Annotated in this window: 56 protein-coding genes (2 of these 56 cut by a window edge); 12 read left to right on the forward strand and 44 right to left on the reverse strand. The window is 43.9% G+C overall.

Annotation, left to right across the window (positions count from 1 at the left end):
- The 11 genes from A37S_RS0102795 to A37S_RS23360 form a co-directional block, all read right to left on the reverse strand.
- Positions 1-173: the start of a polysaccharide pyruvyl transferase family protein gene (locus A37S_RS0102795; protein WP_028295683.1), read on the reverse strand. Its footprint begins 925 nt before the window's first position; the window shows 173 of its 1,098 coding nt (coding positions 1-173); its start codon is at positions 171-173; its stop codon lies off the left edge, out of view.
- Positions 174-219: 46 nt separating this feature from the next.
- Positions 220-1,371: a glycosyltransferase gene (locus tag A37S_RS0102800; RefSeq protein ID WP_157278344.1), complete on the reverse strand. Its 1,152-nt coding sequence runs from the start codon at positions 1,369-1,371 to the stop codon at positions 220-222.
- Positions 1,372-1,394: 23 nt separating this feature from the next.
- Positions 1,395-2,387 carry a glycosyltransferase family 2 protein gene (locus A37S_RS0102805; RefSeq protein ID WP_028295685.1) on the reverse strand — a complete coding sequence of 331 codons (993 nt, stop codon included), beginning with the start codon at positions 2,385-2,387 and terminating at the stop codon, positions 1,395-1,397.
- Entirely contained in the window at positions 2,384-3,529 is a 1,146-nt protein-coding gene (locus A37S_RS0102810; RefSeq protein ID WP_169719417.1) for a hypothetical protein, read from the reverse strand. Before A37S_RS0102810 ends, A37S_RS0102805 begins: the two co-directional genes overlap by 4 nt.
- A complete protein-coding gene (locus A37S_RS23340) occupies positions 3,508-4,320 on the reverse strand; it encodes a glycosyltransferase family protein (RefSeq protein WP_051292667.1) in 813 nt (270 codons plus the stop codon). The genes A37S_RS0102810 and A37S_RS23340 overlap by 22 nt, the downstream gene beginning before the upstream one ends.
- Positions 4,317-5,264, reverse strand: coding sequence for a glycosyltransferase family 2 protein (locus tag A37S_RS26040; RefSeq protein WP_084163725.1), 948 nt, complete (start codon positions 5,262-5,264; stop codon positions 4,317-4,319). Before A37S_RS26040 ends, A37S_RS23340 begins: the two co-directional genes overlap by 4 nt.
- Positions 5,265-5,312: 48 nt before the next feature.
- Entirely contained in the window at positions 5,313-6,524 is a 1,212-nt protein-coding gene (locus tag A37S_RS26045) for a glycosyltransferase family 4 protein (RefSeq protein ID WP_169719418.1), read from the reverse strand.
- 887 nt (positions 6,525-7,411) lie between these two features.
- Positions 7,412-8,626 (reverse strand): glycosyltransferase, encoded by a 1,215-nt coding sequence (locus A37S_RS23355; protein ID WP_051292670.1) that lies wholly within the window; start codon positions 8,624-8,626, stop codon positions 7,412-7,414.
- Positions 8,627-8,652: 26 nt separating this feature from the next.
- Positions 8,653-9,807 (reverse strand): glycosyltransferase, encoded by a 1,155-nt coding sequence (locus A37S_RS0102835; protein ID WP_028295687.1) that lies wholly within the window; start codon positions 9,805-9,807, stop codon positions 8,653-8,655.
- 74 nt (positions 9,808-9,881) lie between these two features.
- Positions 9,882-10,901 carry a UbiA family prenyltransferase gene (locus tag A37S_RS0102840; RefSeq protein ID WP_157278347.1) on the reverse strand — a complete coding sequence of 340 codons (1,020 nt, stop codon included), beginning with the start codon at positions 10,899-10,901 and terminating at the stop codon, positions 9,882-9,884.
- Positions 10,902-10,921: 20 nt separating this feature from the next.
- Complete coding sequence (locus tag A37S_RS23360; RefSeq protein ID WP_169719419.1) at positions 10,922-12,745, reverse strand: ABC transporter ATP-binding protein; 1,824 nt, start codon at positions 12,743-12,745, stop codon at positions 10,922-10,924.
- A gap of 311 nt (positions 12,746-13,056) precedes the next feature.
- Between A37S_RS23360 and A37S_RS0102850 the strand changes: the two genes are divergently transcribed.
- Together A37S_RS0102850 and A37S_RS0102855 are read left to right on the forward strand one after the other, a co-directional pair.
- Positions 13,057-14,298, forward strand: coding sequence for an NAD(P)/FAD-dependent oxidoreductase (locus A37S_RS0102850; protein ID WP_028295689.1), 1,242 nt, complete (start codon positions 13,057-13,059; stop codon positions 14,296-14,298).
- A gap of 6 nt (positions 14,299-14,304) precedes the next feature.
- Positions 14,305-15,495, forward strand: a complete 1,191-nt coding sequence (locus A37S_RS0102855; RefSeq protein ID WP_169719420.1) for an NAD(P)/FAD-dependent oxidoreductase — start codon at positions 14,305-14,307, stop codon at positions 15,493-15,495.
- Here A37S_RS0102855 and A37S_RS23365 read toward each other — a convergent pair.
- From A37S_RS23365 to A37S_RS0102890, 7 genes are all read right to left on the reverse strand, one after another.
- A complete protein-coding gene (locus A37S_RS23365; protein WP_051292672.1) occupies positions 15,460-16,119 on the reverse strand; it encodes a CHAP domain-containing protein in 660 nt (219 codons plus the stop codon). The two genes, A37S_RS0102855 and A37S_RS23365, sit on opposite strands and share 36 nt — an antisense overlap.
- A gap of 12 nt (positions 16,120-16,131) precedes the next feature.
- The gene (locus A37S_RS0102865) at positions 16,132-16,479 is read right to left on the reverse strand and encodes a hypothetical protein (protein ID WP_169719421.1); all 348 of its coding nucleotides are present in this window, start codon (positions 16,477-16,479) and stop codon (positions 16,132-16,134) included.
- 104 nt (positions 16,480-16,583) lie between these two features.
- A complete protein-coding gene (locus tag A37S_RS23370) occupies positions 16,584-16,937 on the reverse strand; it encodes a hypothetical protein (RefSeq protein WP_036601025.1) in 354 nt (117 codons plus the stop codon).
- Positions 16,938-17,058: 121 nt separating this feature from the next.
- Complete coding sequence (locus A37S_RS0102875) at positions 17,059-17,523, reverse strand: hypothetical protein (protein WP_028295692.1); 465 nt, start codon at positions 17,521-17,523, stop codon at positions 17,059-17,061.
- Entirely contained in the window at positions 17,520-18,083 is a 564-nt protein-coding gene (locus tag A37S_RS0102880; RefSeq protein WP_028295693.1) for a DUF6266 family protein, read from the reverse strand. The genes A37S_RS0102875 and A37S_RS0102880 overlap by 4 nt, the downstream gene beginning before the upstream one ends.
- A gap of 92 nt (positions 18,084-18,175) precedes the next feature.
- Positions 18,176-18,817 (reverse strand): DUF6266 family protein, encoded by a 642-nt coding sequence (locus A37S_RS26050; protein WP_051292673.1) that lies wholly within the window; start codon positions 18,815-18,817, stop codon positions 18,176-18,178.
- Between the two features lie 361 nt (positions 18,818-19,178).
- Positions 19,179-19,505 carry a MerR family transcriptional regulator gene (locus tag A37S_RS0102890; protein ID WP_028295694.1) on the reverse strand — a complete coding sequence of 109 codons (327 nt, stop codon included), beginning with the start codon at positions 19,503-19,505 and terminating at the stop codon, positions 19,179-19,181.
- A gap of 230 nt (positions 19,506-19,735) precedes the next feature.
- Here A37S_RS0102890 and A37S_RS0102895 point away from each other — a divergent pair, with 230 nt between their 5' ends.
- From A37S_RS0102895 to A37S_RS0102920, 7 genes are all read left to right on the forward strand, one after another.
- Positions 19,736-20,254 carry a hypothetical protein gene (locus tag A37S_RS0102895; RefSeq protein WP_028295695.1) on the forward strand — a complete coding sequence of 173 codons (519 nt, stop codon included), beginning with the start codon at positions 19,736-19,738 and terminating at the stop codon, positions 20,252-20,254.
- Positions 20,255-20,256: 2 nt separating this feature from the next.
- A complete protein-coding gene (locus A37S_RS0102900) occupies positions 20,257-20,910 on the forward strand; it encodes a hypothetical protein (RefSeq protein WP_028295696.1) in 654 nt (217 codons plus the stop codon).
- A complete protein-coding gene (locus A37S_RS0102905) occupies positions 20,856-21,662 on the forward strand; it encodes a sensor histidine kinase (RefSeq protein WP_084163726.1) in 807 nt (268 codons plus the stop codon). Before A37S_RS0102900 ends, A37S_RS0102905 begins: the two co-directional genes overlap by 55 nt.
- 37 nt (positions 21,663-21,699) lie before the next feature.
- Complete coding sequence (locus A37S_RS0102910) at positions 21,700-22,335, forward strand: response regulator transcription factor (RefSeq protein ID WP_028295698.1); 636 nt, start codon at positions 21,700-21,702, stop codon at positions 22,333-22,335.
- 138 nt (positions 22,336-22,473) lie between these two features.
- Entirely contained in the window at positions 22,474-22,929 is a 456-nt protein-coding gene (locus tag A37S_RS0102915) for a Crp/Fnr family transcriptional regulator (protein WP_157278353.1), read from the forward strand.
- Positions 22,930-23,089: 160 nt separating this feature from the next.
- Entirely contained in the window at positions 23,090-23,227 is a 138-nt protein-coding gene (locus tag A37S_RS27390; protein WP_169719422.1) for a hypothetical protein, read from the forward strand.
- A 54-nt stretch (positions 23,228-23,281) separates the two neighbouring features.
- On the forward strand, positions 23,282-23,656 hold the full coding sequence (locus A37S_RS0102920) for a hypothetical protein (RefSeq protein ID WP_028295700.1): 375 nt from the start codon (positions 23,282-23,284) through the stop codon (positions 23,654-23,656).
- Positions 23,657-23,749: 93 nt separating this feature from the next.
- On the opposite strand, the gene A37S_RS0102925 is transcribed toward A37S_RS0102920, so the two are convergent.
- The 4 genes from A37S_RS0102925 to A37S_RS28115 form a co-directional block, all read right to left on the reverse strand.
- A complete protein-coding gene (locus A37S_RS0102925) occupies positions 23,750-25,102 on the reverse strand; it encodes a RagB/SusD family nutrient uptake outer membrane protein (RefSeq protein WP_028295701.1) in 1,353 nt (450 codons plus the stop codon).
- A gap of 61 nt (positions 25,103-25,163) precedes the next feature.
- A complete protein-coding gene (locus A37S_RS0102930; RefSeq protein ID WP_157278356.1) occupies positions 25,164-28,409 on the reverse strand; it encodes a SusC/RagA family TonB-linked outer membrane protein in 3,246 nt (1,081 codons plus the stop codon).
- Between the two features lie 19 nt (positions 28,410-28,428).
- Complete coding sequence (locus A37S_RS26055; RefSeq protein ID WP_245586297.1) at positions 28,429-29,718, reverse strand: TlpA family protein disulfide reductase; 1,290 nt, start codon at positions 29,716-29,718, stop codon at positions 28,429-28,431.
- A gap of 266 nt (positions 29,719-29,984) precedes the next feature.
- Entirely contained in the window at positions 29,985-30,119 is a 135-nt protein-coding gene (locus A37S_RS28115; RefSeq protein WP_281169850.1) for a hypothetical protein, read from the reverse strand.
- A 380-nt stretch (positions 30,120-30,499) separates the two neighbouring features.
- Between A37S_RS28115 and A37S_RS0102940 the strand changes: the two genes are divergently transcribed.
- The gene (locus A37S_RS0102940; RefSeq protein WP_028295703.1) at positions 30,500-31,054 is read left to right on the forward strand and encodes a helix-turn-helix domain-containing protein; all 555 of its coding nucleotides are present in this window, start codon (positions 30,500-30,502) and stop codon (positions 31,052-31,054) included.
- A gap of 253 nt (positions 31,055-31,307) precedes the next feature.
- Here the strand turns inward: A37S_RS0102940 and A37S_RS0102945 are convergent, their stop codons facing one another.
- From A37S_RS0102945 to A37S_RS27920, 3 genes are all read right to left on the reverse strand, one after another.
- Positions 31,308-31,874, reverse strand: coding sequence for a hypothetical protein (locus tag A37S_RS0102945; protein WP_157278362.1), 567 nt, complete (start codon positions 31,872-31,874; stop codon positions 31,308-31,310).
- 29 nt (positions 31,875-31,903) lie between these two features.
- Positions 31,904-32,248 carry a hypothetical protein gene (locus tag A37S_RS0102950; RefSeq protein ID WP_028295705.1) on the reverse strand — a complete coding sequence of 115 codons (345 nt, stop codon included), beginning with the start codon at positions 32,246-32,248 and terminating at the stop codon, positions 31,904-31,906.
- Between the two features lie 167 nt (positions 32,249-32,415).
- Positions 32,416-32,658, reverse strand: a complete 243-nt coding sequence (locus A37S_RS27920; protein WP_245586294.1) for a TonB-dependent receptor plug domain-containing protein — start codon at positions 32,656-32,658, stop codon at positions 32,416-32,418.
- Between the two features lie 205 nt (positions 32,659-32,863).
- Between A37S_RS27920 and A37S_RS0102960 the strand changes: the two genes are divergently transcribed.
- Positions 32,864-33,589, forward strand: a complete 726-nt coding sequence (locus A37S_RS0102960) for a DUF6088 family protein (protein ID WP_028295706.1) — start codon at positions 32,864-32,866, stop codon at positions 33,587-33,589.
- On the forward strand, positions 33,586-34,566 hold the full coding sequence (locus tag A37S_RS0102965; protein WP_028295707.1) for a nucleotidyl transferase AbiEii/AbiGii toxin family protein: 981 nt from the start codon (positions 33,586-33,588) through the stop codon (positions 34,564-34,566). The genes A37S_RS0102960 and A37S_RS0102965 overlap by 4 nt, the downstream gene beginning before the upstream one ends.
- 124 nt (positions 34,567-34,690) lie before the next feature.
- Here the strand turns inward: A37S_RS0102965 and istB (A37S_RS0102970) are convergent, their stop codons facing one another.
- The 19 genes from istB (A37S_RS0102970) to A37S_RS0103075 all read right to left on the reverse strand — a co-directional run.
- Positions 34,691-35,407, reverse strand: a complete 717-nt coding sequence (gene istB / locus A37S_RS0102970; protein WP_028295708.1) for an IS21-like element helper ATPase IstB — start codon at positions 35,405-35,407, stop codon at positions 34,691-34,693.
- Between the two features lie 33 nt (positions 35,408-35,440).
- Positions 35,441-36,091 (reverse strand): Mu transposase domain-containing protein, encoded by a 651-nt coding sequence (locus A37S_RS23385; RefSeq protein WP_051292675.1) that lies wholly within the window; start codon positions 36,089-36,091, stop codon positions 35,441-35,443.
- A gap of 148 nt (positions 36,092-36,239) precedes the next feature.
- Entirely contained in the window at positions 36,240-36,977 is a 738-nt protein-coding gene (gene istB, locus A37S_RS0102980; RefSeq protein WP_028295709.1) for an IS21-like element helper ATPase IstB, read from the reverse strand.
- A 20-nt stretch (positions 36,978-36,997) separates the two neighbouring features.
- Entirely contained in the window at positions 36,998-38,551 is a 1,554-nt protein-coding gene (gene istA, locus A37S_RS0102985) for an IS21 family transposase (protein WP_028295710.1), read from the reverse strand.
- Between the two features lie 181 nt (positions 38,552-38,732).
- On the reverse strand, positions 38,733-39,599 hold the full coding sequence (istA, locus tag A37S_RS23390; RefSeq protein WP_169719424.1) for an IS21 family transposase: 867 nt from the start codon (positions 39,597-39,599) through the stop codon (positions 38,733-38,735).
- A gap of 541 nt (positions 39,600-40,140) precedes the next feature.
- Positions 40,141-41,112 (reverse strand): glycosyltransferase family 2 protein, encoded by a 972-nt coding sequence (locus A37S_RS26060; RefSeq protein WP_084163728.1) that lies wholly within the window; start codon positions 41,110-41,112, stop codon positions 40,141-40,143.
- Between the two features lie 39 nt (positions 41,113-41,151).
- Positions 41,152-42,273 carry a glycosyltransferase family 4 protein gene (locus tag A37S_RS0103000; protein ID WP_028295712.1) on the reverse strand — a complete coding sequence of 374 codons (1,122 nt, stop codon included), beginning with the start codon at positions 42,271-42,273 and terminating at the stop codon, positions 41,152-41,154.
- A gap of 18 nt (positions 42,274-42,291) precedes the next feature.
- Entirely contained in the window at positions 42,292-43,200 is a 909-nt protein-coding gene (locus A37S_RS23405; protein WP_051292677.1) for a glycosyltransferase family 2 protein, read from the reverse strand.
- Positions 43,201-43,217: 17 nt separating this feature from the next.
- Entirely contained in the window at positions 43,218-44,084 is an 867-nt protein-coding gene (locus tag A37S_RS23410; RefSeq protein ID WP_084163729.1) for a glycosyltransferase family 2 protein, read from the reverse strand.
- Complete coding sequence (locus A37S_RS23415) at positions 44,081-44,962, reverse strand: glycosyltransferase family 2 protein (RefSeq protein WP_051292679.1); 882 nt, start codon at positions 44,960-44,962, stop codon at positions 44,081-44,083. Before A37S_RS23415 ends, A37S_RS23410 begins: the two co-directional genes overlap by 4 nt.
- A 3-nt stretch (positions 44,963-44,965) precedes the next feature.
- Positions 44,966-45,817 carry a UDP-N-acetylmuramate dehydrogenase gene (gene murB, locus A37S_RS0103020; protein WP_028295713.1) on the reverse strand — a complete coding sequence of 284 codons (852 nt, stop codon included), beginning with the start codon at positions 45,815-45,817 and terminating at the stop codon, positions 44,966-44,968.
- Between the two features lie 13 nt (positions 45,818-45,830).
- Positions 45,831-47,126: a UDP-N-acetylglucosamine 1-carboxyvinyltransferase gene (locus A37S_RS0103025; RefSeq protein ID WP_211229707.1), complete on the reverse strand. Its 1,296-nt coding sequence runs from the start codon at positions 47,124-47,126 to the stop codon at positions 45,831-45,833.
- 20 nt (positions 47,127-47,146) lie between these two features.
- On the reverse strand, positions 47,147-48,943 hold the full coding sequence (locus A37S_RS0103030) for an ABC transporter ATP-binding protein (protein WP_028295715.1): 1,797 nt from the start codon (positions 48,941-48,943) through the stop codon (positions 47,147-47,149).
- Positions 48,940-49,893 (reverse strand): hypothetical protein, encoded by a 954-nt coding sequence (locus tag A37S_RS27680; protein WP_028295716.1) that lies wholly within the window; start codon positions 49,891-49,893, stop codon positions 48,940-48,942. Before A37S_RS27680 ends, A37S_RS0103030 begins: the two co-directional genes overlap by 4 nt.
- Before the next feature lie 8 nt (positions 49,894-49,901).
- Complete coding sequence (locus A37S_RS0103040; protein ID WP_028295717.1) at positions 49,902-51,356, reverse strand: MBOAT family O-acyltransferase; 1,455 nt, start codon at positions 51,354-51,356, stop codon at positions 49,902-49,904.
- Between the two features lie 734 nt (positions 51,357-52,090).
- On the reverse strand, positions 52,091-53,050 hold the full coding sequence (locus A37S_RS0103050; RefSeq protein ID WP_028295718.1) for a hypothetical protein: 960 nt from the start codon (positions 53,048-53,050) through the stop codon (positions 52,091-52,093).
- Positions 53,051-53,057: 7 nt separating this feature from the next.
- On the reverse strand, positions 53,058-54,500 hold the full coding sequence (locus A37S_RS0103055; protein WP_028295719.1) for an MBOAT family O-acyltransferase: 1,443 nt from the start codon (positions 54,498-54,500) through the stop codon (positions 53,058-53,060).
- Between the two features lie 591 nt (positions 54,501-55,091).
- Positions 55,092-56,261 carry a glycoside hydrolase family 88 protein gene (locus tag A37S_RS0103070; protein ID WP_036601108.1) on the reverse strand — a complete coding sequence of 390 codons (1,170 nt, stop codon included), beginning with the start codon at positions 56,259-56,261 and terminating at the stop codon, positions 55,092-55,094.
- 124 nt (positions 56,262-56,385) lie between these two features.
- Positions 56,386-57,671: the 3' portion of a RagB/SusD family nutrient uptake outer membrane protein gene (locus tag A37S_RS0103075; RefSeq protein WP_028295721.1), read on the reverse strand. It continues 226 nt past the right edge of the window; the window shows 1,286 of its 1,512 coding nt (coding positions 227-1,512); the start codon falls outside the window, past its right edge; the stop codon is at positions 56,386-56,388.

Consider the following 57,671-nt stretch of genomic DNA (forward strand, 5'->3'; position numbering starts at 1 on the left):
CCTACCTTCCATTCAGCATCGCAATACTCTAATTGGATAGCACTTGGCAATCTTAATGTTACACTTTCAATTAACCATTTTTCCTTCAAATACTTTGCTATTATTTCCAAAAGTAATAAATCTCCAAAATTGGTGGTATTATAACAACCATGAATAACCGCTTTTTTATACATTTTAAGTAAATAACATTTGCTAAGGAATAAATAGTTTAATCGTACATCATATTATAGCCTCATTTTGCTTCTCTGCATGCGCTGTCAATTCCTTTACAAAGCGTGATGAAATGGACAATAATCTGTTTTCTGGCACGAAATTCTTCTTTTGCAATTCTTGCAAATCATCAAGATCAAAAAAACACAATTCTCTTCTATAATCAATAGGATACTGATTCTCCGTATTTTCAACAACAGGAAACCATACTGGAAGCCCATGCTCTAACATACTGATAGTCGATCCGCTTTTCCCCAACAATCTTGTTGGCACCCTTGAAATACCAAAATCTACTTTCCTAAAAACATCGGCTATCTTATATGAGGGAATCCTGCCTAAAACCTCTATTTCCTGTATGCCTCTATTCAGCAAGCTGCTTTTCAAGGCCAATTCAAAATCTTTACCGTTTACTCCCAAATCTCCACACAAAATCATTCTTATGGCAACTCCATACTTATTATGATATGCGTTAATTTTGGACATAAAAAAGTCAAAATGCCTAGGAGGCGGTGCAGACCCAAAATAAACACCTGTTTTCACTAAACTTGTTTTTTTTTTTAGCCTCGAAGAATGATTTTCAACATTTGATAAAGGGATATTGCCAAATAGCCCCATAATTTTAGTGTCTATATTCAATTCTCCATCTATCATAGCTTTATAGTGAAATATGGATGTATGGAATATTGGATTCAAATTCCAGCCCAAAGATTTTAAGGAATAAATCTGCAATACACGTATTATTTGAGATTTAACAGATTTTCCCAAACCTAGGAAAGGTTCATGTACCATGACGTGCCACCTAATATTATCAGAAATTGCCGACAGTTTATTTCCTAAAAAAATTGGAATTCCTTTCTTACTGAAGGAATAAGGCACATACTGCAAACTCAGCCAATCTGGATCATATTCATTCAACCAATTTTCAACAAAAATCTTTTTTTTATTCCAAGATAGCCTAAATGGAAGTCTTAGAACGGGCACAGTAACTCCTTCCTGTTCTTGCTCAATAGATGTTTCAATGCGAACCTCTTTATCATATAGCGCAATCACACTAGCTTGATGTCCTAGCTTGATTAAGGCTGCTGCCAAACGCCTGGTATAGTCGCCCACACCATCCTTGCCAGGTTGCATTGAACCACAGATAAAAGTGATTTTCATCATTGCAATTGAAAAGTTATAAAGGGTCAGAACCTATATCCATTGAACACTGATTTTGATAATGCGTAAAAGCTTTTCATTAAGCTCACCTTTTTATCCCATTTCCATATAAAGATTAAAGATAGAACTAATTCTGCAATATGCCTAAAAAAAAGTAAGAATGGCCATATAAACACCAAATAAACAGGCTGATACTTTTTAAAATAACAAAACCTACCCCTGTGAAAATATTGGGCACGCATTTTCGTCCAGGGAGACTCCAAGCCATGGTTGTCGTGCAAGATACCGTCCATGGCAAGTACTCCCAACTGCCAGCCTTCTATATGCAATCTTTTGGCAAAATCGACATCCACATCCGAAAAAGGAAAGCGTTCGGCATCAAAGCCACCTATTGCTTGCCAGGCAGTCGCCTTAACAAGTAAGGGACTGGTAAATACCACATCCAGGTAGGAAAAAAAATGTCCCGAAGCAGTTTGTTTGTAATGATAGCTGGGCTTTTCCAACTGAAACCTGTTGACCAAGTTCTTGCCGAGCAAAAAATGGTGGATTTTTGGGAAATCCATGCCTATGCCCACATAATTTCCTTCCCGGTTCTTTACCGTAAAACCGCAGGCAGCCAACTGCGGCCTGCTTTCCAGCTCCTGCATGGAGGCATAGAGCGGCTCCGGCCCCAATAGCTGATTGTCCGTTTCGTACAAAAATAGGTAAGGGATTGCGGGGTATTGCTCCAAGACTTGGCTGACCGTATAGTTGACGCCGGCCGCGAAAGAACTTTCCATCCCCGGCTGGGCCAGCAGTACCTGCAGGTGGAGCGCCTTGCTGTTCTCCAGGTCATGCAAATAGGCCCTAGACCCATCATCCGAACCTGCATCAAACACGGCAAAGAGCACTTTATCACTTAAATCGGATGCCGGCAACCAAGATAGCCAGGCATCTATGCAGTTCTTCAACAAAGGCAAGCGGTTATAGGAACTGATGACAACCGCTATTTGAGGCTGGGTGTTCGAAGTGAAATTCACGCAAGGTCCTCCATTTGTTCCAACAATTGCTGCACAATGGGCGCCACCCCCAGCTTACCCTGAATGTTTTGCGCCCGCTGTCTGGCAGGGCAATAATTTTCCCATGAAGCATCCTTAAGTACACAAGCCGTTAAGTTGCTATCAAAGAAGCCCAGATCGTCCACGCTATAATGCTTCAATACATGAGGTGCGGCTATAGGCAGGCCATGGTGCAAGGCAGCTGCCACTTTTCCGCTTTTGCCCAGTGCATGTCTCGGTATATCGGTTAACAGCAGGTCGCTACGCGACAACAAGTCAGACAATGCCCTTTCATCCAAATAAGGTTCTTGCTGCTCCGTGAGGTTGGCCAGAGCTGTAGGCCGTGGTACGCTATTTTTTCCCAAATAGTAAATGCTTAATTTTTGTTGTCTCTTTTTCAATTCCGCCGCAAAGCTAGTCAGAAAATGGCTTATTTCTTTATTCCATTTTATCCCTCCCCATATTAAGATGGAAAATGGTACACCGTCTAGGCTTGAACTTGGTTCACCATGACATTGGCTGAACCCTTTCTTAGGGATGTCAAATGTTGCAATATTTGAAAATAAAGGCAAGGGAAGAGCCTTCCAGCCAAGTTCTTTCAGTTCTTGGATATATTCGGGCAATTGCGTGTGCAACAGATTGGGCTTCAATTGATGCAAAAAGCGGGCGATCAGCCGCTTTTGCAGCATGGCATAGACCTGATTCCTAAGAGATGTCTTACCCACCCAAAGCTCGTGCACCATCAGCTGCACCTTGCGCCCGAGGCACAGTTCAACAATCAATCGGAATAATTGATAAGGCAGTCCCTTCGCTTGGTAGGCATAGGGAGAAAGCTGCACGCTTACCCAATGTGGATCGAAATGGCGAACAAAATCCAATGCCTCCTTTCGCTTTCGCTCACTGGCATGGAACTTGGGTAAGCGCAGGCAGACGATATCATCTATGACAGGTGCTTGCGCTGTACAATCTTCGTCCTTATCGTACAGGCTCAGGCAGGCCAGCTGGTGCCCCGCCCGCTGCATTTGCCCTGCCAGCAATTCGCTATAGGAGGCTACACCATCGGCGTAGTTTTTCAAGGAAGGAGCTATAATCAAGATACGCATTAGCGGAACCCTCTGAACCAAGTCTTAAGTTTCGTTTTCAGCTTGGCCCAGTAAGTGGACCAAACATTTCCCCGAAGATAGGCATGTCCGCCATATTTCCGTTTATCGAGGATCAAAATTTTCGCGTCCGACTCCTGCGGGTATGCCTCTGGATAGCCATAGCGAGCATCCAATATGTTCACATTTCTGCCCACAAGATATTGATTGAAATGAGATTCGTCGTGGCAGCGGGCCATGATGCCATTAGCCAGATCCATATCAATTTGCTTAGCCAAGGTCCTGCTCATCTTCATAAAAGCATCGCGCGTGCCCCCATTGATGCCGCCCAACACATAGTGTTCACCCTGGTGAGGATAGACATAGGCCGTAGACAAAGGGTTTTCCTCGTACATAAAGTATTGTCTTGCTTTCCTATCGAGCTCGAAATGGGATACAGCCATCAGATCGGCCGGTAAGTGCAAGCATTCGGAGGCATGGATGCGCTCCCTGAACCGGCAGTTGGCATTGAAGAAAAACAAATAGTCCATATCTTGCACCAAGGCCTCTTGCGCCACAAAAAAATGGTAGCGCATAAGCGTGTCATAGGGCCATCCCAACTTCTTTTGATAAATATAGGTTGCACTGGGAGGCAGTTCCTTGATGGGCCTGTCTGAAAAAATGAAATAGTACTTTTCGCATTCGGGCAAAAAGAAGCGCTCGCAAGAGGAAAAAAAAGCCTGCCAAAAGCGGCGATAGCGTCCCGTACAGACATACCAAATACCCACCTTGGCAATGCCCTCCTTCCTATCGTCCATATCCAGCCTATTGTTCATGTTTCATCCCCTTTCACACCCCATTTCCAAAATAAGATCACTATTGCCTTCCACAATACTGGGCCAAAACGCAAGACCCTGCCGTTCAGCAAAAGCAGCTGCCGCCAGCTGTGGGCCTTCAAATAACGCTTGGAGGCCATCAAATAGCCCATAGCCACCTTTTGTAGCCATAGCTGCTTTTCTTCCTTTCGCAAAAGCTGGCCATACAATTGGTAAATCAGCCATTGGTCTTCAAAAAAAAGATAGCGTGCTATGTCCATTGTCACCCGCCCGTCGTATACATTATTTCCATCGGAATGCTTGTTCCACAGGGCTTCGAACAAGAAAGCCGCCCTAGTATCGTGGCGCAAAATCCAATCCAAGAGCATGCACCAGTCGTCGCCGATGTGGATCATCGGGTTCCATGAGCCAATGCAGTCCCTATGCAATAGCAAGGAAGAAGAAGGCGATGGGCAACCCTGAAGATAAGCAGCCCTTAGCTCCTCCCCTTGTAGCAACTGATAGGTGCGTTCGCCACGCTGCTCAAAATAAGTGCTGAATACAGGATAATGGGCCAAATAATCATACTGCCTTCCACTTGGTTCTACCTGCATCCAGTTGGCAAAGGCAAAATCCAGCTTCTCTTTTTGCAAAAGGCGGTACAGGTCTGCCAAGAACTCGGGCCGCCAAGTATCGTCCGAATCCAGGCAAGCGATATAGCTTCCACTGGCCACGCTCAAGCCGGCATTCCTGGCGGCAGCCTGCCCGCTATTCTGTTGACGCACATAGGTAATCCCCTCCATTGCCTCCAGCATTTCCCGCGTACCATCCGTAGAGCCGTCATCCACCACAATGATTTCCACAGGGCGGTAAACCTGATCCATCACACTTTGAATAGCCCTCCTAACCAGAGCGGCCCTATTGTAGGTAGGAATAATGACACTAATGAGTGGTAGACATTCCATGGCACAATCTGCTGGGCATACCGCTTTCTCTCATTGTAATAATCATAATTAAAATACATGCTCCAAATCAATCGGCACGCATTTCGTGGGTATTGAGCTTAAACTATTATCCAACAAATCTATGATTTTATTTGCAAAATAACGTTCTGAAGAGATTTTGGGAAGATAAGATTCTAAATCCTGTCGAGCCGAATCCACAATTTTGGACCATTGTGACATCTTTTTCCATGCCCTTTCCAGAGCGTCGTCTAAGCCCTTTACAGTAGGTGGACCTATAAATCCATTCCTGCCGTCCCGTAGCAGCTCCGCTATCCCACCCGCTTCGGTTGCGACAACCAATCGGCCAGCACACATTGCTTCCAACATGCTTAGGGGCATTCCCTCCTTACGCGATGGCAGTACCAAAGCATGATAATGACGCCAAAGCTCTTCGACATCGTAGCGGTAGCCCAGAAAACCAACATTCTTGAGATGGAGAAAAGCCGCCAGCTCTTTAAGTGCCAGCTCATCTTGGCCCTCGCCCAGAAAGTCTACGCGAATATCCCTCTCCCGCCATTTGGGTAGCGCCAGTACCTGCAAGAGGAGATCTTGCCCCTTATCCGCGGTAAATAGCCGAGCTACGCATAAGAAACGAACAGTACCCTTCAGGGAAGGCATGGGATAATTTGCAGAAGTCCTTTTGACGGGATTAAATACCCTTTCGCTATTTTCTAGTGATAAGGCAAGCTGCCGTTGTGTCCACTGCCTATTGTGCTCGGAAACGAAGAACACCTTCTTTGCACGAGTAAAGACCTGCTGAATACATGGACGTGCATCACTGGTAGGAAAGGTGTCATCGTCGGCCTTTTGGCAGATCAGCACATAAGGGATCCCTTGCCTGAGGCAAACGTCGGCATAAGGCCAGCCATCGTAGTTGATTCCCTGCGCTACGATAACCAAATGTGGCTTTTCCTTTTTCAACAGCCTGCCAAAAGAAGAGAAACGCTGGTCATAGGCATAAAGCGGCGACCAAGGCTTGCCTGGCTGAAGCCACCGCCGCATTAAGCTCAACAAACGCTTGTACCAGGGGCGCTCTGCCCCTCCCAAGGCGTACAACCTTACCCCTTTTTCCTGAAGGGCCATTATCTTGGGGTGCCTATAAACAATGTGCGATTTGACAAACAGAAAGTGATAGGCTTCTGGAGGAAAGCAGCCAATGGCTTTGGCCCAAAGTTCTTCGCTTCCACCCCAAGTATCTGGGATAGGGCTTACTATAAGCACACGCTTTTTTTGAGGAAGAGGATTCGCTATTTTTGAATTAAAAGCCATTATATCGTCAAGCAAGCAAATGATGTTTTTCGATAGAAATATAAAGTCGTCCTAAAATCCACTCTCTACAAAGCCATATTTCCCTTGTATGCATTCCCCCTTAACCAACCTATATCCCTTCTTTGCATCATCTTGTCGCTCTAAGAATTTCAAACTCACTTTGTACTATTGAGCAATATTGTAAAATAATAACTTAAAAAACAAACATCATTCAACTTTATTTATTTAAAACAAGAAACTATTTTCTTTATGCGATAATTATGTGATATAAAAACATAAGCATACTATTTTCTAACTCTGAAAATTTTAGCGAAAACATCCATTCTAGCGTGAGTCAAACTATCGGCGTATCAGAAGAAGAATTTGACAAACTATTACAGTAATAACAGGAAGCTTATCAGGATGTGTAGACATGGCTAACGCAAAGCAGACTACCGGCACAGATATGCAACAGCGTTACTAAGAATAAAGCATGATCATTAAATGATTTTAAGGTGCCTTCAACCCATCGGGAATGGGACTAACGATGATAATTTTATTTTTTTTCATCAAAATAGTTTTCCTTAGAGACTTACTAAAGTTTTCCTAGGCGCTTCTTTCTAAAGACTTACTAAAGTATTCCTGCGCACTGCCCTGCGAACTTTAGTAAGTCGGGTTGTTTCTAGTTTTCCTGCGCGCTGCTCTCGTTTAGAGACTTACTAAAGTCTTTCCGGCGCACGGCCCTTTGAACTTTAGTAAGTCGGGTTGTTTCTAGTTTTCCTGCGCACTGCTCTCGTTTAGAGACTTACTAAAGTCTTTCCGGCGCACGGCCCTTTGAACTTTAGCAAGTCGGGTTGTTTCTAGTTTTCCTGCGCGCTGCTCTCGTTTAGAGACTTACTAAAGTCTTTCCTGCGCACGGCCCCGCGAACTTTAGTAAGTCGGGTGTCTGCCATCAATTGCAGCACATGCTGGGCAAATATTTTTTCGGGATGCGGCGGCACAAAATCCTTAATACGTTGATGCGCCGCCCTGCCCATTTCCTCCCAATCCGCTTTTCTCGCCCAAGCGCGTTCCAACATTTGGTCTATTCCCGTTATATCTGCCGAGCCAACGAAGCCCTGTATTCCATCCTGTACCAGCTCGGCATTGCCCCCCACATTGGTGCATAGTACCGGGCGCCCCAGTGCCATGGCTTCCTGGGCCGAAAGTGGCATGCCCTCACTTCTGGACGGCAGGATGAGCGCATGGTAATTGGCCCACAGGGCCTCAATATCGTTATAAGACCCCAAAAAAGCCACCTGATCCGGGCAATATTCCGCGGCCATCTGCTTCAAAGGCAGTTCATCCGCCCCCTGCCCGACAAAATCTACCCTAAGCCCGCGTCTTCGCCATTTTTCCTTAGACAATACCTGCAAGAGCATATCCTGCCCTTTGTCTAGCATAAAAAGCCGCGCCAAGCACAGGAGGCGCACCTCGCCATCTATGGCTGGATATGGCAGCACACGGCGTCCTACCTTGACGGGATTGTGTACCATCACCGCATGGGGAAGCACTGTAGCAAATTGCATTTCGGTCATCCTCCTATTGTGCTCGCTCACGAAAAAAATCTTACGGGCCCCCAGCAGGCTCTTTTGCATGGTCTTCCTTTCCACATCCTTCGGCCAATGGAAATCGACCACTTTCTGGCATACTAAGATATAGGGGATACGCCTTTTAAGGCAAGCTTCGGCATAGGCCAGCCCATCGAAATTGATCCCTTGCGAAATGACAACCATATTGGGTTTCTTTCTTTTAAGCAACTTCTTAAAGTTCCAAAGATGGACCTGAAAGTCTTGCGCAAAACCGCATGCCTGCCGCGCCTGCCAAAACAGGTGGTAAAACGTTCCATATTTATCCTCCAGCTCAACCAAGTCTATGCCGCTGTGGGCAAAGGCTTGCCATAATGGATGCGCGAGCGGTATGTGTTCCTTCACAATGGAAATAGGCCCTTGCTGCCCAAGATACGGCAGGGCCCTGGCCCATAGTTCCTCGCTACCACCCCAATCTTCCTCAATGCAGCTGACAATGCATACCATATTTGATCTATTTCCTTATTTTCGTTTCACAGGGCTTCCATAGCCTGCTGAAAAGCACTGTCCTTATATTTATGTCGAAAGTGTTCATAGCCTTTTTGGGCCATGGTAGGCCACAATTCGCTTTGGCTCCACGCCCGTTCCCAAGTGGCATCCAAGGATTCCAGGCTAGATTCGCCCAAAAAGCCCGTTATGCCATCGCTTACCCACTCGCGAATAAGGCCCACATCGGTAGCGATGACCATGCGGCATTTGGATATGGCTTCTATGGCTTCCATCGGATAGGCGCCTTCCCGGGCGGCCAATACGAGGGCATGGTGTCCTTCCAACGCCTTAAGCAGGCCGTAGGAAGGAGGCAAAAACGTCACCTTATCCAATCGGTAAAAGGCGCATAGCTCTTTTAAGCCCTCCCAATTGGGACCTTCGCCCAAGAAGCTGAGATACAATGGCCTATTGCGCCATTTCTCCAGCGCCATCAAATGGATAAGGAGATCGGGTCTGTTGTCAAATATATCCATTCTCCCCATACACAGCAAATGCAGTTCGCCATTCGTTTCCGGCATGGGCAAAGACCTGCTGGGACTTTGCAGGGGCGTGAAAAACACGGCAGGCTCCGTGGCACTATAGTCGAGTTGCGAGGCAGCGGCATGCTGCACGCTTGTAGAGGCAAAATAGATCTGCTGGGCGCCGTCAATGGCCTGCTGCATAAAAAAACGCTCCTGCGGCAATACCATTTTCTGTTCGTTCACCTGGTGGCAGAACAAGCTATAGGAAATCTGTAACTGTCTGCATATATAGGCATAGTCGAGCCCCGTCAAGCTGCAGCCTTGTGCGATGAGTACGCGCGCGGGGCGATGTGCCTTCAGCAAATGTGCCAGTGTCCACAATCGCTGGTTGTGCCGGTAGATCTCATGGCGATCGTATTCGGTGTCCAGGACATGCCAGTTCAGATAGCCCTTCAGCTTTTGTCGGAACAAGAAGAAAGGGCTATAGTGCTGCTCACCCAAATGGAAGAACAAAAGGCCTTTTTTTTGCAATGCAACCTGTTTTTTGTTTTTATGAACTTTGCCGGGGTGTATGAGCGCCACCTGCTGTCCGTGACCGATCAAGCTTGCTGCCAATTGATATGCATATACATCGCAGGCATCGTCCGGTGAATAGCATGTATTGAGAATAAAGACCATATGCAATCTGCCTAGGCGCTTCTATAACCAAACGCCACGCAAAGATAATACATTAATCTTTTTGTATGTCCGGCTCATCCCCATAGATAGCGGAAATAATGCCAAAAATCCCTCCCTACTACCCAGAGTGGCCGGTGAAATAGAACGAGGTGTGCCAGCAAGAGAAGATAGCCATATTGCCCGGCAAAGGTCACGCTTAGTAATAAAGCGACGGGCAGGAAAAACTGATAAAAGTCGAAAAGTAATATGCTATGCGCACTTCCCTTAGCACTTATTGCGTATACCAAACTATGCTTATACCTGAACTTGCGGATGTAGAGAAAAAACAAGTAAAGTGCCAAGAAGCAATAAACGGCAACCAAATTCAGCCAACAAAGCAACAATAAACAGGAGATGCATTCCAAAACGAATAGTATATATTGCACCCGCTTCAAAGACCGATCCGAAAGTGCCAACACCAATGTGCCGGTATTAGCATATGCGTCAGAGGCCTTGTCCTGATATTGGTGCCATAGGATAGCGCGTATGCCATAGCACCAGGAACAAAGTGCGACCAATAAATAAAGCGGACCAATAACGTCCACTTGTAACATGACTCCCATAAAATACAGTGAAAAAACGCTGGGTAGCATGCTTTCTCCCAAGGCTACTACCAAAACACCCCAAATACCCCTGTCTTTTAAGCGGAAAGGCCGAACGGAATATAGGACAAAAGCCAGGTAATTGGTCAAAGCCAAGAGTATCGCTGTGCCGGTAGGCAATATCCGATTGCAAAACAGGGCAGCAAGCACCGTGACCGCGAGCAACAGACCGAAACGCTGGGAAGTCGACAGTCTTGCCATCATATTGGATTTGCCAGCCAATCGATCGCTGCGTATATCTGTCAAGTCGTTGACCACACTGGCGAAAGAAGCTCCCAAAACAAAATAGACCAATAGCAAAAATATGCTACAGAGCACTTTCGTGCCACCATAACCTGTATACGCTGGCAATAGGTAAGCCATGGCAAGTATGGATGGAATCTTATAGTTCCACCAATCTTTAAAACGAACCAAACCTAGCAGTGCGGGCATTTTCATTTTTGTTGCTGTCACGTTTTTGCCTTATGCATCTTTCAATTATTGGCACCGCTCTTTGTATCCCCCAGATCACTTCGCAGAAAATCTGCATAAGCCCCCTCTTCATTTTTTAGCACCGAGGGGGTTCCTTCCTGCACGATGCATCCATCCCGTAGCACATAAATATAGTCGGCCTGCTCTATAGCCGATGGCCGATGGCTAATGAGCAGGATACCCTTGTCTCTATATTCGGCTTTCAAGAAGCGAAACAGGTCACGTTCAGCCTGCACATCCAGCGCACTGGTCGCTTCGTCTAATACTAGAAATGGCGCATCGCTGTAAAAAGCCCTCGCGATGGCCATTTTTTGCCATTGCCCCATACTTACCTCGTGGCCATGTTCAAACAAACGCCCCATCTGCGCTTCGTAACTTTCGGGAAACTGCTCGATATACTGGTATGCACCGCTACTACGGGCCGCCCGGTGCATTTTCTTTTCATCCAGCTCACGCGCTATATCGCCCAAAGCGATATTTTCCTTCACAGTAAACTGGTAGCGCACAAAATCCTGAAACACCTGAGCGATCTGCTTGCGGTAGTTCTCAAGTGTATAGTTCCGAATATCCACTCCATCGTAAGTGATGGTTCCTTCCGTAGGGTCGTAAAGGCGGTGCAACAGCTTCACGAGCGAACTTTTGCCAGCACCGTTCAGCCCCACTATGGCAATGATCTTCCCTTGCGGCAAATATAGGTCAATCCCCTTCAGTACCCATTTATCCGTATCGGGATAATGGAAAGCTACCTGTCTGAAACTGATAACATGATCATTTCTCCCTCCTTTTTCTATCGGTTTCTCCCCCATTTGCATTTCGTTCTTTAGATCGAATAATTCAAACAGGTTGCCCACCAAGATATGCTGATGGTATAAGGCAGAAAGAGAAGAAGCTAAGCCGATCAAAATGGTGAAACACTGAAAAAAGGCCACCAGGAAAATGGTAATGTCTCCTATTCCCGTTTCGCGATGCACAATGGATTGAGCAATAATGGCCACGCAAATGAAGAAAGCTCCCGTGGTGAGAGAGGTGGTAAGCCATTCGGCCCAGGCCCTTTTTCTCGTAAGTTGCAGACGCTCGGTTATCAGCTGCGTTTTTTTTTGCTTATAGCCTTCCTTGAAAAAAGTTCCCAACCCGTAGGTTCTTACTTCCTTTGCCGCCGCATTGGAGCTCAGCAGTTCGCCCAGGTATTGGGCTTCTCGCTCTAAATGGGTGTTTTTCAAATGCAGGCGGTATTGCAGATCGGCATAATGGATACGCACCAACAAGGTGGGAATGACAAATATAGCCAGCACTGGCAGAAGCAGCCAATGGATGCTGATCAGTATCCATGCTATGGCCCCTAGAGACAGGACATGCTTTAGAATATCTACCAAGGTTCTAACTACCGCATTGGGATTGGCCGCCCTTGCCCGCATATACAGATCGTAGTAATACGCGCGTTCGAAATAGGCAAAATCCATGTTCATGGCATGGCTCTGCAGACGCTCATCCAATTCAAGCTCTACCATACTTGCCTGCTTGTCCGTGAGGTAGCTCGTGAAACTTCTCAAGCTCACGTAAACCACGCCAACTGCCGCAGTCAACAGCAGGTGCCAGTATAGGTCTTCGTTGCTCATGAGCGAACCTTGACTGATGGCCTCGGCAAGGTAGTCAATAAGGCCACGCAAAAGATATAGGGTGTAATAGAAACTGAGATTTTCCAACAAAATGAAAAACAACATCTTCCCGGTGAGTTGCGGGTTCAATTGCCAAACCATCTTTATGGTACGCCCCACCAATAGCAAGGTACGAAGTTTGGGCTCTTGCTGTTTAATAAATTGCTGCATATACTTCCGTCTCAGAATGTCTAAAAGTACCTCACGCACAGGTACCGGCATGTGTAATCGTAGACCTAACCGTATCCAATAAGCGGTTAACACAGTCCAAAGGCATTAAAGTGTCACAAACATAAAAAAAATATTGGATGAATATCTGATTGACCCCGAAATACCCAAACAACAGAAAATATATCGCATTTTTATCACATAAACAAATAAAAATACTTTAATCATATTTTTTTACCAAAAAATATTTGTCAATACGATCATTATTCCGTTTTTTTAACACTCAATCACGATAAACGGGAGTAGCGAGACCGATGGACGGCAAGTATGTGGAGGTACTGATTATAGGTTGTGGACCTGCAGGGGCTACGGCCTCACTGGCGTTGAGCAAACACAATATAGCACATGTACTATTAGATAAGGCAGTATTCCCCCGCGACAAAGTATGTGGCGATTCATTCAGTTATAAGGGGATATCGGTGCTGCAACAAATAGACCCCGAATTGCTTCCCCGTTTTTTTGCGGAATACCCCTACTCTCCCATATACGGCCTACACGTCAGCAGTCCAGAAAACCCTGGTATCGATTTCACTTTCACTCCAGACGCCTTTAGCGGCATAGCTCCCGGCTTCATAGCCAAACGCGTCGATTTCGACTATTTTCTGTACAAATATGTGAAAGAAAAAGGGGCGACCGTGCACGAAGGTGTGGTGGTAAAAGAGATTAAACGGGAGTCGGACGGTCTCAGCGTGAGCTATATGAAAAACGGGATCTTATCTACTTACCGCTGCAAGGTGCTCATAGCGGCCGATGGCAATAAAGGTATCTGCCGTCAATTGCTCGAAAAAAAACGACAAAAACAGCAAGATTTGGTAGCTTTGAGGGGCTATTTTCAGGGTATTGACAACCCAGCGCCAGATAAGCTTATAGAACTTCATTTTGTAAAAGATATTTTGCCGGGATATTTATGGATTTTTCCTTTGCCCAATGGAGGAGCCAATGTGGGACTTGGCATAGATCCTTCCGGACAAAAAAGCGATCAGCCATTGCGCGAGGTATTTCAGCATCAAATCGAGCAGCACCCGCTTTTTAGCGAACGCTTTCGCCATGCCCAGCTAGTGGGCCCTATAAAGGGCTGGAGCCTGCCTGTACATGCCACTATCAAGGAGTTCTGCGCAGATCGTGTATTATATACTGGCGATGCTGCCCAACTGGTAAACCCGCTGACCGGGGAAGGCCTCGGACAGGCAATACTAAGCGGCTATATGGCAGCCGAGGCAGTAGTGAAAGCCGTTCGTTCGCAATCTTTTGGCAAGTCTTTCTTTCACGCACATTATGCCCAACCCCTATGGAAAAAGCTACGGAAGGAAATCCTTATGAGTAGGTCGGCAGTCAAGTTTATGGAAAAATACCCTAAGCTATTTGGCCTAATAGGCAAAAAACTGTATAATAGTCCTACTTTTTACCGTTTTGCCGCAGACTTGGCGGACAACAAGCCTCAGCTTGCCAATCTGCTAAGGCCTTCTTTTTATTGGAAAGTATGGAAAAATAAATAAATGCGCATGCCCCATTTCAGCATTCCTATCGTCATTATTGGCAGTGGCCCAGCGGGCTGCACCTGTTCATTGCAACTCAGTAAACAGGGCATACATCATTGGCTAATGGATAAGGAGTCCTTTCCGCGCGACAAGGTCTGCGGAGATGGTTTTGGCTATCGGGTAATGCGTACATTAAAGGAAATAGACGGGCTATTTCCTCAAAAATTTTTCCCTCAAACTTCTCATTCGCCCATAGCTGGTATACGGATTTTCGCTCCCAACCGCAAGTTCTTACAGTTTACCTTTCAGGAAGCGCTGGATCCCTTGATGCCTCCCGGCTTCACCTGCACCCGTAGGGATTTTGACAATTACCTATACCAAAGCACCAGCAGCACCTATTGCAGCAAGAAAAACCCGGTTACGATAGTAGACATCCTTAAGCGCAACGAAGGTTATGAAATCACCTATAGAGAGGAGACAGATTTGCTTCAACATGTGCGCTGCCAACTGCTGATTGCGGCAGATGGAGAGCAAGGGATTAGCCATAAATACATTGGCTCCAAAACGGTAAAGGCACCGCTCATTGCGGCCAGAGCCTATTTTAAGGGGGTAGGTGGAATAGACAAGAGACTGATAGAGGTCCATTTCCTCAAGAAAAGCATTCCAGGATATGTATGGCTCTTTCCTCTTGAAGATGACAGGGTAAACGTAGGATTGATACTCCCACGGACGCTGGTGAAAGAGAAGGAAATCCATGTGCGGCAATTTCTGACCCGGTTGTTGCAAGAAGACCCCCTGTTTGCAGAGCGCTTTGCGCAGGCGCGCCCCATCAGCGGCACCAAGGGATGGAGCCTGGCCAGCAAATTTGTCCCATCGAGCTTATGCGGCGATCATTACCTTTTGGTGGGCGACCGTGCCAATCTCGTGGACCCCATCACTGGAGAAGGAATAGGCAATGCCGTGTGGAGCGGCTATCAGGCGGCCAAGGCCGCCAATGAAGCCCTGCAAAAGCAGGACTTTCGGGCGGCCTTCTTAAAACAGCATTATGCCGATATTATCGGTAAGCAACTGTCCAAAGAGTTTGCCTTCAGCAAAAAACTGGGATTCTTATTGCGCTATCCCTTTATCCTCAATATCATAGCCTCAAGCGCACAAAAACGAGGTTGGCTATACCGCTCGCTAATGAAGCTGTTTGGATATGGAAAGAGGGGGTAACCAATCGGCCAGGGCATGGATGGTCTTGATTGGCCTGCGCTTGCGGTACACGCCATCGCCCTCGCGGCTACCAACCTCGTTGGTATTGCCCTCCACCGTGATGAGGGTGCTTCCCTCCACCCCGTCCACAAAGCCGCAATGGCCTATGCGCCCCAGCGAGGGGTAGTAGATGCCGAATACCAGGCCTAATGATTGTTGCGCGTTCTGTGTTGCGCCTTGCGAGGGCGAACGTGCGACCGAATGCCCACTGCCGATAGCCGATAGCTGTACCTGTTTTGCCTTGGGGAAAAGGGCGGCGGCCCAGGCCGTTCTTGGTTCCTTCAAGCCCGCCTGGCCGTATACCCAGCTCACGAAGGCCGCGCACCAGGCATTGCCCTTGCCCAGGCCGCAGTAGCGCAGGTATGCCTCCACCCTGCTCCCATCGTTCTTGCCAGTGGCCTCGCGCACGCCTATCTCGGCCGTGTAGATGTCCCTGATCTTTTGCTGGAGGGGGTTTTGGGGCGAATGGCTATTGGGCGAATGGCTATTCGCCCTTACTACTACTACGGTGTAGTGGGGTTGGGCTCCGCCCAAGGCTATGCCGAGACCTAGCAGGACATAGCTTATCATGATTATTGCTTTCATTAGTTGTACGTTTTAGGGTGTAAGTTTTCTGGCGCAGCACGATGGCCCAGTAAAGGCACGAGATTTTGTACCTCTACGGGCAACCCATTTCCCCACGCTCTTTCCCTTCCGGCCCTCAAGCCGGGCCAGGGCTTTTACTTTCTTTGCAAGCGCGAAAGAAAGTAAACAAAGAACGCTTTTGCGGCTGGGGAAAGTTTGCTGGATTCTGGTGGCCTCTACCAGATGGACGCTAGGCTTCGCTGCATCCATCCCTTTGACCCGCAAGCCACCAAAATCCCGAGACGCAAACTTTCCAAGGCCGCCCTGCATAGTGCCGCCTGCCTGCGCCGCAATTTCTACCGTCCGCAAGCTCCTATACATGTTCCCCCTCCCCGCGCCCAGTGCCACCGCGCCCCTCCCGTTTTGACGGGACAGGCTCTCCAAAGGGGACAGTATAGTGCAGGCGCAAGATTTTGCGCCTGTACTTACAGCAAAGCGGCCAAGGCTGCCACAAAGGCATAGAGCAGCAGCACGAATAGGGCAAAGTAGATAACCACTTTTTGCCAGCTGAGCAGGGACTTGAAATTGCGTTCCAGGTGCTCGCTGGCATACTCGCCCAGCACGGGCCAGTGCCGATGCAGCAGCCAAAGGCTCAGCAGTATGAAGCTGCATACCGAAATGGCCGCCAGCAGGATGGCGCTCAGTATGCCGGGGTCTATGGGTGCCGAGGTGATGTCTACCATGCGCACCACCGGCGGGAAGATGAAATACCCTACCATCATTAGAGAGAACAGCAGCACTATGCTGTGTTTTTTGATGTCTATTTGTAATTGTTCCATTTTTTTTAGATATGAGATGTGCGATATGAGATATGAGACTAGAGCGAACGCCCGACTTGTAGGTCTTAAGTTTTAAAAATTCCAAGTGGCTATGCCACATCCCCGATTTACAACTTACTACTTACAACTTCTCACTTATAGTCCGTAGGCGGATCTTCCGGGCTAGCCAGGTGAGAAGGGCCAGCCCCGCCAGCCAGCTCCACCAGGGCAGGGCCCTTGGCTGGCTTTGCCTTTGCTCGTGCAGCAGCAGGCTGCTGCTATCGCTCCGGGCAATGGTGGTGACTAGGCTATCTCGTGCCCTTTGGCTGCCCTGTCCGGTGAGCAACGTGCTGCTGTCCCTGATGTACAGGTAGGCCTCCTCGCCGCGCAGGCCGCTGTCGCGGTGGTAGCTGTAGCCGCCACGCAGCCATAACCATAGGCTATTATTGGCCTGCTGCCATTGCCACAGGCTGTCGCGGCTATGCTCTTGCAGGGCTACGGTGCTGCTGTCCGAAGCACTATAGCTGTTTTGCTGCCTGTGTAGTTGCTTTTGCCTACTGCCGCAGCCCGGCTGCAGCAGGAACAGGATGATGATGACTCTTTTCATGGTATGTTTCTTGAGGGGTACCTTCCCAGGTAATGGGAGTTCGAGAATTTCTTGTACTGCCGGCAATGGGCAAAAATGTAGAGGTCTACCTCCTTATCGCGCAACTGCGGTGGCAAGGTAAGCTGTACCTTGCCATCCTCGCGGCAGGCCTTTTGCTCGTTGATACCGGCAATGCGTATGGCCGCATTGTGCGCGCAGAGCACAACACCGTCGTCGGCATTGCCATAAATACCCCTATGGGGTATGAAATCTACCGTGATACGGTCATCTTTGCGCCGCACGTCCAAGTGGTAGACCGGCGGCAGCGTGCCGCTGCTGAGGGTCACCCTAGCGGGGTCGACCCATAACTGTGGGTATTGGCCCTGTATGCCGCCATCGAGCAATATCTGCACCGCCTTGGCAAAGGCCTGCACTTTATTGAGTCTATAGCCGAAACCCCTGCCTATGATCTTTCGCATAGGTCCCAGGTACCTATTTGCCAGCGCAAAGCGTTCGCGCACGATGATCCTGCCATCTATATCGTCTTTTTTCCTGGCTATTTTTGATGATATCAGTAACATGATTTTTCCTCCTTTCGATGTATAAGAATTGGTGTTGAAAAAGGAGCCGTGCCGCAGTGGCCAGCAGCGGCACGGCCCTCCTGAAGGCGATACTAGGCAATGGTCACCTCACCGACATACACGGTGTCTGAGAGTTCCTTTAGCTTGCGCTCACCATAAAATAGCCACACATGGGCGGCACCGCCCGCCCAGTTGACCGGAAGGTTGATTTCCACGCTCCCCTCGCTCCTAATGGGCAACACATTGGCCGTGGTAAACTGCCCGCTGCCGGGATGGTACACCACGGTGTACACCCCGTCGTCATCTTCACCGCTCACCGGATTCTTTAAGGGATTCCAGCTTATGCTGAGCGTGCGACCATCCAAGGCCATCGCCTCGTCGCCCGCCGTGAAGAGTCCGCCGGCACTGAGTTTTACACGGCCGTAGTCTAGTGCATAGTCGGGGTAGTTGCCCACCACGGCCTGCACGATATTGTCCTTGACGGCCATGTTCATGGCCGTGTGCGTATTGGCGCGCTTTTGGCCGTAGCCTATGCGTATGAGCGCCTTGATGGGGAAGAGAAACTTGGTGACCAGGCCAAATTTTGCCTGCTGCATCAACTGCTCTTCCGTGGCGGGCTTGCTGCGTTTCTTGTAGAGCCCCTTGATGTAGTGGATGCCCTTCCAGCTGCTGCCTATTATACTTCCCGCTTTTCCTTTGAAGCCTCCATTGGCTCCGTTTCTGATAGTTCCCATAATTGAAAAAATTAAAAATTTAAACCTATCAACAAAGCTTGCTATACCGGTATATTGCCGTGATGACGATGCAAACATAGGACGCTAATTTTCAAATACCTATAGCCAGATACTGGTTGACGGGCATGTGACGGGCATGTATCGGTTTATTGACGGATAAGTGAAGGCTGAGGGGAGATTAGCGACCAAAGGCCCATGCTTAAATCTACACCAAAAGCATGCCTTCTTCGTCCAATCACTGGGCGTAGGTGCCATCTGCATCGGTTTTGCAAGGCATTGAATGGCCTTCAAAACCGATACTAAAGGGATAAAAACAGGATGGATGGGCGAAATTGCCGGGCAATTGGTCAGCTATTGGCTGCTATTCCAAGCTCCAATAGATCTTGCGCAGGTGCTCCACGTCCTCGTCGCGGTAGTATTTTTTCTTGTTTACGATCTTGGCCACTTTTATGAGCCCCTTATGCTTGCAGCGCAACAAGGTGCTTTCGCTGATACCCACGCGGTTCTGCACGTATTCCGTGCTGCGATAGATGGTTTCTTTCTCTCTATGGCACAAGATGGCATGGAGCATTTCGCCCAATTGGCCCTTCACTTCCAATAGGTGGTTTATGATGACATCGTGCGAACTGGCCACGGGGCAACTGGCGCAAGAGAGCGGAGGACTGAGCTTGTCTTGATCGTTCATCATTAGGAAAAGATTGGCACACAGAACCATGCTCTTTTCAAAATATCGCTACTCGCTACCCAAGTTCTGTGCTAATGATTGAAAATCAGTTGTTTTTTTGCTAATATAACATGTAAAAAAGACAATAGCTGCTTTATTTTCAAATTACCATAAGTATGGCATAGCTCCTTATGTTCCTTATGGTTATTTTTGCTATATCTCAACTAACAAAAGTTAACTTAAATAACACAAACATGAAGAAGAACTTTATCTTTAGCCTTGCCGCACTGGCACTTTCATTCCTTGGATGCGAACAATTGGAAAGCCAGCTGGGCGCACAGGCCTCCACCATGATGGCAACCGTCGAAGACAGCCGCATCAGCCTAGACGAAGCGAGAACGCTGGTGGCCAATTATGGCCGCGCATACGGGCAGGAAGGCCTAGCCAACTTGCAAGCAGCAGATACAGAGACTAGGGCGGTATTCATGCCGCGCCGGCAGCTGGAGCAGCTGGTGGCCGACATGGAAGCCACGGACGGTGATGGCGTGCGCTTTTACTTCGCGCGGTATGACAGCGGCAGTCCCAAGAATACGCTGGTAATAGTGCCTACCAAGGCTGCTACGATCAATGGCGTGGCCATGCATCGGGATGTATATGGGGAGACGGACACGGCGGGCAATATCACGCAATCATACATCCAGAACAGGATGCATCCTTGCCCCCCTTGTGATGATGCCGACCTAGTGGAAGGAGAAGAAGATCAAAACGGCTGACCATGCTAGACCTAGTGCCCCTTATTGCCTGCTTCATTGCCAGCTTGGTCTTCCTAAAGAGCGACCAAGAGCGGCACTGGAGCATTTTGCGGCTATTCCTTGCCTTCACCGTGCTGACGGAACTATTTGCTTTATATATCGGCCACTGGCTAAGGCATAGCAACCTCTATGTTTACAATACCTACATGCTGGTAGAAGGCTTGGCCATGCCTACCCTGCTGTACTTTATGAACCCCATTAGGAAGCGTTCCTGGCTACCTTATGGCAGCTTATTGGCATTGTGGCTCTTGGGGTATAGCCTTTTTTACGCTTGGTATATATGGAAAAAGGGGCTATCTGACCCTGCCGATCCCTTGATAGATAAACTGTGCTTTTTTATCCTATTCTATGCCGTTGCCTATTATGTGGGGCTGCTGTTGTCCAATTATCGGCCAGATCTGCTCAGGCAGGCACACTTCTGGTGGGTGAACGGGGTCCTGTTCTTCTATTTTGGCAACACGGTGCTCAACGTACTGAGCAAATACCTCAATATGGAGATGTGGCCAGGAATGTCGGCACGGCATTTCCTATTTATTTTACTGAACATTTTACTTTATGGACTATGGACGCTTTCATTCTACTTGAGGTATCGCCAATGCCGCAGGGCAATATCGTAGTGCTGGTGACACTCATGCTGCTATTGGTGCCACTCATGTTCATCGTGTGCGTACTCTATGGCCAAAGCCAGTACTTGGCCAAAGAACGGGAGCTGGAGCGGCAAAGGAAACGATTTGAGCAGGAAAAGCTACAGATAGCCATGGAGGCCACGCAGCAGTTTGGCAACCGGGTATCCAAAAAGCTGCACGACCACATAGGCCATAGGCTCACCCTGGCCGAGCGCACCCTAGGTACCATCCTGCCCAATACGCTGCCCGAAAAAGCGCGGCGGCGACTGGGGCAGGCCATGGATTATCTGAGCGACTCACTGGACGACCTGAAGCGGATAAGCAATACCATGGTACAGTACCAAGAGCTGCCCGCCAGCCTGGACGAAATACTGCGGCAGGAGCTGGCCGCCCTGGAGAGCGCCACGTCGGTGAGAGGCATCTATGAGGGAGCAGGAGAAGCCTGGGCGGTGCCGGCGCAGATAGATTTTGCCCTTTACCGGGTGTACCAGGTATTGGTGAGCAATACGCTGCAACATGCCTCTGCCAGCGAAGTGCGGGTATGCACCCAGCTCGAGAAGGAACAGCTGCACCTGGTCTATGCGGATAACGGCATCGGCTTTGACTATGAGGAGGCAAAGGGCAAGGGCGGCCTGGGCTTGGCCCACGCCCGCCAGATGGTGGGCCAGCAGGGTGGCCACATAAGCTTTGAGAGCAGGGCGGGCAAGGGCATGGTGGCAAGCATAGTCATTCCCCTACCCTGAGGCCACCTTTTGCAGATGACAATAAAAAGAGTATAGCATGATAGAGATAGCCATTATAGACGATCAGGCCAATACGGCCCTGGGCACGGCAGAGCTGCTGACCGATTACCCGGATATTCGCACCTTATTCTGGGCCACTTCTGGCCAGGAGATGATAGCGCGGCTAGAAGCGGGCCCGCGGCCGCAGGTGCTGCTCACGGACGTGAACATGGAAGGCATGAACGGCATGGCCTGCGCACGGTGGCTCAGGGAGCATCACCCCGATATAGCGGTCATAGGTACCAGCTACTTCAACGACCGCTATTTTATGGAGAACATGTTGATGGCCGGCGCAAAGGCCTTCCTGCACACACGTACGCCCATGGACAAAATGGCCGAGGCCATACGCACCGTACACAAGGGACAGTATTTTCTGTACGACCTAGTGACGCAAGAAACGCTGGACCGCCTGTTTTCCAAGAAGGCTAGGGCCAGCGTGGCCATACCGCAACGGCAGATGGAGTGCTTGCAGCTGTTGGTACGGGGACTAAGCGACCAAGAAATAGCCGATAGGCTGCATATATCCGTCAGTTCGTTGCCCTACCACAAGAAAGTGCTCTTCAGGCGGCTGGAAGTACACAAAATGGAGGACCTAGTTCGCAAGGCCCTGTACATGGGTCTAGTAGAAAGTTGAACAGGCATGGACATCAACATTTTTTTGGACAATCTGCAGCAGCGCTACCGACTGGACGAGGGCGAGCGCCAATTTTTGAGCGAGCACATGCAGCGCAAGCGCCTTGCTGCCCTAAAGAAGCTGCACGAGGCGGGCGAAGTGCCGAAGAGGGTCTATTTTCTGTATGACGGCATTGTGCGCGGATGCCGCAGGGAGCTCTCCAAGCCTGCCGGCGAAGAGCGCATGGTAACTACCTGGTTTTGCCACAAGCAGCGCCTGGTGGGCAATATACAGGATGTGGTGCTAGGCCGCAGGCTGCAAGAACATGTGGAGACCTGCACCCCCTGCACATTCTATTACCTGAGCAGGGAAGACATCAGCCTGCTCATGGCCCGCTCTGCCAATCTTATCTCCCTGTACAACCGCCTGATTCGCGGCTATATCAGGCTACTCACCTGCCGTAGCGAATGCAGCGCCCCCCTGCGCGGCGAGGATCGGGTGCGGCGCTTTATGGAGCTGCTGCCCCATTGCATACACCGTGTACCGCAGGAGCATGCAGCCTCCTACCTGGGAATGACACGCGAAACGCTCAATCGCATACTCAATAAAAAATAACGTATCCTCCTTGTGATTTTGGTCACAAGCCCTCCCCATCTGTGACCATCATCACAAACTAGCGCCAAGACCACCTGCTACTTTTGTATGAAGGCCGGCCGCTGTGGGTAGCTGGCTGTCTTGATAGTTGTGTCTTGATACTTGATACTAAAAAGAAGAAATGGACAGGAAAACGACATATCGCTTCAGTAGGCCCAGGGGGCTACATGCACAGCAGCTATGTCTTACTTTGGTTCAACCTGTTCTTTATCTCAATGAGCGGGATGGGCATTTATATATCGAAATTACAGCGAAGTAGCAACGCAGGAAGCGCAGCTATCTAGGGCGAGTCGGCCAAAAGACGACATACATTATGAACGAAGAAAACAATTTTTTATTTACTCAAATTTCTAAGACTATGAAAATTTTGAAAATCATTTTAACAGGACTTTTTGCCATCGTGTTAGGCTTTATGGTAATGTCTTTTCAGAAAGATCGAATGGAAGGCATAAAAGAGGTTCGGACAGATACTTGGCATTACCAAGGAGGTAGCGGAACCGGACAAATCCTTAACAACGATAATTGGGTTCGTGCCTCTGATGGGGGAACTCCTCATCAACAATGTGGAAACGGAAGTGCTCTTCCATGTACAATCACCGGACCTCAGGATCCTGATGAATTCCAGGATCATTTGGAATATCTCGGCGTTAGTGGAGTCATGTTAGCAAGTCCAAACAAGCGTCCATAGCTTTTTGCCATCATAGCAATGGAGGCTTTTAGGAAGCAAAAAAAGCGGGAAAAACTATGATAGTTTTTCCCGCTTTCTTAAACCAAAACTGCGTTATTTAAGATATCCCAAAAGGTCATCCGGTAAAGGAAGTGCAAATCTTGGAGAGTTTGCGGGAAGTGTATATATCTCATCCTTGAGAGTCCGTACCAATGAAATGTTTGCATCCTCTTTGTTCAGCCTCTTAATGTCCATCCATCTATGGCCCCTGAACAGTAGTTGCTTTCTTCTTTCTTCTAAAATTATTGCTAAAGCTTCGTTGGATGATGTGGCAGCTACCTGAGTGAAAGAGCCTTTTAACCAGCGTTTCTCAAGAAAGGTATTCAGAACTTGAATTGCTTCATTAATATTGCTATCTCGCGCTAAGCATTCAGCTTTAGTTAGGTATATTTCATCTGTAACGATACCTGAGACTATCCCCGCAAATCCCAAGTATGAACCTTTAAAAGTAATCTGATCATCACTTTCTTTCTGAAAAAATATTTCTCTTCTAAGATCTTCTTCATCGAAAGAAAGATAGATTGATAAGGGAATTTTTGCGCGACTTGAAGTAAGCACTTGTCCTAAGTCGGTCCAACGTTCGAATATAACTTCAGGATTATGGCGAGGTATAGGAAAGGCGGTAGAGGGAATCAGATCATTATAGTCCAATAGTTCATCAGTCACCATTAAGCAAGAGTCAGCATAACGCAAAGCGTTAGAATAATCACGCATCCATAGGTAGGTCCTTGATAAAAGACCATAAGCCGCAGGTTTAGATGGTCTATTCTTTGCGACTGGATTGACTGGTAATAATGGTATGGATTCTTTTAAATCGTCAATTATTTGATTGTAGGTTTCCTGTAACGTCGCCCTATTTGAAGGGATATTAAAGTCCGATTGGAGGCGAAGAGGAATACCTAATTCTGTTTCGGCGGTTGACGCATCATAGGCAGCGCACCAAATCTGTGCTGCATCCAAAAAACAGGTCGCCCTAAATGTTAAAGCCTGACCTTTAATATCCTGCCATTTTAGATTATTGCTTTGGCTCCTTTCGATATTTAATAAATGTTCGAGTACAGTGTTAGCATAATACACGGGTTGGTAGATTCGTGTCCAATCATTCAATTCAATTCCTGGTTGGAACACATTATTTTCAGCCCAGATATACATATTTTTATCTGTTTCAAGCTCAAGTGATTCCCAACCGTCGTCGGTAAGGTAATAATTATCAGCACTGATCTCTGGCGCTAACGGCGAACTATTCATCATTGTGTGATCAAGCAATGCCTGTAGGTCTTCAAGGTTTGTAATTATCGCTAAACTCTTGTTTGAAGGTTCATTCAAGTACTTCTCACAAGATGTGATTAGGAACGAAGTAACTGCTGTTATAGCAATTAAGGGAAATTTTTTGACTGTCTTTTTCATGTTTCTTTAAATGACTGAACGGTTATTAACCGTTGAAATATTTAAAATACTATTTCTGTTCCTACAAATTTGCCCGTACACCAAAGGCATATATTGCAGGGGGAGCGGTTCGATTTGTGCCGAAGTAATGATCGGGATCAATGCCTCTTTTATTTGCCCGCCATACGATACCCAAGTTGCTTGCATTAACAAATAGAGCCAGGTTATCGAACGGCAGCTTTCCACGATTAGCTTTACCGAAATCGTAACTTAGGTTAAGGTATTGTAATCGGATATGATCAGCTCGTTCCACCAATACCTCCGAACCAGCATAGAAGTTGTTTTTGTTGGCTGCCGTGGGGTACACAAACGCCGGTACATCAGTAATAATCTCATCACCAGCATGTTGCCAACGGTTTTCGAAATCTGAATGTCCTACCCAATTAGTGAATAACTGTTGATAGTTAATAGATTGCCTGCGGAAATAGTGTCCGAACTTGTACACGAATGCGAAATCCAAGGAAAGGCTTTTATAGGCCAATGAATTCCCAAGTGAGCCGTAGACCGTGGGATTTGCTGGCCCATGGTAGACAAGGTCTTTCAGTTGGGAACCGGCACCGGTCAACTGAGAATAGTTGGTGCTTACCTCTTCGTTCAGATATCCCCTTGGTTCGCCAGTTGAAGGATCAAGTCCTGCCCAACGGTATGAATAGATAGCATACACAGGCTTGCCTTTCACTCCAGATATCCTTGCCAAAGAAGAAGTACTGATAAAATTGCTACCGTTCAGATTTGAAAGATGATATTCGACAACTTCATCCTTCACCATGCTAAGATTTAGGTTGGTAAACCAACTAAATTCAGTTCGTCTTATATTTTGCGTTTTCAGCCCAACGTCCACACCTCTTCCTTTCATATCTGCAACATTCTTTATCTTTGTTGCACCAATCCCTCCGGTATAGTCCAATACTGCAGTGCCAAAAAGGTCTGTGCTTTTTTTAAGGAAAACATCGATGCTTCCCGATACTCGTTGGTTAAGCAATCGAAAATCAAGACCGAAATTGGCCATATTGGTCTGTTCCCATCGGAGTCCGGAATCGTAAAAATTGTTAATATAGGCAATCGGGCTTTGTGTGAACATATTTGTTCCAACATACTGGATAGTTGTTGCGGCCACCATCGATGGGTTTATATTTCCTGAAGAACCGTACGTGGCTCGCAATTTTAGATATGAGACAAAACGATTCGTAAAGAAAGATTCCTCGGACAGGTTCCAACTTGCACCCAATGACCAAAATGGGTTCCATTGGTCGTTAGTACGCAAGCCGAACAGATTGGAAGCGTCGCGCCTGCCACTTGCAGAGATAGAATACTTTTCTTTAAAAGTGTACGATGCGTTTGCAAAGTAAGATAGAAAATTGGTCGTATTGTCAGAAATCCCGGTGTTATCGTCAATAAATTGAGATACCACGCCGTTCAGTATCGGATATGTACGTGTAAAATCTACATGGCCGAATGTCAGGTTTTCGTTGTTATATCCATATAGGCGTGACCAGTTGCTGGAAGTGTTTGAGCGCCTCAATTCCCATCCCGCTATAGCTGTGAAATGATGGGCGGCCCAGCTCTTGTAAAAATTAGATTGTAGTCGAAGGTTATTTGCCTGCAACACACTATTTGAGCGGTCCAAAATGCCTCCATAAGGAACAATATGAACTATATTACCGTCTTCACCTACTTGGGAAAAGCGGTTTATCATATTCCTTGCTACATAACTTTGGTCGTTAAAGTATCCTCGGACAATATTCGATTGTCTCTCAAAAAGATACTTCAGGTCTAAATGTAAACCTGGCAGGGGATTATAATTAACTCCCAGATTCAGCAGTATATCGTCTAATTTCGCCCCGCGATCGACGTTTTTATAGTCTTCAGATGGATAATACATCCAATCAAGTACCCCACTATTGCCGATGCTTTTTGCCCACGACTCACGGACATCAATGGAGAGACCCTGTGGATTCCCATCATCGTCAGTAAATCTTGCATAAGGATATATGTATTGATTATTTCTTCCTATTTCTCCATAGGCAGGACGACCATTGATGCTTTTGCTATGGGTGTATTGAATATTACTAGACAATATCAGCTTGTCAAAAGGTTTGTATGTGTTGTTTAATCGGATGTTGTATCGTTGAAATCTTTCATCAAGATTTCCAGTATTGTTATCCAGCCCGGCAGATGCTGTCCATGCCAAGCGATCGCTGCCTCCCCTTAGGCCTAACGAATATTGCTGATCAACAGAACCACGGTACATATGTCGACTAAATTCATCTCGAATATCATACATCCTCAATTGATTTATTAGCTGGTCAATTTCTTCGATTTCAGTGGGAGTGGCTTCTTGCCGTTTGATTAGTAATTCTACTACGGGAGAGAGTGCTGATCTATTTGCGGAATTGATTTGGCTGTTGTAATAGTTGCTCGAAAAAAGCGTCTGCTCTACATCAATGAAATCGCTGGACGACATCTGCTGAACGTACGATAAATCGGGAACTTTGCCCACTCGGATGTTGGAGTTGAAGTCAACGTTGATGGGTTGATTGAAACTGCCTTTTTTTGTTGTGATCACGATTACCCCATTTGCGGCTCTGGCTCCCCAAATCGAAGCGGCAGCGGCATCCTTTAGAATTGTGATGTTCTCCACATCGTTAGGGTTGATATTTTCAATAGCCCCATCGTAAGGAAAATTGTCTATTACAATAAGCGGGCCCATCATATCAGACCGCAAGGTATTGATACCTCTTATGCTTATTCGACCATTGCTATTGGTTCCTCTGTCCACAGTCAAACTGTTAGATACGGCTTCTAAGCGGCTCAAAATATCGGTGCTAACCTGTTTGTTGAAAGTCTCGTTATCAATATGATCAAACGCCCCCGTTGAACGCTCCCGCGGTAGCGCTTCATAACCTGTTGATATAACGATTTCTTCCATTTGCGTTGTACTTTCTTTGAGGCGTACATGTAACGCCTTTGTGTTACCAAACACGGAAAGTTGCATGGTCTCGTAACCTATATTACTGATTTCAAGCTCCCCTTTAGGGGAAAGAAAGACAAGTCTAAATTCGCCATTTTCATTTGTGCTAACCAATATGTCGGAGTTTAAGACACGAACTGTCGCTCCAATAACAGGTTGGTTATCGCTATCTCTAACAACTTTGCCCCAAATGGCGTTTTGTGCTTGAACATGTATTATTGATGCGTAGAATATTAATATAAACCAAAGTGATTTCATTGTGATAAAGACTAAGTTATTCAAGTAATTTGGGTGCATATGTACCCATATGGTATCGTCAGTGTTGAGCAACAGACTTGTCCTCAATTATGAACATGGCAACGGTTCGATAATCCTCCGATAAATCAAGGCCTTGTCTATTTAGGTCTTTTTTCAATTCCTTTAATTCAACTTCGCCAGAAAATAGCAGATCTACTTTTTCTTCGTATCCAGTCTCATCTACTACAAGGAAAGGAATCTCGGGATAGTCATTTAATCGCCTTATTAACGATTTTAGGGGGTAGTTCCTCAAAATTGATGGATGTTTGAAGAAGAGACTATTTTCTTTTTTTCCGCCTTTCGATTTTATTTTCTTTAAATCGGCATTTTTGGTAAGAATTAGGCATTTAATTTCACGGTTTTCAACGTACCCTTGATAGTTTGTGTATCGGTTTAAGTCTTTTAACATGTACGAATACAAAGAGTCTGCAAGATGAACTGGAACAATTATCTCATAGTTAAGTAAGCTATCGGCAATACTGTTAACTTTTTTAGTCAGTGATTCAGATGTATCCGTAACATTAATTATAAGTCTCTTTTCATTAAAACTTTCCCTGCGTTGTTCAAATAACTGGTATGCAGCTACTCTATATATATCCAATATGGATGAATTGGTTATTGCTCGTCCTCTGACTACCCCGTTCTCGTTCCTTAATCGGTTGCCAGAAGGTAGGCCATCATATTTACCTTTTGTAAAGACTGAATAATAGGCTAAGTCATCTAAATCGATCACGTCCGAAATAAATAACGGTCTTTCCGTGTCTATTTCTTTCTTCATAGTTATTTTTGACTGTTCGCCAGCCAAGAATAATTGTATATTTTGTGGGTTTACTCGTTCTGCGGTCGTAGTAGCTCCTAATTCACCCTTTGGGGATATCCACGCGTAATGAGGTACCATCCTATGATGGAAGACTACTTTAAGTAACTTGTCTTCTGTGACGGAATAAAGACTAAGAGGCTCTACGGTCTTGTTTGTGAATAAAAATGTTCCCACCTTGTCAGATGGCTCGTCGCTGATCGGTATCACCACCATGTCTTCGCTATACTCTTTCTCCACCTCATGGGTTTCGGGCATGGCTGCAATGCAACTACTACACCAAGTAGCCCAAAAATCCAGTATGATCAGCTTGCCCCGGTAGTCATTGAGCGTAATGGTATCCTTTCTCTCTGGATGGTTGACCACCCGTAATGGCAAATGCCACAGGGCTTCGGGGATGGTATCGCCTATCTGAAGCGGTTTGATGCTGTCCATAGAAAAGCCTTGGCCAGCTCCCAATTGCTCGGGAGTCTGCGCCGCGGCTGGACACACAGACAAGGTTGTAATAGCTATGTATATGAAAATTCCGGTAAAATACAAGCGTTTCGGAATTGCTTTTTTTGCCTTGCAAAGCGTATATTTGGGACATAGGAATGCCCTTGGGTAATTTTTGTTCACCTTAAACTAAAATTTTAAATGGAAAAATTTATTTGATTGATTCAGGAAGAATTGGGCAAGGCTAGGTTCGGCCAGTCAGTATGCCGATTTGGCAATCCAATGGATTGTCAAGAAATTGCCCAATAGAAGATATCAGAAAATTATTCGGGCGCAGAAATAACGCGAATAATGGGGTTTTGTAGGGATTGGCCGAATGCCGCAAGGGCAAAAGGCATTTGAGCGTTCCCTACGACGACGCTAAAGGTGGTTTTTGAAATATGGTTGATATGTTTCATGTTACCGTTGATTTTTGAACGGTATAGGAAACGCAAGAGGTCTAGAGGAGAGGATGATAATCCAGTATTTTGGATGAAAAAATTATGGATTGGATACTACCTCCCCGCCACTTGAGTTCCCACACGAGCGCGGATCAACAGCAGTACCCTCTCCATAACAGTAGACAAATATAGTCTTTTGCACGGATAGGGCATAATACCTGCTGTCTCACGCTCGTGTGGGATATTGCGTGGTGAGACGTTAAATGCTTTCACCTATACCAATTTAATATGTATCAATTCATTTTATGTCATAAGCATTCTATTCTTTTTAGATATATCTAAAACTGTTCAACAACATAAGTAATACAAAGATAGAAAAACAACGGTAAATTCCAAATATGGAACTAAATAAAATTAAAAAATCTTTTCTTTTCTCCTCCCAAAGCGACCATTTGTTCATTAAGGCATCAAACAGGCTTAAAGAGATAAGGGCTACTCTGGCTTTGTCATTGTATACTGTTTCAAAATATTCAAAGATACCTCGCAATACGATAGATAGAATTGAAAACGGGGAAGTCTCTCCATCATTTGATACCTTAGTCCCTTTGATACTTTTTTATGGTTTTACTCTTGGAGATTTTTTCGACTTTGAAACTCCGCTTCCTGAATTCGAAGACTTAAAAGTAAAAATGAAAACCTTCTATGAAGAAAATGGGTACGATATCCTTGAGATGGTCTTTTCAAATCCAAACCTTATGGATCTCATACCTGAAAACCTAATTCCCAACGGATATTTTGATGAATACCGCACTGTAGCTGAAACTACTGATTACTGCGAAACCGAATACGGATATACCTATGGAAATGCCACAAATACGCTAAATAATGCGGTCAAAAAGGGCTGGCTCATCCGGGATGACAAATCCAAACCGAAAAGGTATAGGAAAAAGTAGCGATAGTTGAACCCGGAAGAAACAGAAAGGACACTGTAATCTTCCCCTAGCTAGCTACCGTAGTAGAGCGTCCATCTAATGAAGTTGACCTGTGCGATACGATTACAATTGAAGTTTAGTTCAATGAATTACTTTTTTTATTCTCACTATTAAGAACATTTGAACCCCGCATAGTGGGGTTTGACGTTTATGAGGGTAGTTATTTACGGGTTCCCGTAATTTATTACCGATTTATTGGAATATGTTTGTCGACCTACCCCTCAACCAGCTTAGGCATTGTAATGGATATCCTTGGCAACACCAATCGAACGTATTGTTGATATTCCAATCCCGTTTCATCGCAGGCTTTTATAAGCAGCAAATCTCTATTGCCAATACCTGTTGGTTTAATATATGAATGAGAAAAAACTAAACCGGGCATTAAAAGTTCTTCATCCAACAACTTTATCTCTGGATTTACAATTTTCCCATGGTAGTCTGTACGCCAAATTTTAATATTCATAGCGCTGGCATTACCAAGATGTAATTCGAATCTAAACTCATGCTGAACCTCCTTTTCTAGATTGCCCAAACCAACCATTCGTACTAGAAATAACGGCCTTAGACTTAATCTTTCTTTTGTGAGTAATAGTTTATTTAAAAGATCTTGATTTTGGTTCAACGCTATTTGAACCTTGTTAAATTTACTTTGCTCACCAAAGGTTTTTCTTAGGTAAAAAAGCGAAAACACGCCTAATACAACAGTTGAAAAATCAAATACCGTACCCCACACTTCTGATTTAAACGGGTAACAAGAAAGGTCTCCTAGTATATTTTCCATATTCAAACAAGCAATAAATATCGATCGCATTATCCAAAAATAATTTTGTGGTCTTCAACCGTATAATCTCTATATTTATCTTCCGCTGATTTTTTAAATCTTTTCATTTCAGCAGGTAAAAATGCTTCGCTATTTAATCCATCGGGTATTTTACAAAAAGCGCTTTCGTTTATTTGAAATTCAAGTTTCAAATCTTCATCGTTTACCAAATAATAAACTACAGGTTCGCCGAGAACTTCGGAATAATAAAGGCCGATTCCGTTCTGATTGCTAACTTTTATTTCATATGCCAAGAAGTTATAGGCATTCCCTTCCACCATATATTTGTTAATCGCGTTTTTTTGAATCAGAGATAATTGTTTAAAAATATACATATTGTTAAAATCGTTTTACACAAATAACCGACATTGGTTATCATAATGCAATATTAAGTATTTGAAAGGAGGTATTATTCCAGGGGTGCAAGGTGGATACGAATTGTGCACATGGCATACTAAGGAAAAGGCCAGCTTTGAGCCATATTTACCATTTTTGGTAGTGATCACGATAACGCCGTTTCCCAATCGGGCCCCCAAATGGAAGCGGCTGCCGCATCTTTGAGCACCGTAACGGAAGCGATGTCGTTTGGGTTGATATTGGTCAGGTCTCCTTCGTAGGGAAAATTGTCGAGCACAACCAGGGGCTGCGCCCCCTCCATGAAAATCGGTCCCTCTGTTGGCGCACGAACCGAGCGGAGCGAGCTCTCCAAGGGAAATCCCTTCGTGTGGCTATTATAGAATGGCAAACCATCAAAAGAGTACGGTCATAAAAAACGAAACCCGGAAGTTTGAATTGCTTCGGGGGCTACCGGGAATAAGGTATTACAAATATAATACAATAATATTATGTACGAAGACCAAGACTAATGAGATCGGGGTTTCTCGTTATTTTGTCCAGTTTTTTATTAAATAAACTGGACATTCACTATCTTTGCAGTCAGCAAATAAAGAATGAAAGTATCCAAATACATATCATTTAGCATAGACAGGTTGCCAAAGGGTTATGTTTTTACCTATTCCGACTTCGACGCAGAAGCAAATAGCAAGGAGGCTATTATCAAAGCCCTCAACCGTTTGGCGACTTCTGGCAAAATTGTAAAGCTGTCAAAAGGCAAGTTTTACAAACCCGAAACAACGCCGTTCGGGAAGTTACAGCCCAACCAAGCCCAAATTGTAAAAGACCTTTTGGAAACAGACGGAAAAGTAACAGGCTATTTGACTGGTTACAGTATTTACAGTCAGTTGGGTTTGACAACACAAATCAGCAACACCATACAAATAGGCAAAAATGAAATTCGTCCTGCGTTCAAAAGAGAACGCTACACCATTTCATTTGTCAAACAAAAGAATATCATTACTAAAGAAAACATTCCTTTGCTTCAGCTTTTGGACGCTGTTCGTTACATCAAAAAGATTCCCGACACAACGGTTACTTCGGCCTGTAAACGATTTTTAGCCATTCTCAAAGAATTGTCCGAAAAAGATAAAAGCACTTTGGTAAGATTGGCATTGAAATATCCACCTGCAACAAGGGCGTTATTGGGAACATTATTAGAAGAAACAGGAAATATTGGATTGACAGAACCTTTACGAAAATCACTAAACCCGATTACGGCTTACCAACTTTCAGGGATAAATAAAATTCTGCCTGTTGCTGAAAAATGGAATATAAAATGAGATTACACGAAAATAAACAGTTGTTCAGACAAGCCGTGCAATTTACCGCACAGGAAAAGGACATTCGCGAAATTTATGTAGAAAAGGATTATTGGGTAACTTATGCTTTGCATACCATTTTCAATCATAAAATTGGCGAAGAAGCCGTATTCAAAGGCGGAACGGCACTACTAAAGTGTTATGATTTGATACAACGATTTTCAGAAGATATTGATTTGGTTGTGCTAAGACGTGAAGGCGAAAGCAACAATAAGTTGACTACGAAAATCAGGCAAATTAGCGGTATTGTAAATACTGTTTTGCCCGAAGTGGACATACTCGAAGTAACACAGAAAATGGGAATGAACCGCAAAACGGCTCACACTTACGCAAAGGAATTTAATGGCGATTACGGACAGGTAAGAGATGTGATAATTGTTGAAGCGACTTGGTTGGGTTATTACGAACCATACACGACAAAAGCCGTAAATTCTTTCATTTACGAAATGATGATAAAAACAGGTCAGGAAGTATTGATAGCCGAATACGGCTTGCAACCTTTTGAAGTGAAAGTATTAGAACCTAAACGGACTTTGTGCGAAAAAATAATGAGCTTGGTAAGATTTTCCTACACCGAAAAACCGTTGGACGACTTAAAAGCAAAAATCCGCCACACTTATGACTTGCGCCAACTTTTGAAGGACAAAGAACTTTCTGATTTCTTGCATTCATCTGCGTTTGACGAAATGCTTTTAAAAGTTGCCAACGATGATGTTGTAAGTTTTAAGAACAACAATGACTGGTTAATTCATCACCCAAACGAAGCATTGATGTTTCGTGAATTAGAAACAGTTTGGGGCGAATTACAACCAATCTACAGCGGTGATTTCAAAAAATTGGTATTTGCTGATTTTCCAAAAGACATAGACGTTTTAGCTACTTTGCAACAAATAAAACAACGATTGACTTCTGTTAAGTGGACAATAAAAGTAGACTAACCCAACCCAAGAAAAATTAAAAAGCAAAAATTCCCTGCATATTCCGGGGATGTTGACCCCATTCCGGAGATGTTGACCCCCTGATTTTGGTTCAAGGGTTGTCATTACCAATGACCTGACAATATTACCTTTTTTTTCTTAGACTTTCTCCTTTAAGTTCAATACGGTGGGATACATGTACAATCCTATCGAGTATGGCATCTGCAATGGTATCCTCACCGATTATATCATACCAATTTGCCACAGGTAGCTGACTGGCTATGATGGTCGCTTTTCTACCATGTCTGTCCTCAAAGATCTCCATCAGATCCAGGCGTTGCTGCTGTTCCAACCGCACGATACCAAAGTCATCCAGTATGAGAAGATCCGTTTTTGCCAGTCTGTCCATAAGTTTTTGTAGGCTTCCTTCCAGTCTTGCCATTTTCGAGCGTTGCAGCAGCTTCTGTAAGTTGTAATAAGCTACTCTTTTGCCCTGTGCACAGGCCTTCAATCCGAAGGCAGAGGCCATAAAAGATTTACCACAGCCAGCGGCACCTGTAATGATAATGGGTTCGGCTTTTTCGATGTATCCTCCGGTAGCAAGATCGGTAATGAGGGTGTGGTCAATGCCTCTGAGCGGATCCATATTGATTTCTTCAATGGAAGCCTGATAGCGGAATGCTGCATTCTTTTTCAGCCTGTCATAGCGCTTACTGTCACGGTCGTCAATCTCGGACTGTAACAACATCCCCAGTCCCTGTTCAAAGCTCAGTGTGCCATGCTGGCGTGTCTCTTTCATCGCTTTCCAGTGTTGCTCCATACCGTTCAGACGAAGCATTTTTAGGTGTTTTTCAATGTTCATTTTTATTTCTGTTTTTATCATTTAATGGTTCTGTTAACTGTAATACCCCGCACCTCGGATATTGGTGTGCTGTGGCATTGGTACTTCACTTTCCTCTGGCTCCGTCCATCCGGACAATCCACTGGCCAGCATATTACCGATAGATCTGGAGCTGAACATTCTGTTTTCTACAGCAATGTTGCAGGCCTTATCGAACAATGGCCCGGCATAGGTTCGCTGTAGACGGAACAGTCCGTCACAGGTACGGTAGAGCTGCTCGGGGTAACGTCCCTTCTGCTCGAAGATCGCTGTGATAAGCTGTCCAAATGAAGGGGATATCCCGGAAGCTTTCTTCCTGTATTTTTCGGGACTGATGTCCATGTATTCACGGTGACTGGATTCCAGGTGTTCCGGATTGGTGCTATAGGAGTTTGCACGCTGGCTACGCTGGTGTACCGCTACCTGATTGCCCTGTACAAAGATATAGACCATCCGATCGGTGTATACGACCTGTGCCTTCTGCCTGCGGTGGATATAGGGTACACTATAAGAATGGCGGTCGCGCCCCAGGTAGATATGGCCGTTGTCAGCGACCTTAAGCTCGGCATAGTGCTTCAACTCAAAGCGATCCACAGGAAGTTTGCCCAATAGATGTTTTTCACTGCTGATAAAGCGTTCCTGACGGCAGTAGCTACGGTTCTGCATTCGTGTCTGGTTGAGCTTGTCTACGCACGAGGTAATGGCTTCATTAAGCGATTCCAGGTCAAAGTGGGTATTTCGGAGTGATGATGCCAGTGGTTTCGGTCAAACCGTGCCACTCAAAAGATCATACAATTATATAAAAAAGCCGTGATTATTCCTTTTTCAATATTCCTTTTCTTAGGGATTCACCTTTCAGGTCTATCCTGTGCGAGGAGTTTACTATCCGGTCCAGTATTGCATCAGCAATAGTTCCTTCACCACCGATGATTTCATACCAGGCGGATACCGGTATCTGGGAAGATATTATGGTTGATCTTTTGCCATGTCGGTCGTCTATGATATCCATCAATGTTTCCCGATCCTGGTTATCAAAGGCCTGCAGGCCGAAGTCATCAAGTATCAACAGCTCCGCCTTGGCCAGTTTTTCCAGCTCCTTGAGATATGTCCCGTCGACTTTGCTCAATTTCAACCGCTTAATGATCCTGGCAGTTACGGTGTAGAGTGTTTTTATTCCTGTGAGACAGGCCTGATGCCCGAGTGCCTGCGATAGATAACTTTTTCCTGTGCCGGAGGCACCGCAGATGATGATGTTTTCTTTCCGTTGCACAAAGTCAAGGGTACCAAGACGCGCAAACATGTTTTTGTCCAGATTTCTTTCGCTGGCGTAGTTTATATCGCCAAGACTGGCGCTCTGCCTAAAGCCCGCCTGTTTGAGCAACCTGTCGATCTTGTTGTTTTCGCGGTCTTCCCATTGGTGATCGGTCAGTAATGCAAGGTATTCGTCGCATGTAAGACCTTCGAACCTGTTTTCCTTAACGTACTGTTGGTGCAACTGTGCCATGGCACCAAGACGCATGTTACGTAGTTTTTCAACTGTCTGATTGTTCATTTTCTGATTTTTGATTGTTATTATTCATAAGCGGAAGCTCCGCGTATATTACTATGGAATGGTATGTGGGGCTGTATCTGTTGGGAGAACCCATCCTGCAGAGGGACTCTGTCCATATTGTTCTTCAGGATGTTCTTTATCCGCAGGTACGAACATGCATCGGTATCCAGCGCTCTTTTGCACGCATTATTGAGGCGCTGCGAACCATAGGCACGGTGCAACTGGATGATGCCCAGAGAGCGTTTGTAGCTTATTTCGGGATAGTCCTGTGATGCCAGTATCTTTTCAATACAGGCCAAGACATATTCACCATGGGGCTGTGCTTTTTTCTTGAAGAACTCCGGGTTCCACTCCGAGTAGAACCTGTGGGTACTGCTCAGGTGATCGGTATTCGTTATGTAGCTCCCTTTTATCAGATTACGCCGGTGCAGCGCAATCCTTTCATGACTGTAGAAGACCTCAACCCGGCTTTTGGTATAGTGGATGGTGGTTTCTTTTCCAATATAACGGTATGGCACGCTATAATAGCTCTTATCAGGAGAAAAGTACACATAGCCCATCTTCTGCACCTTCGCTCTTTTATAGTCCTTAAGCTCATAGGTGCCGGCAGGTAGATCTTTGAGATACTGTCTTTCGGTGCGCTGGAACAGTTCTATACGACTGGACTCTTTCCGTTTGAACAGCAGGTTGTTGTACCGCTCCAATAAAATGGTAATTTCCCTGTTGAGATCTTCCAATGAGAAAAAGGTCATCTCGCGCAACGGATAATAGATACGTTGATACGCCAGGTGGACCGCATTCTCAACCAATGCCTTGTCTTGGGGAGAGTACCCCCGGGTTGGATTGATGACACAGTTGTAATGGCGCGCAAAGTCTTTAAAGCTACGGTTGATTTCGGGTTCATATCTGCTCGATCTATTGACAGCCGACTTTAGATTGTCCGATACTATAGCTTTGGGTACACCTCCATAGAAACGCAGGGCATTACTGCAGCAGGATATCATATCTGCACGTTTTTGGCTTGTGCAGGCCTCGACATAGGTATACTGACTGCATGGAAGTATGGCGACAAATACCTCAACAGGAATAATCTCTCCGCTATGCCTATCAATGACATGTAGCTTCTTGCCTGCAAAGTCAATAAACATTTCTTCACCGGCTATGTGCTGAAGTTTCATCGAGCCCTTTTCTTTTGGGTATTTACGGCGGTAATGCTCCAGGAACTGGGTATAGCTGTAGGGTTCTGCCGCCAGCTCGACGTATTGCTGATAGTGGTATAGAAAAGTGAAGCCGGGATGATTGCGGGCTTTGTTGACCCCTTCGAAATAAAGCATGAGCTCATTGTGCCGTGCTGTGTCCAAAGTGGTATGCGATGAGAACAGCTCGCTTAAAGCGACCATATCGAAGCCCAGAAGTTCCTTAAAGGAGTATTCGCTGCCTGCAAACAGCTGCATATACGTGTTGACCGTATTACGGGAAATACCAAGTACGGAACCTATTTTACGGTTACTGTAGCCGTCTAGATGCAATGTAAGTATTTGTTTTAAGTCCATCGGATCAAGTGTGTTGGCCATATCGCTTCAATTATTAGAGCGACAAGGTAAGTTCTTGATCTTTTAAAGCGGCACTAAACGAACCGTAACCCTGATGGTGTTTCGGGTATTAGAGTATCGTAATACGAATGGCACAAAACGAACCGTAAAACTCTAATCCAAATATTCTAAAATGGCACGTTTTGAACCGTAATAGATGGCATCAACTGACCGAAATAACTGGCACTAATCGATCCGTAATATCCACAAAGAACCTACGGTTGCGCAATCGTGCGAATACCTGTGTATAGACGATTTTGACATGGTTCTCAACAGCACTTTTGTCTCTTGGCTTTCCTGCCCGGGCAGGAACCACAACGGTATCGTAGTGATTGGCCAGATCTTCCATACTTCTGTTGATATCAGGTTCATAGCGGTCACTCTTTGTTACGGCCGACTTTAGATTATCCGGTACCAGTGCCTTGGGAACTCCGCCCAGGAACCACAGGCAATCATTCAGCGCTCCAATAAAATTAGGGATTGTTTGGCTACGTACAGCCTTTGCATAACAGTAATTGGAATAAGGAAGACAGGCGACAAATACCTCGCAATTAATAAGCTCACCTGTCTCGATATCAATATAATGCAACTTCTTACCAGAGAAATCGATATAGAGTTTGTCTGCAGGTTCATGTTGCATTACCATGGTTCCTGAACGGGCAGAAACACTAAGTTGGGAAAAGTGATAACAGAACTGGGAGTAACCATATCCCTGGGGATAAGATACTTTGTATTCTTCCCAAAGCAGTTTACGCGTTACGCCAACTCTTTTAAGTTCTTTCTCCAGATGGGGCAAACGCTCTTTGAGATCCTCAAATCTGGGGTCACGATAGGCCGGATTACCTGAATGCAGCAGACCTTCCAGAACTGGATCCTCCAAAGCCAAAAGGTCGGTCATGTTCAACTTTGCCTCACCTATCTTGTAGAGGTAGGACTTTACGGTATTCTTACTTATACTGAGACTGCGGGCTATTGCTTTGATGGCATAGCCCTGTTGGTGCAGCCTGATCATCTGTTTTATCTGACTCATGGGTCTGGTTTTTCCGGCCATTGGGTAATATCATTTTCCCAAAAGTAAAACCAAAATCAGCACCCAGACAAGGGGGCAACATCTTCCGGAATCTAAGAGCTCCCTTAAATACTAAAGGGGTCAATATTCTCCGGAATATATTACTTACTGTATGAAACAGTAGAGGGGTCAGCATCTGACGGAATGCCATGCGATAGCAGTGCTTAAACAAACATGGTATACCTAAACTAAGTCCGGAATTAGGGGGTCAGCATGCTCCGGTCTATGCAGCACGGTGTGTTCATGCTGTCCAACGTACTGAAAAGTGAACAGGCTATAACGATGAGCATCCGTATAATCGACATCTTCGTCAAATTGTGAAGCCTTAACACAGCATATCAAACTGAGATTGGAAATCGAGCAGATTAAAAACGCTATTTCCAAGCAAAGCAAAAGGCTAGAGAACCAAGACAAAAAACATCGAGCTGCTCTGACTAGGAGAGCTTGTCCATAGCTAACTAAGGGAAGATTACACTGTATTTCGAAAATAACCTCATCCATGTCAAAATGAAAAAAATCTCATCATCTTTTTCTTAAGTTCGAAAATTTTTAATGCATTATCCGTTCCAATGTAATTCGCGATTTTTTTAAAAGTTTTTCCACCATGAGCATTTGGGGTAGAATATCCTAATTTTTTCATATGCTCTTTACATTTTTTTAATAAATCGGGATGATTAGGATATGAACTGCAATAATAGACACTTAAGGCTTTCCAGCCCAGTTCATTCGCGGTATTGTTATCAAATGATTTTTTAAAATTATCTACGTAGGATAAATAAGAATAAAGCCAACTTTCAAAAATGGCTTTATTTCTTTTCTTACTAACACTATCTTTTACATCTCTCCTATAATAAAAGTTAGATTTTTCACAATAAATAATGCCTTTGCTTTGAAGTATAACCCGCATCATATACTCTCCATCTTGATTCAGCTTAATTTTTTCGTCCCACCCATTAATAGAATGAACAATTCTGGATGGTATAAGCCAAGCTCCTGTTGTGAGATATTTACCAAACTGATTTACCAAATTTCGGAAATATGCCTTTGGTTCGAAATCTTGTTGATAAAGTTCATATCCTTCATCTATTGTAAAGGCATTTCCCTTTACTGTGCCCATGTTCGAACTATACACATACTCGTCTCCATATTCTCTATATTTTAAAAGCTGAAAATGAATTTTGTCTTTGTCTAATACATCATCAGCGTCCAAAAACTGAACAACTTCTCCACGTGCATGACTTATCCCTAAATTTCTAGCTACGCAGGCGCCACTGTTGTCAATCTTAAAATATCTTATCCTGTCATCTACAAATTGGGACACGACACTTTCACCCTTATCTGTGCTGCCATCATTCACGATAATGACCTCTATATTGTCATAGGTTTGATTCAAGCAAGACAACAGCGTATCCTTAATCAAATTCTCTGAATTAAACATAGGAATTATAATGCTTACTAATGGATGGCGATTCATTTGAAGTAAAATGAGTTTGTATAATCGGATTTTATTTAATTAATTAACCATAAGTTTTAAATGGTGTATATAATTTTTAGATGCTTGTTCCGCTATAACATCCCAATGATAGTTTCTTGTAATCAAAGATAATTCCCTTCTTTTCTCTGCTAAATAATCCTCATCGTCTAAAAGCAAATGTAGTTTCTTGGCTAATTCCTTTCTATTGCCAATAGGCACTTTTAAATCCTCCAAGAGGAAATCACAAGGACCAGGCGAATTATAGCCAACCACGGGAAGACCAGCAGCCATCATCTCCAATGCACCAAAACCGAAACTTTCTACGTAGGAAGGAAACACACCCACTTTACAATCAGCCAGTAAATTTGGAAGGTTGTTTGGTTCAAACGATGGTACAACTTCGAGAAATGAATGAAATTTCTTTGGAAAGAAATTCAAGACCTCCTTTTCAGTTTTTAACAGCCCTTTTGTTCCTAACAATTTCATCTTTATGCCCTCCTTTCTGGAAAGAAGATATTTAAGGACATAAGGAAAATCCATGGCTCCTTTTCTGAAATCAAAAGTGCCAACAAATGCTATTTTGTCCTCTTTGGCTACGTTTAAAACTGATGCATCGGTAAAATGGCTAAATCTTTCCTCTGTAATCCCATTAGGGACAACTACTATATTCCTCCCATCATACCCTTTTTTTACAAGAAGATCTTTGTCCATATGATTTTGAACCTGAATAAGATCGCAATTCATCAATGTTTTTTCTATGTTCTTATAATTGTCCTGTCTGACCTTATCCTGCCTCCTGACTATTTTATTCAATTTGGCTCTGAAATTCAATGGTATTTTTATATTGTCCAAATGATAAGATAACAAGGCAGGGCGGGCAACAAAAAGCGTTTCTCTGGAAAAAAGTGATCTATCAAAAGGCAAGGTATCGTACTCGTATAATACAACATCGTACAAATGGGCATGTTTAATAAGGAAATTCTTCAAAGCCTGCCTGTATATTTCTCTATTTACCCTTGGTTGCTCGAGTCCGATTTCCAAATTACCCATTACATCTGTCTCCCATCCGTACTTCTTTAGGGAGGCGGCTAATTCTATTCGGTTTTTAGTAGCACCAAAGCGTAAAGAAACAATACCAGGCGCTATTAGAGCAATTTTCATACAAAATCAATTAGATAGCTAGTCAAAGAGTCGCTTTAAATCAACTTTAAATAGCGAATATAATCCATGAACCTTGTTTTTCATAGGCACATCTAAATTCAACTCCTTTAATTTGCTTCTGATATAACTAGGAGCAAAACGATAATGAGGAATTAAAATATTGTAAATAAACAGATGTATTGCCTTTTTCCTTTCTGAAGTCAATTGCCCATTCTTTTTCAAGAAATTTAGTATACTTATTCTTAATCCTATTCGACTCTCTACTAACTTAATGATTTTAGCCTCTCCTCCTACACGGGATAAAGAACTAGATGTAATATGGATAATCGAATTAATAGTAGGGTCAAGGCAAATATTGGAATCCTTTTTCATGATTCTGAACATAAGATCATATTCGTGAGATGCCGCAAGGTCTTCGGTCCAGCCGTTTACCATTTCAACAGCCTTCTTATTCCATAAATTAGCACTCGTTATACCCAAACGTGATTGTATCAAGCCAATCCATGGATCATTTTCCTCCAAAGGTCGGATTTTCTGGAATTTTTTATCCTTTTTATAACCAACCATTAAATAGGGATTAGCCACAAATGCAATACTTTTGCCTTCAACTAAATTCATTTGTTTTCCTAATTTATCGGGCAACAACTCATCATCGGCATCTAAAAACTGAATCCAGTCACCTTTTGCCTCTCCCAATCCCTTATTCCTAGCAGCACATGCACCTTTCTTGGTTTCTGCAATACTCTTTACTTTATCTGGAAACTCTTGCTGATATTTATCTATAATACATTTAGTATTATCAGTTGAGTTATTATCTACTAAAATCAATTCCCAATCCTTGAAAGATTGGTTGAAAACACTATCTACAGCCCGATGCAGATACTGCTCACAATTATGACAAGGAATAACGACTGAAATTAAGATCATGTTGAAATTTTATCATTCTACGAATTAATTAGCATGCTTTTTTCCTTCACAAAGATCAAATAATGTCTTAGAGCAAATACATATAACCTGCCGAGGAACGGTGCATCAGTCAACTTTTGTTTTATCTCTTCCCAAATATACATTTTGGGTTTTATTGAGAAATAGAATATTTTCAGCTTCAATTTCGGCGAAAGCTTTTTATGTTCCAAGAAATTCCTTTTACCTAACCCGACTCTCTTTTCTTTTTTAATAAGTTCTTTCAACGAACTCCGAGCCGGATGTCTTACAATAACATCTTTAGCAAAAGCAATGCTATATCCCCTGCTATTGGCTTTAATTCCCCACCTATTATCCCCACCTGACATCAAGGAATCGTCAAATTCACCTATATCGTCGAATATCTTCTTATAAGCAAACATATTACCTGTTACCGCAAAACCATTTCGAACATACTTTTCCTGCGGAAATGCAAATGCAAAATCATACATCTCTACCCAGGTAGGTTTATCTTCCTTAGAGAAAATTTTCAACGGTCCTCCAATCCTATCCAATGTATGATCTCGTTCAAAAGCATTAAAGGCATTTACAATCCAATCGCTATCAGGTATACAATCCGAGTCGGTAAAACCTATTATCCGCCCCTTCGCTATTTTTAAAGCTGCATTTCTTGCGGCATATGAGCCCGATTTATTTTCTTCAATTATGCTGCAATTTATGGGCACCACTAAGTCTTGCGGTTGCGAATCTTTTGGATCATTATTCACTACAATGATTTCAAAAGAATCGGTTGGAAATGATTGTTTGGTAAGTGCATCCAGACATACACTCAATCTATGCCAATCGTGGAATGTTGGTATGATGATACTAACGTCTTTCATACTCATCGAATAAGTTTCTTAAGTATTCTTAATGCCAAACGTCCTGAAATCAATCTCCTTCTATAAAGTCCATAAATAAAAAGAGCCTTCCTATTTCCTCTTAAATGAGAGATAAAAATATCTTCTTGCGGACTATCTCTTAATAAATTAAACACCGAAAGGCATGATCTTATCAGAATATTCGACGAGTCTATATTAAGCAGAGTACCCTTTTCTGCAAGTTCTATCCCGAGCTTAACATAAAACTTCTGTTCTATCCTTTTTTTGGGATTCTTAGTTACACCGTTCTCGAAATGAATTCTCCTATATAACACTTCATTAACAAACGCAGACTCGCTTATCTTTAGCAGTTCTAATTTTAATATGGTAAACTGTCCATATTTAAACAATGAATTATACCCGCCTACTTCATAATACAAAGATTTGCGATACATCACTTCGCCTTGAGTAAAGTGACTTTTATTGCTTCCATCAATCGGGGAATGTATTTTTGTTCCTTCTCGAGAAACGTCTTCTAAAAGACATCCTACAATACCCACTTGTGGGTTTTTCTCCAACAAGTCAACCTGTTTGGCTATTCTTTCTGGAAATGAGACGTCGCCAGCCCCATGAATAGCGATCAACTCACCTTTACTTTCCGCGATTGCAGCTATTATTCCCTTTGTAAATCCAATATTTCTTTTGTGCTTTATGACGCGTAAACGAGGATGTGCAAATTCATCAATTAATTCAGAAGTACCATCCGTAGAGCAATCATCAAAAACAATATATTCAAAATTTGGATAGGTTTGCTCCAATACGCTTTGAATAGACTCCTTGAGATTCTCTTTTCGATTATAATATCCGGTAATGATACTTACTAAAGGTTTTTCCTGCCTGTCCATAAGCTATATTATCCTTTGTTCGACTTCCAATTCCACGTTATACTTTTCTCTTACTTTTTCCTGTGCATGCGCAATGATGGATAATATATCCTCTCCTGTTGCATGATTAAAATTAACGATAAACCCACCATGCTTTTCAGAGATCTTAGCACCACCCACCGTATATCCTTTCAGGTCCAATTCATCCATTAACGCGCCAACGAAGTAACCTTTTGGTCTTTTAAAGACGCTTCCTGCATTTGGAAATTCCTTGGGCTGCTTAGCCCATCTAGTTTGCTTATTACGTTCCATTTTCTCATGTATCGCAGACTTATCCCCTTTTCTTAATCGGAGCCATGCTTTTACAATGATCAGATGGGGGTTGCGTTGGAAGAAACTATTGCGGTATTCAAATCCCATTTCGGCCTGATTAATCTCAGCAAATTGATCAACAATGGGATCATAATAGCGTACTTTCACCAATAAATCCTTAATCTCCTCGCCACTAGCACCCGCATTCATGACCACGGCGCCGCCTAGAGAACTGGGAATATCATAAAACAATTCCAAGCCAGCTAGCTGATAGTCCAAGGCCTTTACACTAAGATCGTACATCGATACGCCTGCCTCTGCTGCTATTTCTTCTTCGTCAATGACCACTTGATCAAAATTCCCCGAGAAAATCACAAAATCATCCTCATAAAAAGACCGGGCAAGAATAACATTGTGCCCGCTACCCAAGATGATTTTATTTCCTTCTTTTCTAAAGATCTCTTGAATATCAGTTTCCGAATCCGGGAAATAAGCTTTCCTGCATACAGCGTGCAATCTGTAAGAGTTATAAGGGGTCAAATCCAATTGCTCTACGACTTTCATCCGCTATTGTCATTTAAACAGCCAAACCAGCTTCTACCTCAATCTGCACACCAAGGTTTTTCAATTTTTGTTCTAGGTTATTGTATCCTCTCAATGCCATTTCCACATTATAGATAGTCGAATCCCCTACGGCCAACAAAGCAGCCATTACTACCGCCATACTACCTCTTAAATCCGTAGAATTGGCCACTGCTGCATGTATAGGTTTGCCTCCATCAATGGTAATGGCTCCCGTTTTATAAGACAGGGCATTCGAATAGAACTTGTTCAATTCATCGCAATACTTCATACGTTCTGGATAACGGTAATCGAATATGCGACTAATGCCGTCGGCATGGAGCGCCAATAAAGTATAAAAAGGTTGCATATCAGAGATGATGCCGGGGTGTGTACCACAAGCCAACTCGAAAGGTTGCACACTGCCATTCACTAAACATTCTGGAGATACAATGACATTCTTTGAATTTCGATATAAGTCAATACCAGCATGTTGGAGATGAATCAAAGGAATCTCCATGGTATCAAAAGGCACATCTTCTACAGTGATGTTTCCACCTGAAATAATCCCATAGACAATCCAAGTAATGGCTTCAATACGGTCTGGCATCACCTGAAACAAGGAGCCACGCAGGTAATCCGCTCCTTCCACTTTGATAAAACTGTTGCCAACAACCTCAATCTTTGCCCCCAAGGTCCTCAAAAAAGCGATCAGACTCTCTATTTCCGGGCTGATATAAGCATTCTTGATAATCGTTTCGCTCTTGATAATAGAAGCAGATATTAAGGCATTCTCTGTGCCACCTATGGTGGAAATCGGGAAATTAATCTCTCCTGGAGAGAAGCCTTTTGGAGCGCGCACTTCGATATAATCTGGCTTTTCCTCCACTTCGGCACCCAACGCTTTCCACACCATGATATGTAAATCATAGCCTCGATCACCAATCTTGCAACCACCGGGATAAGGAATACGGGCAATACCCGATCGCTTTATTAGGCCTGGTACCAACAAATAAGTTGTTCGAATAGGAAAGTCATAGCTTTCCAGAGACTTATTATCCAAATCCTTGGCATCGATTTCTACGGTCTCCGCAATGACATCCACTTTAACCTTTCCGCCATTTTTGCGGATAAAATCAATTTTATATTGGGCATCCACCAATTCAGTTGGGAAGTTGGTTAGTACCACCGTCTCATCGGCAATCAATGCGGCCGCAAGTAATCGCGTACTGGCGTTTTTGGCGCCGCTTACTTTCACTCGACCATGTGGAATTTGTCCCCCTTGGATTTTTGCTGTTATATTTTTTTTCATCGTTTTTAGACAAAAATGTGTTAACTCATATTCTGTAAAGATACCATACGGTGAAAACGATTGGAACTTTGCACCAGTTCATCAAAATTCCCTTGTCCGCTGATTTTTCCATCTTCCAATAAATAGATACGATCGGCATGCTTGATGGTAGACAAGCGGTGGGCTATGATAATCATGGTATACTCTCCTTTCAATTTATTGATACTTTCCTGAATGTAATTCTCCGTTTCCGAATCCAATGCCGAAGTGGCTTCATCCATGATCAAGATCTCCACATTTTTGTACAGTTCTCGGGCAATGGAGATCCGTTGTTTCTGCCCTCCGGAGATCAACATGCCATTATCGCCTAATAAGGTATTTTCTTGATTTGCCATATTAGTTACAAATTCCTTCATGGCCACCTTTTCGAGGATTTGCCAAAAGCGACTGACATTCTCTACACTGGGCTCCGACCAAAATGTGACATTGTTAAAAACCGTATCACTAAAAATAATCGGCTCCTGGGTAATGTATCCTATTTGCTCACGATAACTGTCAAGATGAAAGTCAAAAGGCGATTTACCATCCACCCATAGTTTGCCTGATTGGGGAACTATTAAGGCACAAATGATATTTGCCAATGTAGACTTTCCAGATCCGCTCTCACCAACAAAGGCAATGGTTTCGTTTTTGTGTAAAATCAAATCGATATTTCTTAGCACCAATTTATCACCGTATGAAAAGTTGAGCTTTTCCAATACGATTTGCGTCTGAAATGTAGGAAACGTCTCTTTATTATCTCTTTCCCGATATTGTTTCATTGATTCTGACAGATCCGCCACCGACTGCAAAGCTCCTACGTTTTGCATGAAACTTTGCCAAGAATTTTGCACGACCACCAATCCGTTTAAAGCACGGTAAAAAAGTAGTAAACTCAGCAAAATCGAGCCTAAACTAGCTCCCAAATAATTAGTTTGTAACAAAATAACCACAGCTACAATAAATATAATTACCGGCTCTCGGCTACTTGAAGTGATGGCTTGACTTTTGCCAATCTTTCTGTTAAGCCCTTCCACCTCATTTATTACATTGAGCAGCTTATTTGCATAACGGGTGAAATAACTTGTCGCTTTCAAATACTTGAAGTGATGTATGCATTGGATCATAAACCCATTAAATAGATTCCCCCTTCTCGAAATTTCAATAGAGGACGTTTTGACGGATTCTACGATCCTGCGATAAAGAAAATTCGACAAATAGCCCCCTACTAGGATAAATATCGCAAATTGCCAATTGGCCAAAAAAGCAAGTACAATGTAAGATATTAAAATAATCAATGATTTAGTAGTGCCAAGAAACTGAATCATTGCTTGTAGGTTTTTCCCAACCTCAGCCGTAATTGCATTTTGAATCCGACCAGCGTCTAACTTTAAAAACCCTTGATAACTTAAAGCTTGTAACTGATTTATTTGTCTTTGGCGGAGCTTAACCATATATTTTTGCCTCAAATCGATTTGCTCCATACTTAACCAATAGTTGAGCAAGCCCTTGACTGTAAAAATGATGACCATCAAAGTCAACACACTGGAGAGTGTAACTGGAACACCTACCTGAGCAAAACTTTTTAATATGAATGCCATGCCTCCCATACTCTCACCTGAGCCAATGCTAGAGGCATCGTTCACAAACTGGAGCAGAGGAATGAACAAAGCTAAACCTATACCATCCAACAAACCCAGGATAACGGCCAAGACCACATTGAAAATAAGCTTATTTCCCATATAGCTATAGAAATAGCTAAAATAGCCTAAGGGAGTGTGTTTTAATTGTTTTTTCATTTTTTGGAGATGATGTTGTCGATTGCATTATGCGCTGGAAGAAGCTGTAGAATTTGTTTGTTATAAACGTCAACGCCATATTGGTTCAAATGGGAATCATCCGCAAACAAACTATCCGACCACAGTACATGCTTATTGAAATTGATATAATTGGTGTCCAACCCTGCCATTAACGAATCTATATGTTCAACATTAGTTGCTTTGGCATACCTACCAGGCAAAACAGGGGCTTGAAATATCCTAAACGGTATGGATCTTACTGTCAGTTCACGCTTTATTCCCAATAAGGCCTCGTATTGGTTCTCATTTAACTGGTACTTATTTGCTTTTAAACTATTGTACGGCAGCGTAATCACTTTAAAAGTTTCCACATAGCCGCCCTCCACATAAGTATCAACCCCATCATATCTAGACTGTTCCTGTATTTCTTCGCTTAATAGCTTTTTAAAAAGAGAGAAAACGAATGTATTATAAACACGAATATCGTTTACCGTCAACGCAAGGCGCATCCAAGAAAAGTCTATCGGTGCATTGGTCATTAAATCAAGCGTCGACTCCACGCCGTCCGAATTTAGCAAAACAGGATAAATATCCAACACAACCAATTTGGGTTGAAATCGATCTATGTATTTTCTTAACAGGAATAAGGTCTGAACAGGCGTCTGGGAGCTAGATCCAAGATTAAAAGATGAGAAGCCAGCCTTCTCGAAAATCCTAGGATCGTAGCCTCTATAGGCATGGGAAGAGCCTAAAAATAAAACGTCTTTTTGGGTTGTAGACTCTGCTTCTCTATATCTAGTATAAGAAAAACCATTTCGCCTTTCAAAACCTGCAGGAAGATTTGGTTTTAAATAGGTTGGCGCCAACTTGCCAACAATCAAAAGAGACGCAATATAAATGATGCTTGCGAAGCAACTAAACAAGGTCGAATTCAACAAAAATTTCTTCATTTATATACTCAAAACTGAAAATAGATAAATTCCGTACCTCCCGTATGCATATACATGCCGACAATAAACAAGCATAGAGCATATAGCACCCATCTCAATACCCTTGGCCACCGGAAGCCCAGAGTCTCTATGGCATAATTGTTCTCCCGGCCAAGCCACTCAACTAGTATGAATGGGATAAGTAATAACAAGCATAATTTACTTCCCTTCAATTCAGCATAATGAAAAGGATTGTAATCACTCTCTAAAAGAAAGATTCTACCTATATAATCAAAAGCATGACTCAAACTCTCTGCACGGAAGAATATCCATGCAAAAGTGGCCAATGCAAAAGTAAGCAACAGTTGTCCTGTTTCTTTTAATGAAGGCAACAATCGGCCTTCTGCCACGGTTATAGTAGACTTATTTTTGCTCTTCCAGATGACCGATGGCATGATAAACAGTGCATTCAAACCTCCCCACACTACAAAGGTCCAGTTGGCTCCGTGCCAAAAGCCGCTTACCAAGAAAATGATAAAGGTATTGCGTACCGTCATCCACAGCCCTTTCCTGCTCCCGCCCAAAGGAATATACAAGTAATCCCTAAACCAAGAGGATAGCGAGATATGCCAGCGCTTCCAAAACTCGGCAATATTGCGGGAAAAATAGGGATAGTTAAAGTTTTTCAGTAGTTCAAAGCCAAACAAGCGCGCCGTGCCCAAGGCCATATCGGTATAGCCAGCAAAGTCGCCGTAGATTTGAAATGCAAATAAGATGGCTCCCCAGACCAGTACTCCTCCCGAATACTGATCGGAGTTATTGAATATCTGATTGGCATATTCCGCACAGTTGTCGGCTATCACCACTTTCTTGATAAGGCCCCAGAGAAACTGCTTCAAGCCATCCACGGCCTGATGGTATTTGAAAACACGTGGCCGTTCTACTTGGGGCAATAAGTGCGTGGCCCGCTCTATGGGACCGGCTACCAGCAATGGGAAGAAACTTACGAAAAGGGAATACTGCACCCAATTTGTTGTTGGTTTTATACGATCGTAATAGATATCAATCACATAGGAAAGTCCATGAAAGGTATAGAACGAAATCCCCACTGGCAAAACAATGTTTAACGTGGTAATATTGGGTCGGAAGCCAAATACCTGAATAAAATCAGCAAATGACTCAACGAAAAAGTTGTAATATTTAAAGAAACCCAGGAAACCCAGATTGATCCCCACGCTAATGGCTAGCCAGATTTTCTTCCATCTGATATTCTTTGCCTCGTAGATCTTTAAACCTGTGAAAAAATCCAATGCGGTGGAAAAGGCCAACAGAAATAGAAAACGCCAATCCCAACAACTATAGAAATAATAACTGGCTAAAAGCAGCAAGCAATTCTGTGCCTTCAAAGACCTGTTTGTGACAAACCAATACAGAATAAAGACAATGGGAAGAAAAATCAGGAAGCTCGTAGAATTGAATAACATAGTATCAGATCACGGGGTTTAGCATGACAACAAAAGCAATTAAAAAAGAATATAACAGCAACCTCATTAACAAGCTATCAACAATACTTTCCAACAATTACAAATAAATCAAGCATTTCCTTGCATTTTATCGGTATTCTCATCAACAAAGATAGCCGATTTTTTCAGATTCTAACATACTGCTCACATTAAATTTTTGCTATGCCCCTACTTACCGAGGCATAACCGGACAAACGGCCGGTATTTCAACATGAATTAAAACGATAAGCAAGACACAAAATTATGCCTCGCAAAAACGGAATTCTTGCCCTAGTTCAACAGATACAGCGACAGGCAATAAACAAGCAGGATCAAAAAAAGCAGCGAGATGCTAGCCCGGATAATTTCTGAACGTGTCATATAGCTTTTGAGATTTTTTAAGATTAAAAGCGGTAAGGTAATGCTTTTTCTGGCCAATAGGTGCCTGACATAGATGAACGGCATGTTTTGATATGCAAATGGAGTAGCCTTTGGCAACCTAACCAAAACAGTTTTTTAGCCCACTCTCTCTGATATCACACCTACCAAAGATTTACATGAACTGCAAAAATTAATTTTCCTTAACTTTATTTTGTTTTTCTCACCCAGAGATCGTTTTTTTAGGAAAAGCTAAGTTTACCATGCCATCAATCGCCGTCATCAACTTAATGATAAAGGAAAGTATGTTATAATAGTTTTTAACTCTGTCGATTAAATCACTCACCTCCAATCTGCTCCTTCACTATAGGCAGTAAAAATTCGCTAAATTGTTCTGCTCCCTTGCCATTCAAATGCAAAACATCACGAAAACTAGTTTTCGGAAAGTCTAATTTATTGTTTGCATCAACATAATGGCCCAAATGTGCGAAATAATTTTCACCCATTTGGATTGCTTTTTCACGATCCAGATGAAGAAAATCTAGCACACTGGAATTAAAAGGAGACTGCACTAAAAGAAAATTTATGTTCTGTGTTTCCAAATAGTCAATTAAACAGCTAAGGGATCTCATTTGCAAATTGGTAGGCTTTTGAGCTATCAATTCCTTATTCAAACCAAATGTATTGGTAATATTTGTGGTATCTGTAAATACATAGCCTCCTTTTATGTATTCATCGCCATTGATAGTATTTCGTTGCTCTTTTTTTTCAATGATTTCAGAATGTGTCAAACCAAGACTTTTCAACAAAAATGCGTTGATGGACATCACGCTTGTCTCTCTCCAAATTAGCTCTAAGTCATAGATGCTAGAAGAACTATTAAGCAATATATCCACCACATCTATTGGCCTATCACGCAGCAATAACAAGGGATTGACGTCTAAGATCACTAGTCTGGGTTTCATTTGGTTCACATATCGCTTGGCCAAGATGTAAGTAGTACTCGGCTTCTGACTACTGGTGCCCAAGGTGAAGACTTTGTAACCAACAGAATCAAAAACCCGTGTATCATAATTGCGATAAGCCAAACTAGAACCAAGGATCAAAACATCTACCTGACGCGTGGTATCGGCCTCTGCCAATCGCCGGGCCGTAAATCCCGCCGACTTGTATTTTCTATTTGGTATATTGGTTTTCAAGAATTGCAATGGGGAGTAGTAGATAACAATCGTTGAAAGCAGATAGAGCGCGACAAATAACGAAACAAAGCACGCAAACCTGAAAACAAGCTTTTTCATAACCTTATCAAAATTGAAAATAAATAAATTCTTCCTGCTCCTGAGGCATAAATAAGGCCATCAACAACAACAAAATAAGATAAAAGCCCCACCTTAAGGAATTGGGCCACCCCATTCCTATCTTTTCTAGGATATGGCGATCGTACCTGCCAAACCACTCGATAGTCAGCATAAAGAAAATAAGAAAAGCCAAGGGAAGAGAGAAATAGCTTGGCCATTGAACGTGTAACCTGGTAAAAATGCCGTGGAAGTAAAGGCCCGTTTTATATAGATTCTCATTCCTAAACAGGATGGAGAGAACAGATGCTGCCGTCAGATTGAGACCTATGGCTACCAGGTTTCCGATGGACGGAATAAAGTTCTTCCTCTCCGATCTGGCCATTATTTTTTTTGCGCTGCCCCTAATAAGCAAAGCTAAGATTACGAAACATGCAGCGATCAATCCCACGAAGATATAAGTCCACCGAGCGCCATGCCAAAAACCGCTTATCAAAAAAATAAGGAACACGAAAAAATATTTCCTTGCCGTACTAGAATTCGCTTTGATAGCGGGCTTATAAATATAGTACTTAAACCAAGTGGACAACGATATATGCCACCGGCCTACAAATTCGGCCAAATCCTTGGCAAAAAAAGGCGTGGCAAAATTCTTCATCAGTTCAATCCCCAACATTCTGGCCGTGCCCAATGCCATGTCGGAATAGCCGGAGAAGTCCGTATAGACTTGAAAAGTGAATAAAAAAGCGCCATAAATCAGCGTCATGCCCGATTGCTGTTCGGGCATGTCAAAAATACGGTTTACCAAGGGAGCACAGTTATCGGCAATGATTACTTTCTTAAATAATCCCCAGAGGAACTGCCGCATGCCATCCACCACCTTATGGTAGTTAAACGCATGCGTTGAGGTAATTTGGGGCAACAAATGCGGCGCCCGCTCGATAGGCCCAGCCAGCAGCATAGGAAAAAAACAAACAAACAAAGCGTAATTAACAAAATCTCCCGTAGCTTTAAACTTCCCAAAGTAAACATCTAACACATAGCTGAGTCCATGGAAGGTATAGAACGAAATACCTATGGGCAAGACGATATTTAATGTATTCACATGGACTTGGAAACCCAAAGTGGTTAGCAGATCAACGAAGCTGTCGATGAAAAAATTGACATATTTGAAGTACATCAAGAAGCCCACGTTCACACATATACTTGTCCAAAGCCACCATTTCTTCCGTACCTTTGAGGAAGCATTGGCTATCAATAAGCCAGAGACAAAATCCAAAACAGTGGAAAACAAAAGCAAAAAACAGAAGCGCCAGTCCCATTGAGCGTAAAAGTAGTAACTAGCGAACAAAAGCAAAACATTGCGGCATCGTCCATTCTCCTTAGGAATGGACCAATAGATCATAAAAATGACAAGGAAAAAAACAAGGAAGTGTATAGAATTGAACAACATATGTTGACTTTATTTTATTTATCAACGTCTTCTATGTCTGCCATTTCATAAAAAATACTTCTATTAATAAGCTGATAATGCAAAAATTCAGTTAAAAAAAAATAGATTTAGTAAGTAACGTTGATATTTATTCGGTAAACAAAGTTATATGTTTTTATTTGTTGATCCTAATACTTTTAACGCAAAAAAAGCCTCATATCCGCCGTTGAACACCCTAGTTCAACAGATACAGCGACAGGCAATAAACAAGCAGGATCAAAAAAAGCAGCGAGATGCTAGCCCGGATAATTTCTGAACGTGTCATATAGCTTTTGAGATTTTTTAAGATTAAAAACCGTAAGGTAATGCTTTTTCTGGCCAATAGGTGCCTGACATAGATGAACGGCATGTTTTGATATGCAAACGACGAGCCTTTTGGCTACTTGGCGAAGTGTTGCTTGCTTTAACAATTGATTTCACGCCAAGCTCATGGAATCAAAAACGGCACTGCCGGCTCCTTTCGAGAGGAGCCAGCAGTGCCGCCCGATACCGCAGCGCACATTATTGCGCCCCTTGCTATCGCTGGACTGAGGGACTATGATGAAAACATCTTTATTGCAGCATCTTTTTATACCTATTAAGCGCTTCTAAGTAATAATAATCGCCATAGTTTATTGATGCATCTATTTCGTATCCGCCAGGATAATTGCCCGTACAGTGCAACAAAAATGAAGGCTTTGTATCCCGGCTTTGATACCGTGCGGAAGAGAGCGATTCCAACATGTTCGATGCTGCAATCCTATATTTCTTCGCTTTCTTTTCATCGTCCTCCAACTGAGACAACTCAAGCAGTGCCGATGCTGCAATTGCCGCCGCGGACGCATCTTTTGGAGCATTAGGGATATCGGGATCGTCGAAATCCCAAAAAGGGACATGATCTTCTGGTAGTTGCTGTAGGTAGCGATCGATAATTTTCTCGGCAAACCGAAGAAATTCCTTGTCACTTGTTTCTCTGTATACCATGGTGAATCCGTAAATGGCCCAAGCCTGGCCCCTTGCCCACATCGAACTATCATTTATACCTTGGTTGGTAACGCCCTTTATAAATTCACCGCCAATGGTATCGTATACTGCAACGTGGTAACTGGATCCATCTTGCCGGAAAGAATGGTCTTTCGTTTTCCGGGCATGGTTCAGCGCTATTTCGTAGTATTTCCTATCTCCTCCATTTTTTGAGGCCCAAAAAAGAATTTCGAGATTCATCATGTTATCTATGATGGTATTGTGAGGCCAGCTCATTCTCTCTACCATATTGGGCCAAGATAGAATGGTGCCTACAACTGGATTATAGAGCCTTGATAGCTTTTCTGCACTTTGGAGAACTCGCTCTTTATATGCTTCATTTCCCGTCATGCGGTAAGCATTTCCATAACTGCTTAAGATTTGAAATCCTATATCGTGATCGCCTAGGGGTTCGGATTTAGTCAATGGCTCTAGGCATTCTGTATATTTGATTGCTTGTTCTTTAATGTTTTCATTGGTCGTGTTTTCATAAACGTACCAGAGTATTCCGGGCCAAAAACCACTTGTCCAATCATAAATATTGACTAAATGCCATTTAGAATCCTTGCTATCTATGCTTCTCGGCATCAAGCAGGTATCCCCTATCTGGGCTAATGTCTCATTAACCTGTTCTTCGCAATATGACAGTTGTTTCTCTACATCCAAATCATCAGTCGGTTTCGTGCCGCCGCATGCATAGAGCAAAAATCCTGACGTCATATACGCAAGTATATGGTTCAAGCTATTTATTTTAATTTTCATGCTTTTACTTTATCGTGTATAATTTTTTTTTATAAATCAGGTAATTGGGATGAAGCGCATGTCGTCTTGTCCCTCGCTAAATCTAATATCCCGGATTCTGGGGCAGCAGATTTGGATTTCGGTCCAACTCGTCTTGTGGAAGAGGCAGCAGTAGATTCCGATCCTGAAAATTGGGACGCGGCTCATAGGAATCTGTGCCGGTAAAGGCTTCTTTGGCAATGCCCCAGCGCACCAAATCATACCACCTCTTCCACTCAAAAGCAAGCTCTATACGTCTTTCTTCACGGACTGCCGCACGAAATTCTTGCTGCGACATCCCTGGCTGCAGATCCGCCGGAAAGCTAACAGCTGTTCCCCCATAATTTCGTGCCCTTGCACGCACGGCGTTAATATATGCATAGGCATTGGCATTTGGTGCGCCCTGTGCCTCGTTGATGGCTTCTGCCGCTATTAGCAGCACCTCGGCATAGCGGAAAATATTATAGTTGTGATCAGACAGTGTGCCATCTTCAGTAGCATTGGACCCGGGGTACAAACACCATTTGGCAATATGGATACGGGGCCACCGCCACCCGGTATAAGGCGTCATGACACCATTCACCGGCGTTTCTATCAGGAAACTAACTTTCTTACGGTAATCCCGATCATCGAAGCTATCATAAACGCCCGGGGAAGCAACCACGACACTCCACCCGTTCATATCCGCATCGCGGACTCCTGTAATGGGCGCCATAAAATCAACGTTCTGCGGATAGTTGGGCCCTTGTATTCCTCCCTTGAAATCTACAGCCCACACTTGCTCCTTATGATCGCCCAGATCCGCACGCCATAAGTCTTGGTAGTCTTCCATCAGCCCATACCCATATGTCCCTGCATTGTTTATGACGCTCTCGGCCTGTTGGAGAGCCTTTTCATAATCTTTCATGGTGAGGTACAGGGAAGCCAACAGCGTCTGCGCCGTTCCCTTTGTAGGCCTACTTCTCACATTGCTGGAATAGGCATTTGGCAGGTAGCGTATTCCGTCCTCGCAGTCGGCAATGATATGATTGTACACTTCAGCTACCGGTGTTTTCGAAATGGAAGAGATCTTACTGGGATCAGAAACAAATTCCCCAATATAAGGTATATCGCCCCATAGCTGCACCAGATGATAATAGCACAAAGCACGCAGCATTTTTGCCTCGGCAATCAACTGGTTCTTATAATCTTCGTCCATTTCAACGTTGGGGATGCCATCTATAGCTGCATTTGCCGCCCCTATCACTTGGTAAAAATACGGCCATAAGGTAGTAACAATTCCATTGTTGCCGTCAATCTGAAAGTTATTTAGCTGTACCCGCTCAGATGCTGTGCCGATATCGCCAATAT

Origin of the sequence: Olivibacter sitiensis DSM 17696 (genome assembly GCF_000427965.1) — a bacterium.
GTDB classification, from domain to species: domain Bacteria; phylum Bacteroidota; class Bacteroidia; order Sphingobacteriales; family Sphingobacteriaceae; genus Olivibacter; species Olivibacter sitiensis.

Coding starts and splice junctions, on each gene's coding strand:
- A37S_RS0102890 (WP_028295694.1), bottom strand. CDS start 19,505: ATGATGAACGATCAAGACAAGCTCAGTCCTCCGCTCTCTTGCGCCAGT.
- A37S_RS0102945 (WP_157278362.1), bottom strand. CDS start 31,874: ATGGAAAATATACTAGGAGACCTTTCTTGTTACCCGTTTAAATCAGAA.
- A37S_RS26040 (WP_084163725.1), bottom strand. CDS start 5,264: ATGGAATGTCTACCACTCATTAGTGTCATTATTCCTACCTACAATAGG.
- A37S_RS23355 (WP_051292670.1), bottom strand. CDS start 8,626: ATGGTATGCATTGTCAGCTGCATTGAGGAAGATTGGGGTGGTAGCGAG.
- istB (WP_028295709.1), bottom strand. CDS start 36,977: ATGAACAATCAGACAGTTGAAAAACTACGTAACATGCGTCTTGGTGCC.
- A37S_RS0102900 (WP_028295696.1), top strand. CDS start 20,257: ATGCTAGACCTAGTGCCCCTTATTGCCTGCTTCATTGCCAGCTTGGTC.
- A37S_RS26060 (WP_084163728.1), bottom strand. CDS start 41,112: ATGAATCGCCATCCATTAGTAAGCATTATAATTCCTATGTTTAATTCA.
- A37S_RS0102865 (WP_169719421.1), bottom strand. CDS start 16,479: ATGTATAGGAGCTTGCGGACGGTAGAAATTGCGGCGCAGGCAGGCGGC.
- A37S_RS0102895 (WP_028295695.1), top strand. CDS start 19,736: ATGAAGAAGAACTTTATCTTTAGCCTTGCCGCACTGGCACTTTCATTC.
- A37S_RS0102800 (WP_157278344.1), bottom strand. CDS start 1,371: ATGATGAAAATCACTTTTATCTGTGGTTCAATGCAACCTGGCAAGGAT.
- A37S_RS0102855 (WP_169719420.1), top strand. CDS start 14,305: ATGCCCCATTTCAGCATTCCTATCGTCATTATTGGCAGTGGCCCAGCG.
- A37S_RS26050 (WP_051292673.1), bottom strand. CDS start 18,817: ATGGGAACTATCAGAAACGGAGCCAATGGAGGCTTCAAAGGAAAAGCG.
- A37S_RS23340 (WP_051292667.1), bottom strand. CDS start 4,320: ATGAACAATAGGCTGGATATGGACGATAGGAAGGAGGGCATTGCCAAG.
- A37S_RS23365 (WP_051292672.1), bottom strand. CDS start 16,119: ATGAAAGCAATAATCATGATAAGCTATGTCCTGCTAGGTCTCGGCATA.
- A37S_RS0102910 (WP_028295698.1), top strand. CDS start 21,700: ATGATAGAGATAGCCATTATAGACGATCAGGCCAATACGGCCCTGGGC.
- istA (WP_169719424.1), bottom strand. CDS start 39,599: ATGAGTCAGATAAAACAGATGATCAGGCTGCACCAACAGGGCTATGCC.
- A37S_RS27680 (WP_028295716.1), bottom strand. CDS start 49,893: ATGAAGAAATTTTTGTTGAATTCGACCTTGTTTAGTTGCTTCGCAAGC.
- istB (WP_028295708.1), bottom strand. CDS start 35,407: ATGAACATTGAAAAACACCTAAAAATGCTTCGTCTGAACGGTATGGAG.
- A37S_RS23360 (WP_169719419.1), bottom strand. CDS start 12,745: ATGCAGCAATTTATTAAACAGCAAGAGCCCAAACTTCGTACCTTGCTA.
- A37S_RS23415 (WP_051292679.1), bottom strand. CDS start 44,962: ATGGACAGGCAGGAAAAACCTTTAGTAAGTATCATTACCGGATATTAT.
- A37S_RS0103055 (WP_028295719.1), bottom strand. CDS start 54,500: ATGTTGTTCAATTCTATACACTTCCTTGTTTTTTTCCTTGTCATTTTT.
- A37S_RS0103040 (WP_028295717.1), bottom strand. CDS start 51,356: ATGTTATTCAATTCTACGAGCTTCCTGATTTTTCTTCCCATTGTCTTT.
- A37S_RS23370 (WP_036601025.1), bottom strand. CDS start 16,937: ATGGAACAATTACAAATAGACATCAAAAAACACAGCATAGTGCTGCTG.
- A37S_RS28115 (WP_281169850.1), bottom strand. CDS start 30,119: ATGAAACATATCAACCATATTTCAAAAACCACCTTTAGCGTCGTCGTA.
- A37S_RS23410 (WP_084163729.1), bottom strand. CDS start 44,084: ATGAGTATGAAAGACGTTAGTATCATCATACCAACATTCCACGATTGG.
- A37S_RS0102960 (WP_028295706.1), top strand. CDS start 32,864: ATGAAAGTATCCAAATACATATCATTTAGCATAGACAGGTTGCCAAAG.
- A37S_RS0102920 (WP_028295700.1), top strand. CDS start 23,282: ATGAACGAAGAAAACAATTTTTTATTTACTCAAATTTCTAAGACTATG.
- A37S_RS0103025 (WP_211229707.1), bottom strand. CDS start 47,126: ATGAAAAAAAATATAACAGCAAAAATCCAAGGGGGACAAATTCCACAT.
- A37S_RS0102940 (WP_028295703.1), top strand. CDS start 30,500: ATGGAACTAAATAAAATTAAAAAATCTTTTCTTTTCTCCTCCCAAAGC.
- A37S_RS23405 (WP_051292677.1), bottom strand. CDS start 43,200: ATGATCTTAATTTCAGTCGTTATTCCTTGTCATAATTGTGAGCAGTAT.
- A37S_RS0103070 (WP_036601108.1), bottom strand. CDS start 56,261: ATGACGTCAGGATTTTTGCTCTATGCATGCGGCGGCACGAAACCGACT.
- A37S_RS0102835 (WP_028295687.1), bottom strand. CDS start 9,807: ATGGTCTTTATTCTCAATACATGCTATTCACCGGACGATGCCTGCGAT.
- A37S_RS0102905 (WP_084163726.1), top strand. CDS start 20,856: ATGGACGCTTTCATTCTACTTGAGGTATCGCCAATGCCGCAGGGCAAT.
- murB (WP_028295713.1), bottom strand. CDS start 45,817: ATGAAAGTCGTAGAGCAATTGGATTTGACCCCTTATAACTCTTACAGA.
- A37S_RS0103030 (WP_028295715.1), bottom strand. CDS start 48,943: ATGAAAAAACAATTAAAACACACTCCCTTAGGCTATTTTAGCTATTTC.
- A37S_RS0102850 (WP_028295689.1), top strand. CDS start 13,057: ATGGACGGCAAGTATGTGGAGGTACTGATTATAGGTTGTGGACCTGCA.
- istA (WP_028295710.1), bottom strand. CDS start 38,551: ATGGCCAACACACTTGATCCGATGGACTTAAAACAAATACTTACATTG.
- A37S_RS23385 (WP_051292675.1), bottom strand. CDS start 36,091: ATGCAGAACCGTAGCTACTGCCGTCAGGAACGCTTTATCAGCAGTGAA.
- A37S_RS0102950 (WP_028295705.1), bottom strand. CDS start 32,248: ATGTATATTTTTAAACAATTATCTCTGATTCAAAAAAACGCGATTAAC.
- A37S_RS0102875 (WP_028295692.1), bottom strand. CDS start 17,523: ATGAAAAGAGTCATCATCATCCTGTTCCTGCTGCAGCCGGGCTGCGGC.
- A37S_RS0102965 (WP_028295707.1), top strand. CDS start 33,586: ATGAGATTACACGAAAATAAACAGTTGTTCAGACAAGCCGTGCAATTT.
- A37S_RS0103050 (WP_028295718.1), bottom strand. CDS start 53,050: ATGAAAAAGCTTGTTTTCAGGTTTGCGTGCTTTGTTTCGTTATTTGTC.
- A37S_RS0102925 (WP_028295701.1), bottom strand. CDS start 25,102: ATGAAAAAGACAGTCAAAAAATTTCCCTTAATTGCTATAACAGCAGTT.
- A37S_RS0102880 (WP_028295693.1), bottom strand. CDS start 18,083: ATGTTACTGATATCATCAAAAATAGCCAGGAAAAAAGACGATATAGAT.
- A37S_RS0103000 (WP_028295712.1), bottom strand. CDS start 42,273: ATGAAAATTGCTCTAATAGCGCCTGGTATTGTTTCTTTACGCTTTGGT.
- A37S_RS0102930 (WP_157278356.1), bottom strand. CDS start 28,409: ATGCACCCAAATTACTTGAATAACTTAGTCTTTATCACAATGAAATCA.
- A37S_RS27390 (WP_169719422.1), top strand. CDS start 23,090: ATGGACAGGAAAACGACATATCGCTTCAGTAGGCCCAGGGGGCTACAT.